The organism is Acinetobacter sp. YH12231 (genome assembly GCF_013417755.1).
GTDB lineage: Bacteria > Pseudomonadota > Gammaproteobacteria > Pseudomonadales > Moraxellaceae > Acinetobacter > Acinetobacter amyesii.
Genome location: NZ_VPDJ01000001.1, coordinates 173,015 through 230,685, shown reverse-complemented (window position 1 = coordinate 230,685; position 57,671 = coordinate 173,015). Strand labels below are relative to the sequence as shown.

Genomic DNA, 57,671 nt, shown 5'->3' with positions numbered 1-57,671 from the left:
TACCAAGACTAACCCGAACTGTATGGCGACTCTTCATAAAGACGTAATCTATACTAACGTTGCTGTAACTGACAACGGTGAAGTATGGTGGGAAGGTCTTTCTAAAGAAGTACCTGCTAATCTAACTAACTGGAAAGGTCAACCACACACCGGCGAAGAAAAAGCAGCTCATCCAAATGCTCGTTTCACTGTTTCAGCTGGTCAGTGTCCTTCTATTGATGCTGACTGGGAAAATCCAGCAGGTGTTCCAATTTCTGCGTTCATCTTCGGTGGTCGTCGTGCAGACACAGTGCCTCTAATTTCAGAAGCATTTGACTGGGTTGACGGTGTTTACAAAGCTGCAACTATGGGCTCTGAAACAACTGCTGCTGCTGTTGGTCAACAAGGTATCGTTCGTCGTGACCCATTCGCAATGCTTCCATTTGCGGGTTACAACATGGCTGACTACTTCTCTCACTGGTTAGAACTTGGTGAAGAAGTTGCTGCTAAAGCTAAAGCTGCTGGCAATAAACTTCCTGGTATCTACAACGTGAACTGGTTCCGTCGTGATGCTGAAGGTAACTTTGTATGGCCTGGTTTCGGTCAAAACATGCGTGTTCTTGAGTGGATCATTGACCGTTGTGAAGGTCGTGCAGACGCTGTTGAAACACCTATCGGCCTTGTTCCAACATACGAACAATTGAACTGGACTGGTTCAGACTTCACTAAAGAGCAATTCGAGCTTGTAACTTCTCAAGATAAAGATCAATGGATCAAAGAACTTGAAAGCCACACTGAATTGTTCAACAAACTTGGTGATCGCTTACCAAAAGCACTTAAAGTACGTCAAGACGAACTTTTAGAAGCTGTAAAAAAATCTGCTTAATTGGCCTTTAATTTCCCTCCTTTAAAAGAGGGATTAAGGAAGATTTAAAAGACCGCCTTGCGCGGTCTTTTTTTATATCAACTAAGCCACATCTTGAGCTTTTTGCTTTATTCGTATTGCCATTAAGTATTCATCCAAAACATCAACTTCAGCTGCACTGAATTGCAAATATAACTTTGTCCGTCTTTGCAAAATATCTTCAGAACTTCTCGCCCACTCCTGCTCAACTAAATAATCCACTTCTTGAGCATACAAACCATGTCCAAAGTTTTGACCCAATTCATCAATCGAAGTTAAATGATTCAGTAAAGCCCAAACACGTGTTCCATAAGCATGTGCCCAACGACTGGCTAGACTGATCGAAACCCCTCGCACTTTTTGTTGGATTTCAGCTATCAACTGCTCGATTGATTCTAAATTTTCCGCACCAGGCAATGTTGCATCAGCAGTCCAAGGTTTGGATCGATGATGAAAAACCGTTTTAAGCTGATCTAATGCCGCTTCTGCTAGTTTTCGGTAAGTGGTAAGTTTGCCACCAAAGATTGAAAGTAATGCAGCCCCTTCTACATCGGTCAGTGCCAAAGTATAATCTCGCGTGACTGCGGCTGGATTATCTGACTCATCATCACACAGCGGACGCACACCTGAATAAGTTGAAATGATGTCCGTTTGCGTCAATTGAGTTTTAAAGTGATCATTTGACACATCAAGCAAGTAATCGATTTCTTCTTGGCTTATCTTTACTCGATTTGGGTCTGCGTGATATTCACGATCTGTCGTGCCGATCAGGGTAAATTGTTCTAAATAAGGGATCGCAAAGACAATGCGATGATCATCATTTTGCATAATAAAAGCTTTATCACCCTCAAAAAGTTTTGGAACAATGATATGACTACCCTGTATCAGCCGTATACCATAAGGTGACTCTTGCTTTAACCCCTGTTTTATAAAGTCAGCGACCCAAGGACCTGCCGCATTCACCAAGACTTTAGCCTGCACATTTTGCAATCCCTTGGCATTTTTTAGACATACCTGCCAAATTCCACCTTTACTATATGCATTTAAACATTCTGTTCGAGTCAGAATCTGTGCACCATGTTCTCGTGCTTGTATTGCATTGAGTACAACTAAGCGTGCGTCATCTACTGCACAATCGGAATATTCGAACCCTCGGGTAAATTTGGATGCTAAAGGACTAGCTTCCACATCAAATTCAATACCATTTGAGCCTGAAAGCTGTTCTCGCTTACCCAAATAATCATAAAAGAATAATCCAGTCCGAATCAGCCAAGCCGGACGTAAGTGCGGTTCATGTGGCATGATAAAACGCATCGGTCGAATAATATGAGGGGCTTTTTTAAGCAGAACTTCGCGTTCTGCCAGTGCTTCACGTACCAAACGAAATTCTTTATGTTCCAAATAGCGCAGACCACCATGAATTAATTTGCTACTTGCAGATGAAGTGTGGCTCGCGAGATCGTCTTTTTCACAGAGCAAAACACTTAAACCCCGCCCCGCTGCATCACAGGCAATACCAACACCATTTATTCCACCACCAATGACCACCATGTCATATATTGATTGTTGTTGTGTATTCATCGCTCCCTCCCGCTATGTCTTTTTATTCAACAATGCTTCGTTTTCTTTGCTTTATTATTTTTCTCATTGATCATGCTTTTTTGATCAAGTACCTATTTTGATCAAGATATCTGTACGCTGAGTTTTTTATATCCTTCAATAAATGAGAAGTTATATTTTAAATGTACGTTTAAAAGCCTGCTGGCTCAAGTATGAAATCAATCATTTTAAGGCCCAAACCATTATTCAAAGCAAAATTCATGACAAGTTGTTGATTTGTACACTTTTTAAACAAAACCTCTTTTTTAGTTTACATTTCATGCTTTTCGATACGCATAAGATATTTTCACATAATAAAAAAAGATGGATTTTAAAATGACGGAAGAAATTGTTACTCAATCAAATTTAGATACAAAGACCCGAGTGAAATCCATTCTCGGTGGTTCAGCCGGTAATCTTGTTGAATGGTACGATTGGTATGTCTATGCAGCATTCACCCTCTATTTCGCCCATGCTTTTTTCCCTCAAGGTAGCCAGACTGCACAGCTTCTCCAAGCTGCGGCCATCTTTGCAGTCGGTTTCCTCATGCGACCCATTGGTGCATGGATTATGGGGATCTATTCAGACAAAAAAGGTCGAAAGTCAGGTTTAACCCTCTCCGTCACACTCATGTGTATCGGCTCATTGATGATTGCCATTTCTCCAACGCATGACCAAATTGGTATTTTGGCGCCGATTATTCTTGTGGTTGCACGACTAATTCAAGGTTTAAGTGTCGGCGGTGAATATGGCGCTAGTGCGACCTACCTCAGTGAAATGGCTGACCGTGACCGTCGTGGTTTTTTTCAAGCTTTCAATATGTGACACTGATTGCAGGTCAGTTGACTGCACTGTGCGTACTACTTATTTTGCAATGGTTGCTGACAGAAGAACAATTGCATGATTGGGGCTGGCGTATTCCGTTCTTTATCGGTGCGTGTTTAGCGGTAGTGGTTTTCCGTATTCGACGTGGCCTACTAGAAACCCAGTCCTTCAAAAATGCACAAGAGCAAAAGGACCAGCCTGAATCAGGCTTATTTTCTCTATTTAAGCATTATCCGAAAGAAGCATTCACGGTGTTATTTTTTAACAGCTGGGGGTACATTGGCTTTTTATACCTACACCACCTATTTGCAAAAATATCTGGTCAATACCTCTGGCTTTAGTAAACCTGAGGCCACGCAAATCACCACTTTAGCACTGTTTATTTTTATGTGCTTACAACCACTAGCAGGTGGTCTATCCGATAAAATTGGTCGTAAGCCTTTAATGATCGCTTTTGGGATCTTAGGGGTGCTGTTCACCTATGTTCTATTTAGTGCATTAGGACAAACTCAAGATTATTGGACTGCATTTTGGCTCTGTCTCGCAGGTCTAGTGATTGTCACGGGATACACCTCGATCAATGCGGTTGTAAAAGCAGAAATGTTCCCTGCGCATATTCGCGCATTGGGTGTTGCACTGCCTTATGCTCTTGCAAATACCATCTTTGGTGGTACGGCAGAATTCTTCGCGCTGAGTTTTAAAGAAGCTGGCTATGAGACATGGTTCTTCATCTATGTAACCATCATGATTTTTATTTCATTATTGGTCTACGTCTTTATGAAAGACACCAAACACCGTTCCAAAATTCAAGAGCATTAATTCTACCCAATTAAGCCTCGGAGTTATTAATCATACTGATTAATAACAGAATATATTTCAAAGCAAAGCCTCAATTGATGAGGCTTTGTTTTTTTCATTTAGTCGTGAAAAATGTATCTGGTCAAAAATATCGCATTTTATAGACTAAAGTCGCATGATTTTCTGCGACAACAGGAGTATAAATTAAATAAATATAGTTCCATCTCCCATTTCGACAAAATATATTGATTTAAACTTTTCCCAAAGAGTTTAAATGGATATGTTTTGCATTCATTCCTTGGAGAATGATGTGTCAAACTCATCTGAGCCAGTTGTTCCTGAACAATTGGATAGAAAAACTCGTGTCAAATCTATCCTCGGCGGATCTGCCGGCAACCTCGTTGAATGGTACGACTGGTATGTCTACGCTGCTTTTACCCTTTACTTTGCACCGCAATTTTTCCCTGACGGTGACAATACTGTAAAACTCTTACAAGCAGCTGCAGTCTTTGCACTCGGTTTCTTAATGCGTCCAATCGGCGCATGGGTCATGGGTATTTATGCGGACCGTAAAGGTCGTAAAGCAGGTTTGACGCTGTCTGTATCGTTGATGTGTGTCGGCTCACTGATGATCGCATGTGCGCCAACCTACGATTCTGTAGGGATGCTCGCACCCGCTATTCTACTTTTAGCGCGTTTACTCCAAGGCTTAAGTGTCGGCGGTGAATATGGCTCTAGTGCGACCTATTTGACTGAAATGGCAGGTAAAAACCATCGCGGTTTCTTCTCAAGTTTCCAATATGTCACACTAATTTCAGGTCAGCTATTGGCTCTTTGCGTTTTAATTATCCTACAACGCAATTTCTCCGAACAAGCTTTAACTGAATGGGGCTGGCGTGTTCCGTTCTTTATCGGTGCGTTGCTCGCTATAGTGGTATTCTGGATTCGTCGCGGTTTAGTTGAAACTCAATCCTCTAAAGAAGCTCAAGAACAAGCTAAAAATGGTGGTCCAAAATCAGGTGCTTTAGCGTTATTTACCAAATATCCTAAACAAGCCTTCACTGTGATCATGTTAACTGCCGGTGGTACTTTAGCGTTCAACACCTTTACCACTTATTTACAAAAGTATTTGGTCAACACGTCTGGCTTTGAAAAAACCACAGCAACTGAAATTACCACGGCTGCAATTTTCATCTTTATGCTATTACAACCTGCTGTAGGTGCGCTTTCAGACAAAATTGGTCGTAAGCCAATTATGATCGCCTTTGGTGTGCTTGGTGTACTCTTCACCATTCCAATTTTCAACGGCATCGGTTCTACGACTAGCCCAACCACAGCATTTATGCTTTGCATGAGCGGTATGGTGATTGTCACTGGTTATACTGCGATTAATGCTGTAGTGAAAGCAGAGTTGTTCCCTGCACACATCCGTGCCTTAGGTGTTGCATTACCTTATGCCATTGCAAATACACTCTTTGGTGGTACAGCAGAACTTGTGGCTTTGAGCTTCAAAAATGCAGGCCATGAAAACTACTTCTTCTACTACATTACGTTCATGATTGGTTTATCTTTGATCACGTATGTCTTCATGAAAGATACGAAAAAACATAGCATGATCACTGACGATTAAGTCGCTCAGCCCTGCTATTACACTTAAGCTCATCAAAGCCTATTTTGATGAGCTTTTTTTATATCAATTTCCATCTACTCATCGTTTCGGCTGCATCAAAGATTTAATCAAACTTCTTTGGCTTTCTTGGTTTTCGCCATCGAGTCGACAGACGGACTATGGCATACTGAACATACAAATACACACGGCGAATGAATGATGAAAAATATTTACAAAGTTTTAAGTTTGGGTATTGTTGCAATGTCGATGGCTGCTTGCCAAAGCACTCCACGTGCTTTTAATGGTCAAACGGGCTTTCAAATAGAGTCCAAATCTGCAGATAGCGCAACACTTGCATATACTTTAGCGGGTCGCCAAAACCAACAACTGGATGCCAATAAATTACAACGTGCTTGCCAAAAAGTATTAAATACGCAAAAGACCTATAAATTACAAATCTTAAGCGTGAACGAAATTGCAAATCCTGCTTTGGAAAATACCCAGTACGGCCGTCAAATTGGTAATACACGTGCGAACTTCGGTCTGTCAAATACCCCAGACCTTCGTAACTCTGAAAACTTAGGCGCACGCGATGCACTCGATGCTCGCCCTGCCACTTTACGTGTGGTTCGTTATACTTGTTCTTAATCAAATTTGCTGTTCAAAAGACAAAAAAAAGACGCTTTGAGCGTCTTTTTTTATGGGTTCAATATTTATAGGGTTTTATAAAAACTCACATTTCGAAACTCAGGTGATTCATCCAAATCAGGCCATGTTGTTGCGCTACGTTCATCGAGTTTTTCATATTTAGGATGACTAAAGTTTTTCACACGACTGTCTGCCACCCACACTTCTGGAGCAAACTTTAAAAACTCATCCAAAAAGAAACGGTTGCATTGGTCATATAGCACATCTGCAGCCAATAAAATATCGACTTGTTCGGCTTTATACAGATCGTCCAAATATTCGAGTTCAACATTATTCAACTCTGCATTGGCACGGCAGGCATCTAGGCTCACTTGGTCGATGTCACAACAGATCACGCGTTTCGCCCCTGCCATTTTTGCTGCAATCGCCACCACGCCTGAACCTGCACCAAAGTCCAACACCACTTTATCTTTGACATGATGCGGCTCTGCCAACAACCACTGCGCCATTGCAAGCCCTGAAGCCCAACAAAAGATCCAATACGGCGTATCATTCCATATACGACGAATGACTTCATCATCCAACTTATCTGTTGGAAATACCGGTGGAATCAACCATAGAGAAATCGGGGTTTCAGGCAACTGTTGTGCATGTAATTCACAATGCGGAATGACTTCATGCAGTGCTTTCAGTAAATGTTCAGGGGCTTTGTGGAATTGGAAAGTACAGCTCATTGGAATTTTATTTTTCGAATATGCAGAGTTTTAGTGTCATAAAAGCCTAAATTAAGATCGGAAGTTCCCTCTCCTGAGCAAAATTTAAAGCACTGCTTTTAAATTGAAGCGCAAGAGAGGGTTAGGGAGAGGATTATTTATAAAAAAGCACCCTCACCCCAACCCTCTCCCACAGGGAGAGGGAGCAACATAGAATCAATTTGAGACGATCAGTTCCCTATACTTTTAGGAGATGAGAAGCACTGCTTCGCAAGAGAGAGGTCTAAAGATTAACCCAACGCTTTTTCAGCAGCTTCAACAGTTTGACGAATCAACGTTGTAATCGTCATAGGGCCTACACCACCCGGAACAGGTGTATAGGCAGAAGCAACTTCTTCAATACCAACCAATTGGATATCACCTACACCGCCGCCATCACGTGGATGGAAGCCAGCATCAACAACCACTGCACCCGGTTTGATCCAATCTTTTTGAATCAATTCAGCTTTACCTACCGCACCCACAATAATGTCAGCTTGCTTAACAAAGTCAGCTAAGTTTTGAGTACGTGAGTGGCAAGTGGTCACTGTTGCATTCGCTTCTAGCAGCATTGCAGACATTGGTTTACCTAAAATTGCAGAACGACCTACAACAACCGCATGTTTCCCTGCGATTTCAATGTTGTTTTCTTTTAGAATGGTCATGATACCTGCAGGAGTCGCAGAACCATACGCAGCTTCACCCATCGCCATACGACCAAAACCTAAGCAGGTCACGCCGTCTACGTCTTTTTCAAGCGAGATCGCATCGAAACAAGCACGCTCATCAATTTGAGCAGGTACGGGGTGTTGTAACAAAATACCGTGAACATCTGGATTTGCATTCAATTTTTCAATTTCAGCAAGCAATTGCTCAGTTGTGGTTTCTTTAGGAAGCTCAACTTTTAATGAATCCATACCAACACGGCGGCAAGCATTCCCTTTCATACGTACATAAGTTGCAGATGCACCATCGTCACCTACCAAAATAGTCGCAAGAATTGGGGTACGACCAGTTTTCTCTTTTAGCGCTTCTACGCGAGTCAACAAGTCAGCTTCAATTTTCTTCGCCAATGCACGACCATCTAAAACTAATGCCACGGCACTTCTCCAAGTGATGATATGAATCAATTTTGCACATAATACATGATTATTTTAAATTTTTTACCTTGTATGCTGCTTTTATGCTCATACAGATGAATCTGCTATTGTTTTTTTTTCAGAGCTTGCTAATATACGCATCAACAAGACATGGCGGGGTGGCAGAGTGGTCATGCAGCGGACTGCAACTCCGTGTACGCCGGTTCGATTCCGACCTCCGCCTCCAATCTTGTTAAGCCCGAGTGGTGAAATCGGTAGACACAGGGGATTTAAAATCCCCCGCCCACAAAGCGTGCCAGTTCGAGTCTGGCCTCGGGCACCATTCTTCTTCTATTAAAGATGGTGTAATAAAGAACCCAGCGATAAGCTGGTTTTTTTATGTCTAAAATTTAGCAACAGATGTTACGCACGTAAAAGTAATTTCACATTATTTACCGATATTTAAATCTACTCGACAGAGTCTTACATCTAGGGATTGAATAAAGGGATTAGCCTTCGGCTGGAGGTACTTTTGTTTCGGCAAAAGTACCCAAAACCATTGTCATCCGCAAAACTCGTTCACTAGCGTCTACTTATTCAAAGTATTGCAAAAACATTTTTGATTAAAAACAACCCTGTCTCATACACTTGCGGATGACCTTACCGCGTATCATTCTTTTATTTGAATCAAATTGTGCTTTTGATGTTACTGCGTCAAATCAGATAGGAATACAATAAAAAAGAGGGACATTGCCCTCTTTAATTATTTTAAAACACCCTGCAAATATATCGCGTTTTAAAAATAATCCTTTAGATCACTTCAACCACAATCTTGCCCACATGCTCGCCTGTATCCATGGCTGCATGTGCTTCTTGAATTTGGTCAAACTTAAATGTTTTGTAAATCATTGGCAGGCATTCACCTTTAGACCATAACGGAACAACATTTTCCTGAATGCCTTTCGCAATCTCTGCTTTTTCTGCAGTATTACGCGCACGCATGGTTGAGCCTGTAATGGTCAAACGCTTCATCATGATTTGACCCAGTTTTACTTCTTTGGCTTTTGCACCACCTAAGAAGGCTATATAGACCAAACGACCATCACGACGTAATAGATTGAGGTTCTGCGCCAAATACGGTGCGCCAACGATATCTAAAATAACATCTACACCTTGCTCATTGGTCGCTTCATTAATCACTTGCTCAAAGTCTTGAGTCTTGTAGTTAATCGCATGAGTGATATTTGAAATCGCAGCGACTTTTTCATTTGAACCTACCGTCGCAAAGGTTTTCATACCTAAAGCATTACACAACATAATCGCTGTAGTACCAATACCGCTAGTACCGCCATGAATAAGTACCGTTTCACCTACTTTGGCTTTACCCATTTGGAATACATTTGCCCAAACTGTAAAGAAGGTTTCAGGAATGGCCGCTGCTTGAGTAAAGCTTACACCTTCAGGAATACGAATGGTTTGGCTTTCAGGCACCACGCAATATTCTGCATAACCGCCACCATTGGTCAGACCGCAGACTTTATCACCCACTTTAAACAAAGTGACATCAGCACCGACAGCAACCACTTCACCTGCCACTTCCAGACCCGGTACTGGTGTTACCCCTTTCGGCATTGGGTACAAGCCTTGGCGCTGTAAAATGTCTGGACGATTGATGCCAAAGGCATGCACTTTTACCAACACTTCATCCGCTTTCGCTTCTGGGATGGCAACGCTTTCATAGGCCAGTTTATCTACACCGCCTGGCTCAGTAATAATGACCTGCTGCATGCTTTGCTGTGACATTGTTTTTCCTTTTCAATTATTGACTATTCATCTATCTCTGCACTATTTGAACATAGAAATGCCGCAGAATGAATAAACATGGACTTATGTATAATCTGTACTGTATTTCGTAAATGAATAATAGGCCAAGCATGTCTCAGATCGTTGAATACAATGAAGATAACGCTAGCGACTATGAATGGTTCGATGGTTTTGCCGTGATTCGCTTCTATGCAGATTGGTGCGCGCCCTGTGTGCAGAATTTCCCTGTATTTGAGCAGTGTGCAAAGCAAATATCTACGCAGCATGCACGGCTCAAATTTGGCAAGGTAAATATTGATTCCTCACCGATACTAACCTTGCGCTATAACGTTTATGGTCTGCCCTCAACCTTAGTGTTTTATCATGGGCAAGTGATTCAACGTATTGCAGGTGTCAAATCACTGACTGAATTAACAGCCATCATTCAAGATGCTATGCAGTCACACTCAACTCATGACTAAATGGATGTGCCTTCTATTTAGATGCAGGCTCATTCGGTAAGCGCACAAACTTCATTAACGTATTACGCACCAATGGCAACACGATCAAAATGAGCGGAAAGGCCATCATCCACGACATGCTCCATGCGCGAAGCCAAATACCAAGAAAACCTTCAACCAAGCCTTTATTCATCAGCATGTTAAAGCAAGAAATTGAACCGCTCATAATGCCGGACAGAATTAGGGGCATCAGCCAAGTCATGTGTTTGGGATGAAATTTTGGGAGTTGATTCATCTGTAAATACCTATTATTCGTCTTGGGCTGCGTTCTGGGCTTTTACGGTTTGTTTTAGTGTTTTCATAAATTGGCCGAAATGCGGCATGAAATCTTTAAATAAAGGATGGTCTTTATTTTCCAACAAGGTTTCACCAAACAGTTTCAGACCCACAGCAAAGGCTTTGGTCTTTTCATCATCTAACAATTGCGCTTTGGTCAAATGCTCCAGCACCTTAAACATGTCATCATGGTTGTAGGCATTAAACTGCAACGCTTCGGTATAAGTCGAAGGATTGCCCTGCGCATCAGCAATGTGTTTGAGCGTAATTTCATATTGATGCTGTTTCATTGTGTCACCTCCATACGGCTGATTTCGACGGCCGCCTGATCGATTTTTTCTGCAATGGCATACACCTGTTCAGGTGTCAGTTCACAGTGCTGAATTTTGATGCGCAGTGATGCTTTTAGGTTTTCCATCGCACGTTTGATATCGACGTATTGTTCGTTGTTATGAATCTGCTTACGGGTATCAAAACGACACAGAATTTTCTCTACTGTGGCTTTTTCTGCCTCTAAATGCACTAAGCCTGACTGTGTGACGCTGTATTGTTTACGGTCTTCGGCATTCAGTTCTGCATGGATGTACTGCTGTTCTTCGAGGTAATTCAGCGTTGGGTAAATTGTCCCTGTGCTTGGACTGTAACCGCCGCCAACGATTGCGCCGACATCTTTAATGATGTCGTAACTAAACTTAGGCGCTTGGGAAATAAGATGCAGCACCAATAGTTTCATGTGCCCTGCTTCAAACAGACGTTTTCGGGTTTTAACTAGACTATCGCTACCGTCGAGAAGGTCTGAATTTGACATCGCAAAGATACACCTTAAGATCAATTAAGATATATCTTAACACAATTGAATTATATTAACCTACTTTTTTAATTCTTATTTTGTTTGGAGCTTCAATTAAAATATTAACTACTTCCATCGGTTTACAATTTTCACTAAACCAGAATTGTAATTTTTTACCCTTAAATGGCCTTATCCTAACTGATCCATTTTTATTAGCATTTCGATCTATTTTAGCTATATCTAGCGGAATAGCACCATCACCAACATAAATATCCATTTGACTTTCATGCGTACCTAAGTAGCTAGAATATGAAATTCCAAAGTTAATACAGCTCCAATTAAAATACGTATCATGCAAAGTCAACTTATATATTGGCATTTCATTGATTTCATTGATTTCATTGATTTCATTGATTTCATTGATTTCATTGATTTCATTGATTTCATTGATTTCATTGATTTCATTGATTTCATTGATTTCATTGATTTCATTGATTTCATTGATTTTGAACCTATTCCCATTCCACTTAGGTTTCAATTCTTTTATCAAACTATCTTCCAAACCAGCAGCTAGATTAAGCTTAAACCCTCCATATTTCATTAATCCAACATCTTCAAATAACCAAATTTCAATGACCTTGCCCATGCTAATCAATCTAGTTAATTCAAAATTATTTCGAATATTTGTAGTTTGGGTACGACCTGGCTTTAGATAACCTTTAAACCTATTATCTAAATTTTGTGTAGTTTTACCAATATAGAGCAATTCATTATTCTCTATAAACGCATACAGTATATTTTCTACACCAGATGAATAATTTAACTTATAAATTAATTCCTTACTGCTCCCAATATTCCAGAACCCCACATTTTTAAAACCAACATCAATAAGTTTTTGCCTAATATTCATACAACCCTTTTGATTTTATATTGTTTATTTACAATAGATTACCACGAAATAATATTTGTTTTTTTGATTAAAATATAAGCACTTTTTAAATTATATATTCATTTCCTAATAAAAAAACCCGCCTTGCGGCGGGTCTTTTTTAAATCAATTCAATCTATTATAGACGAACCAACTCAACAATTTTCTCAGCAACTTCTTCAGCAGTCTCGAATGCATAAGTCACATCAGTACCTTCAGCACTATCTGTAATCACAACCACACCTGTTTCACGTACAAGTGCAACTTGCTCTACAGTTAAACCAGCTTTCGCAATCGCAACTACACCTTGCTGAATCAACAAACTTTCGATCGCTTGCGCATTTTCAAGTGCTTTCGCAGTTACAGTTACAGCAGCAGGTTTTTGACCTAAACGTGCAGCACGCGCTTCAGCAGTTACAGGTTCGTTGTGTGCAGTCCATTCAACCGCAGATTCAACCATACCCGCACCAACAGTCACGTTGCTTAAACGGTCAATAAAGATGAATGAACCTGTGTAACGACTGTCTTGGTAACGGTCAAATACCACTGGCGCATCAAACTCAATCGTTACATCTGCAATCGCATTCAGTTCAAGCTGTTCAACTTCCGTTTTTTCCAGTGTGTTTACATTGGTACGGTAGTTGATTTTCGCAACTTTCGCAGGAATGGTTTGTGTACCAAACTTCACGTTATACAGTTTACCAACCACTAAAGGCGCATCTGTCATCCATACCACAGAGGCACGTGCAGAACGTGAAATGAGTGGCTGTTCGCCCGCTTTTACCAACACGTTACCGCGTGAAATATCAATTTCATCATTCAGTGTTAAAGTCACCGCTTGACCTGCAACAGCATGGTCTAAGTTACCGTCAAAAGTCACGATTTCTTTAACAGTCGAAGACTTACCAGATGGTAATGCAGTAATGGTATCGCCAACTTTCACTTCACCAAGTGCAATCGTACCGCAGAAGCCACGGAAGTCGAGGTTCGGACGGTTGACATATTGAACTGGGAAACGGAATTCGTGCTTGCTCGTATCATGCGAAATTTCAACAGTTTCCAAAGTCTCCATTAAAGTCTGACCTTGGTACCACGGCGTATTTGGCGATTTGTTTACAACGTTATCACCATTCAACGCAGAAATAGGCGTGAAGATAATGTTCGCAGGTTTACGGTCGCCCAATTGGTTTACGAACTCATTGTACTCTGCTTGAATTTCATTGAAGCGCGCTTCAGAGAATTCAACCAAGTCCATTTTGTTCACTGCAACCACGATATTACGAATACCTAAAAGGCTCGCAATAAATGAGTGACGACGAGTCTGGGTTTGAACGCCATAACGCGCATCAATCAAGATAATCGCTAAATCGGCAGTAGACGCACCAGTTGCCATGTTACGTGTGTATTGCTCATGCCCTGGGGTGTCAGCAATAATGAACTTACGTTTTTCTGTAGAGAAATAACGGTAAGCCACGTCAATGGTAATACCTTGTTCACGCTCTGCTTGTAGACCATCGACAAGTAAAGCCAAGTCAGGTGCATCACCCGTTGTACCGACTTTTTTAGAGTCACGAGTCACGGCTTGCAATTGATCTTCATAAATCAATTTTGAATCGTAAAGTAAACGACCAATTAGAGTCGATTTACCATCATCCACATTACCGCAAGTCAGGAAACGTAGAAGGTCTTTATTTTCGTGTTGTTTTAAATACGCCAAGATGTCTTGGCTAATTAAATCTGATTGATGAGACATTGCTCAAAGCTCCACATATTCTTTTGAAATCGGTTTCTTTTAATCCCCCTGTTCCCCCTTTATAAAAGGGGGACTTTCTCCTCTCTTTTTCAAAGATGAGCAGCACTGCTGCGCAAGGGGAGAGATTTTTAGAAGTAACCTTCCTGCTTTTTCTTTTCCATCGAACCTGCTTCGTCATGGTCGATCATACGACCTTGACGTTCAGATGTGGTGGCTAAAAGCATCTCTTGGATAATTTCCGGTAAAGTTGTTGCAGTTGATTCAACCGCACCTGTAAGTGGGTAACAACCTAAAGTACGGAAACGCACCGATTTCATTTGTGGCACTTCACCTTCGTTCAAACGCATACGCTCATCATCAACCATGATCAGAGTACCGTTACGCTCAACCACTGGACGTTCAGCAGCCAAGTACAAAGGAACCAATTTAATATTTTCGAGGTAGATGTATTGCCAAATATCCAACTCAGTCCAGTTAGACAATGGGAACACACGAATACTTTCGCCTTTATTTACTTTACCGTTGTAAAGATTCCAAAGTTCAGGACGTTGGTTTTTAGGGTCCCAACGGTGTTTGGTATCACGGAATGAGTAAACACGCTCTTTGGCACGAGATTTCTCTTCGTCACGGCGCGCACCACCGAAAGCCGCATCAAACTGATATTTATCAAGTGCTTGTTTTAAGCCTTGAGTTTTCATAATGTCAGTATATTTTGAGCTACCGTAATCGAACGGATTCACGCCTGCGTCTTTACCTTCTTTGTTTTGATGCACGATCAAATCAAAGCCATGCTCTTTTGCCATGTTGTCACGGAAAGTAATCATGTCTTTAAATTTCCAACCCGTGTCTACATGCAGTAGTGGGAATGGAAGTTTGGCAGGATAGAATGCTTTTAAAGCAAGATGCAGCATGACCGCTGAATCTTTACCGATTGAATACAGCATGACTGGGTTTTCGAACTCAGCAGCAACTTCACGGATGATATGAATACTCTCAGCTTCAAGCTGTTTAAGATGAGTAAGTCTTTCCTCATTTAATGACATGGACAACACCAGCTTAGAATATGTGTACTTATTACACTTTTAAAGATATATATACATTATAGTGATTAAGCTTTCATAACGATTGCTTGTTTTGTGATATTGATATTCTTATTCGTCATATACAAATTGTCTGATACTGCTTATCAATTTTAATTAATTTAATACAATAGACTTATCAATTTCATTATTATTCTAGTCCGAGATCCTTAAGTTTACGCAATTTTTTATCAATTAACTAATCGCTAAATCCTCTAAACAATCGGTATTCAAACTCGCTCAAAGTACCTAAAGTAGCTATATCACTCTCCAATAGTTATTGATATGCCATATAGTCACTATACGCTTGAAACCTTAAAGTCGCTGATAGAAGCAGCAGGTCTTGCTGGCTATATTTATCAGCATTCTTCACACATCCTCGTGCTCCAAGAAGCCTTAAATGATGACGGCAGCCCGCTGAATAACTTTATCCAACATGAGCTGAGTGCAGACCAAATTGGCCTTCAGTTCGGCCTACGACTTTTGGACAATAAACTCGAATTTTTGATTGGGGTGACTCATAGTAACCAAGATCGTGGCTATGAAATTGGCGCTGGCAATTTAAAGGCCGATCAACGTGCATTTAATCTGCTCTATGCTTTTTATAATTTCCCCAAAGCATTTTACTTAATCCACTTCCCGCTCGCAGCCAATAGCACCCAGTTAGAAGAAGAAATTGAAAAGCAACTGTTTCAACTTGAAAGCTTGGGCTTTTTAGACACCGCGATTAAAACCAATCCGATGGGCGAACAAGTGAAGTGGATGAAAACCTTTATTGTTCAAGCGGCATTAGATATGAAAGTACGCATTCAAACTTCATTGTTATAAAAACGGTTAAAGCCACCTAAAAAGCGCTCTATTGAACGCCAGTTCAAATCTCCATATGACATCGAAAGTCACGGCAAAGCCCTCAGCACTGCCGTGACGCTTATAAATTTACATTACCTAACATTGTTTTCTGTGCCCTTTAACAGGCCATTTCTCTCCCTTGAGCACGACCACTTATATATCTGCAATTAGATTTAAAATTTGATTGATCACAATGACTTAAATCTTAAATGGGTAAAGTAGAAGCGCTATTCATTTTAGATTTAGATAATCCTGACTTAATTGATCGACTATTTTTGAAGAAAAACTAAGTAATAGTTCACATAAAAGCCGATGGTTTGTTAACCCGATGTGTAATTTTTTTACACAATTTAGACAGATAATGTTATTTTATTTACTGAAAAAAAATTCAGCCAGAATTATTTTTTTTGATTTTTTATAAGCATAAATATAGAGATAAATATAATGTGGGAATTGTTTACTCACCCGTCTAATATCGTGTTTAGCATTAGTCTCTGCTTAATGTTCTTGTTTGGACTTTTTGAGATTGTGTTAACAATTTTAGGGGGTGGTTCTCAAGGCTTCTTAGATCAATTCCTACCTGAGGATGTTGGTCATAATGCAGAGCTAGGTGTAGATGCCGATGCAGGTATCGTGACACGTGTGCTCGATTGGTTGTATTTGGGTCGTATTCCACTGTTTGTATGGCTCATCATTTTCTTATGTGTCTATAGTTTATTGGGCTTTGCTATTCAAGCCATCGTTAACCAAATGACCAGTATGATGTTCAGTGCATGGATTATTGCACCAGCCTGTATTTTTCTGTGCATGCCCTTCGTACGTTTTAGCGCAATGCTCATTGCCCGTATTTTACCCCAAGATGAAACCACTGCCATTTATAGTGATGAATTGATCGGTAGAACGGCCACGATCATTTTGGGTGATGCACGACCCCAGTCTCCTGCTCAAGCCAAAGTCAAAGATCAACACGGATTGACCCATTATATTTTGGTTGAACCTGAACAAGATGAAATTTTCAGCCAAGGTCAATCAGTGGTTTTAACCCAAAAAACAAATGTAGGCTTTCAAGCCACCATGCTCTAAATTTTGAATGAATTGATGCTCGATCAGTTCTTCAAACAACATATAAATACATTTAACGCGTCATACGTTCAGCAAATCTCGAAGTCATGATGAGTCAACAAAATACTGATTTTTAAACCAAACTTGTTAGCACTTTAGAGGGTTAACTTGAACTACAACAAAAGAGATAAACGTCCATGTTAGACATTATTCCAAGCGGTATCCTTGTTTCAGTCGGGATAATTTTTGCCGCACTTATTTTTATTGGTTTTATTATTGCTCGACTTTATCGTCGCTCAAGTAAAGAAATTTCATTTGTGCGTACAGGCTTCGGCGGTGAAAAAGTGATTTTAGGTGGCGGTGCTATTGTGCTTCCTGTGCTGCATGAAATTATTCCAGTCAATATGAACACCCTACGTCTTGAAGTACGCCGTGCAGATGACCAAGCGCTGATTACACGTGACCGTATGCGTGTCGATGTGATGGCGGAGTTCTATGTCCGTGTGAAACCAACCGCAGATTCGATTGCTACCGCAGCACAGACTTTAGGTCAAAAGACCATGTCGCCAAATGAGTTAAAGAATTTGGTCGAAGGAAAATTCGTTGACTCTCTACGTGCAGTTGCCGCAGAAATGGCGATGGAAGAGTTGCATGAAAAACGTGTCGACTTCGTACAAAAAGTTCAGCAAGTGGTGTCTGAAGATTTACATAAAAACGGTTTGGAACTTGAAACCGTTTCATTAACTGGCTTAGACCAAACAGGCTTTAAATACTTCAACCCACAAAATGCGTTCGATGCTGAAGGTTTAACTAAACTGACAGAAACCATTGAAGACCGTCGTCGTAAACGTAATGCGATTGAGCAAGATGCAGATCTTGCAATCAAGACCAAGAACTTAGAAGCAGAACAAGCACGTCTACAAATTTTGCGTGAAGAAGAATATGCAAAACTGCAACAAGAACGTGAAATTTCAGTTCGTCGTGCAGAACAGCTTGCAGAAATTGCATCACAAGAAGCTTCGAAAAAACGTGAAGCCGAAGAAGCGCGTATTGCTGCTGAACGTGAAGTTGACTTAAAGCGTATTACTGCTGCACGTGACGTTGAAAATCAAAATATTCAAAAGTCACAAATTATTCAGCAAGCCCAAGTGGAACAAAAGAAAACCATTGAGTTGGCTGAGCAAGACCGTGCCATTGCTATTGCAGAAAAATCTCGTGCTGAATCTGAAGCTAAAGCGCATGCCGATCAAGCCCGTGCTCAAGCGGTAAAAGCCGAAGAAGAAGTCATTACCGTTCGTCAAATCCAACAAGCTGAACGTCAAAAAGCTGTTGAATTGGTCTCTGCGAAAGAAAAAGCGGAGAAAGATGCGATTGCCATTACTGTCGCGGCAGAAGCAGGTAAACAAGCAGCAGCAGATGATGCAGAAGCTATCCGTATTGCAGCTGAAGCCGAAGCTGAAAAAGTTCGCTTAAAAGCCAAAGGTGAAGCTGACGCAAAAGTTCTCTTGGCTCAGGCGATGGAAAAACAATACCAAGTTGATGCTGAAGGTACACGTGCAGTGAACGAAGCAAACAACGTATTGTCATCTGAACAGGTTGAAATGCAAATTCGTTTAGCGATGCTGAAATACTTACCTGAAATCATTCGCGAAAGTGTGAAACCAATGGAAAACATTGATGACATTAAGATTTTGCAAGTGAATGGCCTAAATGGTGGTCATGCAGGTTCTTGCCAAGGTGATGCTCACCACGAAGGCAGCGGTAATGTTGCCTTGTCAGACCAAGTGGTGAATAGTGCCCTACGCTACCGCAGCCAGGCCCCACTGATTGATAGCTTGATGAGTGAGCTTGGTATCCAAGGTGGCGATATTAACGGTTTAACTCAGAGCTTAAAAACCAGTAAAAACTAAGTTTTTGATTGAGATAGGGCTCCATCAAATCTCTTTATTCAGAAGTGATTGCTTGAGCAACACATTCTAAATGAATTAAAAAAGCAGTGTCCGCACTGCTTTTTTTATGGCTTAGATACTTGTACTTATGGGCATACAATCTCCCAAAGAAATGAACAACATTTTCTGTCTTATCAGAGCGCTTTTAATGGTTTCTGACATTTATATTTCGCATCACAGCCTGATGTTAAATCAATGAACAAATGGCGTATTTCATAAAAATACTCATTTAGAAGCTATAGAGCAAACAGCATAAAATTATGAAACAAAATATTTAAAATCAATTAATTGATATATCCTTCTCATCTTACAGAATAAGATATTTACTTCTATATATTCAGCTCGATAACATTTTGTTCTATCTATTGTTTTTATAAAACTTGGAAATTGCTTATTAAATTGAAAATAGGGCCTAACAAGGTTTTTGCACTTCAAACCATCAACTAAAAAATAATAGCTGACTATAGATGTATATGCTCATGTAGATTTTCTTAAAAAAATTTCATCACTGAGATAGCAAATTTCACCAATTTTAAAGCTCCCCCTTCTCATATTCCTGATCTACCATCCTTTGTATAAGGCTTGAGAAAATTACAAATAAAATAATTTCTATTGAAAATATTAGGCTTCATCCAAGTAAAAAAGCTCTTTGATGATAAAGATCCATTAAAAATCTCAATTAAATTAGTTATTTTCCCTAAAATCAATATACTGCACGCTATACGAAATTATTTTTAAAAATCATAAACCTATGACCATCCCCGCAATCATCACATATTCGGATTATTATGTGTTCTTTACATTTCATAGTTATTGAACAACCAATATTCCATCCGTTTATGCAGCGTCACTGCACCCCAAAGCAGAACACATAGCCATGCCCTTATGGCTTTTGCATAGCGGCTGAAATACGCTTTTTTTTGCGTAAAAAAAAAGAGAATCCGAAGATTCTCTTTTGATGTTTAAGTATGGCGATTAAACCAAACCTTTGCCTTTCAGCACTTCGTACATGGTCGAGCCTAATTCAGCAGGACTGCGGGTATAAGCCATACCCGCTTTTTCAAAGGCAGCGAATTTCTCTTCTGCTGTGCCTTTACCGCCCGAAATGATTGCCCCTGCATGTCCCATACGTTTACCTTTAGGTGCAGTCACACCCGCGATATAACCGACAACAGGCTTAGTTACATTCGACTGGATATATTCAGCTGCTTCTTCTTCTGCTGTACCACCAATCTCACCAATCATGATGATCGCTTCAGTTTGCGGGTCGTCTTGGAACAGCTTTAAGCAATCAATTTGGTTCATACCCGGAATAGGGTCACCACCGATCCCAATACAGGTAGACTGACCTAGTCCCAGCTTGGTGGTTTGCGCTACAGCTTCATAGGTTAACGTCCCTGAACGCGAGATAATGCCGATTTTACCTGGTTGATGAATATGCCCCGGCATAATACCGATCTTACATTCACCTGGGGTAATAATCCCTGGACAGTTCGGACCAATTAGACGTGCATTATTACCATAGGTTTCTAGGTAACGTTTAGCTTTTAGCATATCGAGTGTAGGCACACCTTCCGTAATCACAACGATCAGCTCAACACCTGAATCAATCGATTCAATAATTGAATCTAGGACAAATGGTGCCGGTACATAAATCGAGGTTGCCGTTGCACCCGTTTCACGTACCGCTTCTTTCATGGTATTGAATACGGGCAGATTCAAATGTTGTGTGCCGCCTTTGCCCGGAGTCACCCCACCGACCACTTTTGTGCCGTAAGCAATAGATTGTTCTGAATGAAATGTGCCGTTTTTACCGGTAAAACCTTGTACCAATACTTTAGTGTCTTTATTAACTAATACGCTCATGATCTCTACTCCCTTAGCCTTTTACCGCAGCAACAATTTTTTCTGCAGCATCAGCCAAGCCATTTGCAGAAATCAATTTCAAACCTGATTCATCAAGTAATTTTGCACCCAACTCTGCATTGTTCCCTTCTAAACGAACAACCACAGGTACAGTCACATTTACTTCTTGAACCGCTGCAATAATTGCTTCAGCAATCATGTCACAACGTACAATCCCACCAAAAATGTTGATTAATACACCTTGTACAGAACTATCGGCCAAAATGATTTTAAAGGCTTCAATTACGCGTTCTTTGGTCGCGCCACCGCCTACATCTAGGAAGTTTGCAGGTTGACCACCATAGAGTTTAATAATGTCCATGGTTGCCATCGCTAGGCCAGCACCATTGACCATACAGCCAATATTGCCTTCTAAGGCAACATAGTTCAGATCAAATTCTGATGCTTTCAGCTCACGCTCATTTTCTTGCGTTTTATCGCGTAGTGCTGCGATTTCTGGTAAGCGATATAAAGCATTTGAGTCGATACCAATTTTTGCATCCACACATAAAATCTCGCCATTTTCACGTACGGATAACGGGTTAATTTCAAATAAAGCAAAATCATTTTCAATGAATGCTTGATAAGCCGCAGACATGATTTTGACAAATTGATTCACTTGACCATCTTTTAGGTTTAAAGCAAACGCCACTTCACGTGCTTGGAATGGTAACAATCCAACTAGAGGATCTACTTCAACTTTAATAATTTTTTCAGGCGTTTCTTCTGCAACTTTCTCAATTTCAACACCGCCTTCAGTCGATGCCATAAAGGTCACACGACGGCTAGAACGGTCAACTACAGCACCTAGGTACAATTCACGCTCTACTGGATAAACATCTTCAGATACCAAAATACCGCTGACGGGTTGACCTAATGCATCTGTTTGATAAGTGACTAAGCGTGAGCCGACCATTTGGTTCACATAATCAGTGGCTTCTTGTGCAGATTTTACGACTTTAACGCCGCCTGCTTTACCACGACCACCTGCATGCACTTGGGCTTTGAGTACCGCAAACTTACCACCCAGTTGCTCAAAAGCTTTGACTGCTTCTTCTGCGGTAGTTACAAATACGCCTTCTTGGACTGGCATACCATATTTTTTTAATAACGCTTTAGCTTGATATTCGTGTAGATTCATTGAACAACCTTTTACTCTTTCTTCGCTTTGTTATGACCCATTAAAGCCCAGACATCCGTCAAAGCAGCTTTAACCTTTTTTAAATCTTAAAATATTTCTTATCTTTATTTTTAGATGATTATTCAAATTAAAACAACCATCAGAAACAAAAAAGAGCGGCCTAAGCCGCTCTTTTTACATCTTATTTACGTTTACGTTGAATCGCGTGAATTGCACGTCCATCGACTGCAAGTGCAGCTTCGTGAACGACTTCAGAGAATGTCGGGTGACCGAAAGTCATTAACTGTAGGTCTTCAACACTTGATACGAACTCAAGTGCGATCATACCTTGGTGTACGATATCAGACGCTGCAGGTCCAATCACGTGCATACCGAGTAGACGATCTGTCTTCGCATCAGCAACAAACTTAACAAAGCCTGCGTTTTCACCAGCAGCCATTGCACGACCATTTGCAGCGAAACCAAATTGACCTGTTTTAACTTCGTGGCCTTTTTCTTTCGCTTGCTCTTCTGTTAAACCAACCCACGCCGCTTCTGGGTGTGTGTAGATGACAGAGATGATTGTGTCGTAGTTCACTTGAGCTGCGTGACCGTGCATACGTTCAACAGCCATTACGCCTTCTTCCATTGCTTTATGTGCAAGCATTGGACCACGTACCAAGTCACCAATTGCGTATACGCCTTCAACCGAAGTTGCACACCAATCGTTTACTTCAACTAGACCGCGTTCAGTAAGTTTAATGCCTGAATCTTCAGCCAATAAACCTTCTGCATATGCTTTACGGCCAACACAAACGATCAACTTATCGAAAGTTTGAGTTTTGTCTTCGCCACCTTGCGTGTACTTAACCGTAACTTCACGGCCATTCACTTCTGTACCAGCAACTTTAGCGCCAACACGGATATCAAGACCTTGTTTAGTCAATACTTTTTGGTAGTCTTTTGCCAAAGCTTTATCAGCCATTGGTAAGAATGCGTCCATTGCTTCAAATACAACAACTTCAGCACCTAGACGACGCCATACTGAACCAAGTTCAAGACCAATTACACCCGCGCCGATTACGCCAAGACGTTTAGGCACTTCTGGGAACTCAAGCGCACCAGTAGAGTCAACAATAATGTCTTGGTCTACAGGAGCAACTGGAATATTGACTGGCACAGAACCCGATGCAAGGATTACATATTTAGGTTCTAAAATTTGAGTTTCACCTTCGTGAGATACAAACTCAACTTTCTTACCTGCAAGTAATTTACCTGTACCTTTTAACCATTCGATACCATTGCCTTTAAGTAGGCCATCGATACCCATCGTCAATTGGTTAACAATTTTGTCTTTACGATCAAGCAGTTTTGCAAGATCAAATTTCACTTCACCAGTTGTAATACCGTGGTCATCTAAGTGATGAACGGTATCTTCATAGCGGTGAGATGAATCAAGTAATGCTTTAGATGGGATACAACCCACGTTTAAGCAAGTACCACCTAAAGATGGTTTACCTTTATGAATACGTTTTTCAATACAAGCTACTTTAAAGCCTAATTGAGCAGCGCGGATAGCAGCCTCATAACCACCAGGACCGCCACCAATAACAACTAAATCAAATTGAGACATGTGTATCTCCAAAAATGGGCTTAGAGGATCGCTCTAAGCCCATTGCATTATTCTGAAGTATTAAAGATCAAGGATTAGCTTAGCTGGTTCTTCTAACAATTCTTTGATTGTTACAAGGAAGCCTACTGCTTCTTTACCATCGATTAGACGGTGGTCATAAGAAAGCGCTAAGTACATCATTGGCAAGATTTCAACTTGACCATTTACAGCCATAGGACGTTCTTGGATTTTATGCATACCCAAAATCGCAGTTTGTGGCGTATTTAAGATAGGTGTAGAAAGCAAAGAACCGAAAGTACCACCATTAGTAATAGTGAATGTACCGCCAGTCATATCTTCAATACCCAATTTACCATCACGCGCTTTACCAGCGTATGCACGAATACCATTTTCAACTTCAGCATAGTTCATGCGGTCAGTATCACGAAGAACTGGAACCACTAGACCACGGTCGCTTGATACAGCAACACCGATGTCGTAGAAACCGTGGTAAACGATGTCATTGCCATCAATCGAAGCGTTTACAGCTGGGTAGCGTTTAAGTGCTTCAGTTGCTGCTTTAACAAAGAATGACATGAAGCCAAGACGTGCACCATGACGCTTTTCAAAAGCATCTTTGTATTGCGCACGCATTTCCATGATTGGTTTCATGTTTACTTCGTTGAACGTAGTCAACATTGCAGTTTCTTGAGTTGCAGCAAGTAGACGTTCAGCAACACGCTTACGAAGACGAGTCATAGGAACACGTTTTTCGATACGTTCACCAACAGCAACGCTTAATGGCGCAGCAGCAGGAGCAGCTGGTTTAGCTTGATGGTTTGCAACATCTTCTTTAGTGATGCGACCGCCACGGCCAGTGCCAGCAACGTCAGCAGCAGCAATGCCAGACTCAGTCAATGCTTTACGCACTGCAGGAGCTTGATCAGCAACAGGTTGAGCACGTTCAACAACAGGAGCAGCGCCCGCTTGAGTTTGCGCAGCAGCTTGTTCTACTTTCTCTTCTGATTGAACAGCTTGAGTTTGAGCAGCGCCAGAAGCAGCACCTTCTTCAAAAGTCGCAATCACTTCAGCAGAAAGAACTGTATCGCCTTCGTTTTTAACGATTGCAGAAATCGTACCGTCAGCAGGAGCTACAACTTCTAAAACAACTTTATCTGTTTCAATATCACAAATCACTTCGTCACGTGATACTGCTTCACCTGGTTGTTTGTGCCAAGTTGCAACTGTACCGTCAGCAACTGACTCTGGGAATACCGGTGCTTTAATTTCGGTTGCCATTATTAAGAATCTCCTGTTATTCAGCTACGATAGCTAAAGCATCATTTACGAGCTGAGCTTGTTGTTTTGCGTGCAAATATGGTGAACCACAAGCCGGTGCAGCAGAAGCTTCACGACCTGCATAACTAATACGAACTTGTTTGCCCGCTTTCATCACGTCGTCATACAGACGCGGAGCGATGAATAACCATGCACCTTGGTTCTTCGGTTCTTCTTGAGCCCAAACCAATTCTTTAACGTTTGGATATTGTGCAAGAACTTCAGCAAGACGTGCTTCTGGGTACGGATACAATTGTTCAATACGAACGATTGCTGTGTTGTTCAATTCTTTTTCACGACGTTTTTCAAGTAAGTCGTAGTAAACCTTACCACCACAAAGCACTAGACGAGTTACGTCTGATTTGTTGATGTTGTCGATTTCATCAATCACAGTTTGGAATGAACCATTTGCAAGTTCTTCTAATGTAGAGGTTGCAAGTTTGTGACGAAGAAGAGACTTCGGTGAAGTCACGATCATTGGTTTACGGATTGGACGAAGTGCTTGACGACGCATCGCATGGTAAATCTGCGCTGGTGTAGTCGGTGTGATCACTTGCATGTTTTCTTCAGCACATAGCTGTAAGAAACGCTCTAAACGAGCTGATGAATGCTCAGGACCTTGACCTTCAAAGCCGTGTGGAAGAAGCATAGTCAGACCGCATACACGTTCCCACTTCGTTTCGCCAGACGCGATGAACTGATCGATTACAACCTGTGCACAGTTTGCGAAGTCACCAAATTGCGCTTCCCAAATGACAAGGCTCTTTGGAAGAGTTGTTGCATAACCGTATTCGAATGCAAGAACCGCCATTTCTGACAATAAAGAGTCATAAATTGCAGTACGCGGTTGGTTTTCTTTCAAGTTACATAATGGAATGTAAGTTGAACCATCTACTTGGTTATGAAGTTTTGCATGACGGTGTGAGAATGTACCACGACCAACGTCTTCACCTGTTAAACGAACAAGGAAACCTTCATCTAGAAGAGACGCGTAAGCTAATGTTTCAGCAGCACCCCAGTTCAATGGCATTTCACCAGTCTGCATTTTCAGACGGTCATCAATCACTTTAGCAACCTGACGTTGCATCACGAAGCCTTCAGGAAGCTCGCGCATTTTCGCACCAAGCTCTTTTAGACGTTCGATTGGGAAAGTCGTATCCCATTTGTCTGTGTATTCGTGGCCTAGGTAAGGTTTCCAGTCCACAAACATTTTTGTATTTGGCTCAAGTACCAACGCATTTGCAACGTGTTTTCCTGCTTCAAGGTCAGAACGATACTGTTCAACCATTGCATCAGCAGAAGCACGATCAAGAACGCCTTCTTGTACAAGTTTGTCAGCATAAAGCGTACGAGTAGTCGCTTTTTTATTGATGATTTGATACATCATTGGCTGAGTTGCAGCTGGCTCGTCAGCTTCGTTATGACCACGACGACGGTAGCAGAACATATCGATCACAACGTCTTTACGGAATGTATGACGGAAATCGTGTGCCAATTGAGAAACAAACAATACAGATTCAGGATCATCACCGTTCACATGGAAGATCGGTGCTTGGATCATTTTCGCGATGTCAGTACAGTATTCTGTAGAACGCGCATCACGTGGGTCAGACGTTGTGAAACCAACTTGGTTGTTCACGACGATATGAACTGTACCACCCACGGTATAACCGCGAGTTTGTGACATTTGGAAGGTTTCTTGGTTTACACCTTGACCTGCAAATGCAGCATCACCGTGAACGATGATTGGTAATACATCATCACCACCAATATCTTTACGACGTACTTGACGTGCGCGTACAGAACCTTCAACTACAGGTCCAACGATTTCTAAATGTGATGGGTTAAACGCTAGTGCCAAGTGAACTTCGCCACCCGGAGTCATAACGTTTGAAGAGAAACCTTGGTGGTATTTAACATCACCAGAGCCTTTTTTATGAAGTGCTTTACCTTCGAACTCACCAAATAGGTCAGCTGGGTTTTTACCCATGATGTTTACAAGAAGGTTTAAACGGCCACGGTGAGGCATACCGATAACCACTTCTTTACAACCTACTGAACCCGCGCGTTGAATAAGTTCATTCACCATAGGAATGAAAGATTCACCACCTTCAACACCGAAACGTTTCGCACCAACGAATTTGTTACCGAGGTATTTTTCTAGGCCTTCAGCTGCAGTTAGACGTTCAAGGACGTGTTTCTTTTGGTCTGCAGTGTAGCCAAATTGACCACGAGTACCTTCAAGGCGTTGTTGAATCCAACGTTTTTCTTTGGTATCAACAATGTGCATGTATTCAACACCAATTGAAGCAGTATAAGTTGCTTCCATTGCTTGAACCATTTCACCAAGTGTTGCTTCAGATTTACCGATTGCAAGGTTACCTGTATTAAATACAGTGTCTAAGTCAGACTGAGTTAAACCATGCGCAGCAAGATCTAGATCAGGCACGATTTCACGTTTTGCAAGACCTAGTGGATCTAATTTTGCGTTTTGATGACCACGGTTACGGTATGCAGCGATCAACTGTAATACACCGATTTGACGGCGTTCATGCTCAGAACTTACTGCACTTTGCACTACTGGCTGAACACGGCTTGAATTACGGCCTAATAATAGGAATTGCTCACGTACATTGCTGTGTGGTTGATCACCTTTCGGGAATTTATCGAAGTATTCACGCCAATCAGCCTCTACTGAGTCTGGAGCCGTTAGATACTGCTCATAAAGTTCTTCAATATACGCTGCACTGTCAGCGCTAAGTTCAGTGTCAAGACGCAGTGCGTCAGCAACTTCTTGCATTTGTGGACCCATTTCCTATTGCAAAACATTTCAGGATGCTTTTTAAGCGAACCCATGATTAGTAATGTCAAATTGGTAATATGACATTAGTCCCCATTAGGCTTAAGCCTTGAGGCGTTATCACTACATTAGGATTACCCAATGTGATTAATGAACAATAACGCCCTCAGCGGCATCATTACTCATTGAGAAATACCCGACATAAATCGGGCAATTTTTGCAAATCATCTTAGAAAAAATAAATTTTTCGCAATTATCTTTTCTAAAGCGACTTTATTAACATTTATATACCGTCTACAGCGCTTAAATTGTAGAAAAAATGTACCCAATTCAAAGTCATTTTTTACATATAGTGATACTTTAAATGCTAACACGTTCGAGCATTTTCAATTGATTTTTTTGACACATACCTCTCATAAATTAGCGAAATACACTGTTTGTATTTTCATCTATGATATGGTGCTACATATAAAATGATCTTTCAATTAAGACAAAAGTCTACGTTCGATTTTTACCTCATCTCATATACAAAAACAAAAGAGAGCTGACATTCCTATCCTCTCTCTTTTTACTACGTTACATAATAACATCTTCTAATCCTTTTGACAGACTTGAACGAGCGTTTCATCAATAAATAACCATTTATCTATCACTTTATACTTTTAATTCACTACGTTTCTATGAAATCCATTTATAGCACTCTGCAATGACAGCGAATAACTTTCACTATCATCATTTTTATATATGACAAAAAAAGCGCACCCAATGGTGCGCTTCTTTTTACTGCTAAATCTATTAACCAAGATCTAAAAGCATATTACGGATGTGACCGATTGCTTTAGTTGGGTTAAGACCCTTAGGACATACAGATACACAGTTCATGATACCTTTACAACGGAACAATGAGAATGGGTCGTCAAGACGAGCCAAACGCTCTTGAGTTGCTGTATCACGAGAGTCAATGATGAAGCGATATGCGTTCAACAATGCTGAAGGACCCAAGAACTTGTCTGGGTTCCACCAGAATGATGGACATGAAGTTGAACAACATGCACAAAGAATACATTCGTACAAACCATCTAAATGTTCACGCTCTTCAGGAGACTGCAAACGCTCTTTAGGAGGCGCAGGCTGATTGTTGATTAGGAACGGATGGATTTTATTGTACTGATCGTAGAACTGATTCATATCTACAACCAAGTCTTTAATAACTGGAAGACCTGGAAGTGGACGAATTGTAATCACTTCTGGTAAGTCGTTTAGGTTCCAAAGACACGCTAAACCATTTTTACCATTGATGTTTACACCATCAGAACCACAAATACCTTCACGACATGAACGACGGAATGTTAATGATTCGTCTTGTACTTTTAATGCTAGAAGCGCATCAAGCAACATACGGTGCTTGTCAGTCAACTCTAGTTTAAAAGTTTGCATGTACGGAGCTGCATCCTTATCAGGATCGTAGCGGTAGATATTAAATGTACGAGTACCTCTACTCATCTTACTTCTCCCAATTAGAATGTACGTGGTTTAGGTGGAATAGCATCTACAGATAAAGGCTTGTAACGTACTGGTTTGTACTCAAGACGGTTATCTACAGAGAACCATAAAGTGTGTTTCATCCACTCATCATCACGACGGCCGTATGGGTAGTCAGCATGATCAGGTGGTAATTCGAAATCTACCACTGTATGCGCACCACGACATTCTTTACGTGCAGCTGCAGAAATTAATGTCGCTTTTGCAACTTCATACAAGTTTTCAACTTCTAGAGCTTCAACACGTGCTGTGTTAAATACTTTAGATTTGTCTTTCAAATGAATGTTGCGTACACGTGGTTCGATCGCAAGAATCTGTTTCACACCTTCTTCAAGTAGTGCAGATGTACGGAATACACCAGCGTGGTCTTGAACGATGTCACGGATTGCATCAGCAACTTCTTGAGCATTTTCACCAGAAGTAGATTCATCAAGATGACGAACACGATTCAAAGTGTTTTCAAGAACAGTTGTAGGTAATGGAGCGTATTCATCACCGTGGTGTTTAGTTACGTAGTCAACAATATGTTCACCAGCAGCTTTACCAAATACAACCAAGTCAAGCAATGAGTTTGTACCTAGACGGTTTGCACCGTGTACAGATACACATGAACATTCACCGATTGCATAGAAACCTTTCACTGGTTTAGTGAAATCACGGTCACCCGCATTGTGTGAGTACACACCAGTTTCTTTATTGTAGTTCGCAACCAAAGCTTCAGTTTCACGAGATACAGGAACAACCACTTGACCATGAATATTTGTAGGAATACCACCCATTTGGTAATGGATTGTAGGTACTACAGGAATTGGCTCTTTAGTGATGTCAACGTTCGCGAATTTCTTACCAATCTCAAATACAGATGGAAGACGTTTCATGATTGTTTCAGCACCAAGATGCGTCATATCAAGCAAGATGTAGTCTTTCTTAGGACCACAGCCACGACCTTCTTTAATTTCTTGGTCCATTGAACGTGATACGAAGTCACGAGGTGCCAAGTCTTTAAGTGTCGGAGCATAACGTTCCATGAACGGCTCACCAGCATCGTTACGAAGGATCGCACCTTCACCACGACAACCTTCTGTCAACAATACGCCTGCGCCCGCAACACCTGTTGGGTGGAATTGCCAGAATTCCATATCTTGCAATGGAATACCTGCACGAGCTGCCATACCAAGACCGTCACCAGTATTGATATAAGCGTTAGTAGATGCACGGTAAACACGACCAGCACCACCAGTAGCGAACAATGTTGCTTTACCTTGGAATACTGCAATTTTACCTGTTTCTTGGTCAATTGCTGTCACACCAAGCACATCACCCTCTTCATTACGGATCAAATCAAGTGCGATCCATTCAACGAAGAATTGAGTACCCATTTTCACGTTGCTTTGATAAAGCGTGTGAAGAAGTGCGTGACCTGTACGATCGGCAGCAGCACATGCACGTGGAACTGGTTTTTCACCATAGTTCGCAGCATGACCACCAAACGGACGTTGGTAAATTGTACCGTCAGCATTACGGTCGAATGGCATACCTAGGTGTTCAAGCTCATATACAACTTGAGGCGCTTCACGAGTCATAAACTCAATTGCGTCTTGGTCACCTAACCAGTCAGAACCTTTAACTGTATCGTAGAAGTGGTAGTGCCAGTTATCTTCTTGCATGTTACCAAGAGATGCACCAATACCACCCTGCGCTGCAACAGTGTGTGAACGAGTTGGGAATACTTTAGTCAGTACAGCAACTTTCAAACCAGCTTGAGCAAGTTGGTAAGAAGCACGCATACCTGAACCACCACCACCAACGATGACTGCATCGAAAGTTAGGTGTGGAATATTTGTGTAATCTTCTTTAGGGGTTATAGCGCCCATGATATTTTCCTATCAATTTGCCCAAAAAATCTGGATCGCCCAGATCGCGTATGCAAATACTGCAACAATCACTGCAGAAGTCAGCACTAAACGCAGACCGTTTGCTGAAGGACCCATTTGACGAGTAGTCACATAGTCAGTGAATACTTGCCACATACCAATCCAAGCATGCGCAACAAGAGATAAGACAGACAATAAAGACATAATCTTCATTGGTGTTGTCATCATAAAGCCATACCATTGCTCAAAAGTGAATCCGCTATTGCAAAGGATCCAGCCCAGTACAACAATAGTATAAACAGCCAATACAACGGCACTTACACGCTGGATAAACCAATCGCGAGAACCTGATCCTGTTAAACCTGTAGCACTTTTCATTAGAGAACAATCCATACAAATGCTGCAACAATACCGATTGCAGACAAGATCAATGAAATAGTAGCTGCGATACGACCACTTTGAAGTTCTTCAGCAACGCCAAGATCTGCAAATAGATGCTTGATACCACCGATAAGGTGATAAATTAAGCCGGCTACAAATACCCATACGACAAAACGCACAATAAAGCTATCAAACACAGCTTGAACTTGCGCAAAACCTTCAGGTGAAGATAAAGATTTGTCTAAAATCCAAAGAAGGACCGGTACGAGTAAAAATACGATAACACCTGATAGACGGTGTAAAATTGATGCAATAGCCACAGGGGATTTTAAGTTTACGTCTAAAACTTGACCCATGGACAAATTGACAGGTCTGTTGCTTTTCACAGCGGGCATCCTGTAAGTAAAAACTCCATCCGGAGTTTGTTGGAATTAATTCGTAGGAAAGCTAGCATAGTCAGACATTACAATATAATAAACTCTGCAGCTGTCTGATCTTATAAACGACAGGGAATTATAAAACGTGAACTTTCAAAACACAAACGAAGACAATTAGGAATTTTGCAAAATATCCTTAAATAAGAATCATTAACAATAACTTTTCTAAAAAAAAATACCTTATTTATCTAAGAAAATCATACTATGTTGTTGGTTTTAATCAGTTAAATGTAAATTTAACTTATTGTTTTTGTGTGTATATAGCGATTTAAACTTTTAGACTAAAGATGAACAAATCTAAATCTTTCTTTTCCCACTACATTTTAAAATCTTCCAACACATTCGCCAAGCCATAATCATAAAAATAAATGTGCATCATTTTCTCAAATGATAAAACTGAAAGATCATGAAACGAAATAAGAACTTAGTCTGTGCATAAAAATCTCAACAACAGCAAATCTGTTTAATAAAACGCCATTTTTTACCTTTCAAATGACAAAAATGATCATTTATTAAGCTTTTAAAGGCGTTTAATTAACTATTTTTTAACCAAACGAACTTTTTTTTAAGTACGATTAAGTCGTTTTAATTATGAATAAGAAAAAAGCAATTTAGAGCCACAGATGTGTGTAAGTTACGAAAATTATAATAATTTAATGAAATAGCGGTCTTGTAATTCATATTTGTTTCAGAGTTTTTAAGAATTAAAAATTGCTTACAATTAAGGCAATAGGCTTTTTTTAATCTGCACCTCCCCTGCAAATTGACTTATTATACTGCGTCGGCACTGTGATTTTACTCATTTTTTAAGCGGATGAATTGTGCTTCATTTCAAGGAATGATCCTCAATTTATATCCATAAGTATAATTGACAAAATTTCAGTTCCCTCTAATCTTAGAGCAAATTTTTGATCCGTCTGATTCTCGCATTAAAAGATTAGTACTGAGTCAGATAAAACATTCACCAGGACAGGAGATCTATTGAATGTCTGAAGCAACTGGCAAAAAAGCCGTTTTACAGCTTGATGGCAAAGAAATTGACTTACCAATTTACAGTGGCACTCTAGGCCCAGATGTAATTGACGTTAAAGATGTGTTGGCCGCAGGTCACTTTACTTTTGATCCTGGTTTTGTCTCAACGGCTGCTTGTGAATCTAAAATCACTTTCATTGACGGCGGTAAAGGTGTTCTTCTACACCGTGGCTACCCAATCGACCAGCTTGCTACTAAAGCAGACTACTTAGAAACTTGCTACCTTCTTTTGAACGGCGAGCTTCCTACTGCTGAACAAAAACAAGAATTCGATGCTAAAGTTCGTAACCACACTATGGTTCACGATCAAGTTGGCCGTTTCTTCAATGGTTTCCGTCGTGACGCTCACCCTATGGCGATCATGTGTGGTGTTGTTGGTGCGCTTTCTGCGTTCTATCACAACGGTTTCGATGTTGAAAACATTGATCACCGCGAAATCACTGCTATTCGCTTAATCGCTAAAGTTCCTACTTTAGCTGCTTGGACTTACAAATACACAGTAGGCCAACCATTCGTTTACCCACGTAACGACTTAAGCTACGCAGAAAACTTCTTGTACATGATGTTTGCTACTCCTGCAGACCGTGATTACAAAGTTGACCCTATTCTTGCTAAAGCAATGGACCGTATCTTCACGCTTCATGCTGACCACGAACAAAACGCGTCTACTTCTACAGTACGTCTTGCTGGTTCTACTGGCGCTAACCCATACGCATGTATCGCTGCGGGTATCGCGGCTCTATGGGGACCTGCTCACGGCGGCGCGAACGAAGCTGTTCTTAAGATGCTTGATGAAATCGGCACTGTAGAAAACGTTGCTCCGTTCATGGAAAAAGTGAAAACTAAAGAAGTTAAACTTATGGGCTTCGGTCACCGAGTTTACAAAAACTTCGATCCACGTGCGAAAGTAATGAAAGAGACTTGTGACGAAGTGTTAACTGCACTTGGTATCAACGATCCACAACTTGCTTTGGCTATGGAACTTGAACGTATTGCGCTTTCTGACGAATACTTCATCAAACGTAACCTATACCCTAACGTAGACTTCTACTCAGGTATCATCCTTAAAGCGATTGGTATCCCAACAGAAATGTTTACTGTAATCTTCGCTCTTGCACGTACTGTTGGTTGGATCAGCCACTGGTTAGAAATGCACAGCGCACCTTACAAAATCGGTCGTCCTCGTCAGCTTTACACTGGCGAAACTCAACGCGATATCCAAGGTCGTTAATTCGAAAGAATTGTGCGAATCTAAAAACCGTCCCTTTGGGGCGGTTTTTTTATGCAACTAGATTTATTTTGCGCTATTAAACACCCCCATCTGACTGAATTTTCCAACTCAATCATTAGATAAAACGATGCCTCACAAGCTATAAAGTATGGTGTTTATTGCTGAGTGTATTTTAAATCGCCATTTTCTAGAAAATCTCACACTGTTTCATCAGATATCGTCATAAAAAAAGCCCAATGCCACGTAGAAATTAGGCTGTAAACAAAAGGTTTAAATATTGATGATGCTTCATTTTGGCTTATCGAGTTAAGCGACATTTATTAAACCAAAGTCTCTAAGCAACAGTCTCATAATCTGCCAAATCCACATGTTTAAGACGCTGCTTTAACTGTTTCAGTGACCACGGCCAAGCTGCAAAATTGCGCCCATTGGCATCTAAGTAATAGCTCTTACAGCCGCCACTATTAAAGACTGTCGTCTGTAGATGTGTCTGCACTTTTGCATTGTGATAGGCCAATACATTTGGCTTAATTTCAAGCCGTTGTATCTTCTCTTATTTCATTTTTACCAAGGCATCGACGATATACCCAACCTGTGCTTCTGCAATCCCAATGAATGAGTCATAAACCAAAATATTTGGCCCGAGCACCAAGAAGGCATTAGGTACTTGCGCGATACTGGTACCCAAAAACGCTTCAGGAGAACTGTTTTTCCAAAGTTCTGACAATAACTCCCCTTTGGCATTTTTTACACGTTGTCCAATCGGCGGATGAGAAACTTCAAAACCTGTGCCCCAAATAATGACATCGACTTCATGACGTTCACCATTCGCAGCAATAACAGTATTACCTTCTATTTCAACTAAACCATGTGGTACAAGTTCGACATTGGCTTGCTGCAAAGCAGGATAATAGTTATTGGCAAATAAAAGACGCTTACAACCAATAGAAAAGTTTGGTGTAACTTTTTCACGTAATTCAGCATCTTGAATTTGTGTTTTTAACAACTGACGACCCAAATAATTCACAGGCTCTAAAAGCGAAGGATTACGTAGTCCTAAATTAATACCATTTAATATACCGGCCACACTTTTGCGCCAAGTTTCTTGAACAGAGGGAAAGCGTGTAATCATGCCTTTCGCACGGTCATTCAGTGGTAAATCTGCTTTTGGTAATACCCATGGCGCAGTCCGTTGAAACACCACCACATTTTTGGCAATAGGTTGAATCTGAGGAATAAACTGAATCGCAGATGCTCCCGTACCTATCACTGCAATACGTTTCTCTTTTAAGTCATAGGCATGGTTCCATCGCGCAGAATGGAACATTTCACCTTCAAAGCTTTCAATACCTTTAATTTTTGGAATTTGAGGTTCAGTAATCGGCCCAGTGGAAAAAATTACCGTTCTCGCCGCATACTTACCTTTGCTCGTCTCCAATTGCCATTGCTTTAATTCCTCATTCCATTCCGCTGCAATCAATTCACAGTTGAACTGAATGTTACGATAAAGCCCATGCTGCTCTGCCACATCCTCTAAGTAGTTCAGAATCTCAGGTTGCTTGGCAAATAAATGACTCCATTTATGACTCGGCGCAAATGAAAAAGAATACAACGCCGAAGGAACATCACATCCACAACCTGGATAGGTGTTGTCGCGCCATGTTCCTCCCACGCGATTGGCTTTTTCTAAAACCACATAATCGGTATAACCCCGTTCATTCATTTGATGAGCAGCAGCTAAACCTGATATCCCCGCACCAATCACGATGGTATCGTAGACACGCACTTGATTTTCTACGCTTGGTTTTTCTAGGCTAGGCTCTGACTCTGATTGGTCTTGTACTGCTTTTTTTGCTTTGGCAGAAGACGTTACAGGACGACGTGCATTAGTTTGCGTTGTTGCCTTTTTAGTTTGAATTTTCTCTTGATCTAATGCTTTTACATCTTCGTCATGTAATTGTGTCGGCATATTCATGCTTTTGCTCCCGACTTTTTAATATAGTTGTTAAATAAGGGATAACCCACCCCCAATAAGCGGGTATAGGTTTGCGGGGATAGACGCTTTAACCACCAAAATAATTTGGCATCAGGTTGCGGAATGGTATACAACTTCCCTGCATCTAAATTATTCAATGTCAAATCGACGACATCGTGGCTCGTCGTAAATGCATGATTCATCAGCAGTTGATCAGCTAAGCCTGAATATCGATTGGGCAAGCGTCCATTCTTCATGATATTGGTCGGCACCAAGGTTGGGCACAGTACATTCACACGGATATTTGCCGATCTGAGCTCTGCCGATAAAGTTTCAGACAATGCCAACACACTCGACTTCGTCACGTTATATGCTGTCATTTCTGGTGCAGCGGTATATGCCGCAGCAGAAGCAACATTAATAATCGCGCCGCCTTGCTTATTTTGTTTCAACTTGGGTACAAAATAATGGCAGCCATGCACCACACCCCACAAATTGACATGCATGCACCACTGCCAGTCGTCTAAACTCAGTTCATCAAATTTACCACCCAGCCCGACGCCTGCATTGTTGATCACCAAGGTCACAGCATGCCCCATCAACTGCTCAGCTTGCTCTGACAGTGCTTTAACTTCTTCAGCCTTACCGACATCACACTGCACTGCATATGCGTTTGATGAGGTCATGGATTGAATTTGATCTACCGTTTCTTGCGCTGCTTCTAAATGAATATCGGCACAGACCACTGTCCCACCACGACGTGCCAACTCCAAAGCGAAACTTCGCCCAATACCACTGCCTGCACCGGTGACCACCGCATAGCCATTTTCACTTGGCTTGTTCTTTTTCCCAAATAGACCCATGGTTGTGTCCTTTTATCGTTTTAATGCTGGGGTAAATTCTTTGACAAAATAAGGTGTCAATACGCCATCAACAGGGTTCAACAAACGCTTTTTGTAATATTCAAGAAACGCAGAAGTATCATGATCATTCGGGTGAAAACTTGGTCGTAAATAGTCAAAAATATGCCCGAGGCTGCTACCATAGACACCATCTTTTAAACCAAAAATCAGTTGGAAACTGCGCGGAACATCTTTCCAGTAGCTTAGGCTAATCAAGTTCGACGGTTTTCTGTAAAACGGTACAATCGAAGCGCCTATCGAAATCAAACCCAAAATGGTAATTAATGCAGGGAAAAAGCCAGCAATACGTAAAGCATAATTACCTGATAATTCTTGATAAACATCATAGGCAATGTCTTTGTGTTCAGACTCTTCCAACATATGCCACATCCAAATAGCGCGCTGCTTTTCATCTATTGAATTAAAAAAGATTTCTTCATGATTCATCATGTATTCCGCAAGCACTGCGGTGAAATGCTCAATTGCTGCCATTAAGGATAACTTCATTGGCTGTGGCATACGTTCAAAACCATAGGCAAAGACGTAGTGTTCTAACTTTCTAAAAAATTGCACAGGCAGATTTCTTGCGCGATACGCTTCATTCATTTCTTCATGCATACGTGAATGAATAGCCTCTTGCCCAATCAACGACGTGACACGTTGTCTTAATACAGGATCTTGAATAAAGTCGCGATGATATCGAGCAGTATCAATCACCAAATCTTCGCCACGGGTTAAGAAAATAGATAAAGATGCAAAATAGGCACTGGCCAATTCTGCATTCATATAAAATTTTGGATCAATTTTTTCTGGTTCGAAATCAAATTTCATATGACGAATAGGAACAACGGCAGACTGTTTTGTTGGGTCAAAGACAGGGCCTGCAAATACGCGTGCTAAAGTTTTTTTATCGGTTGAAAAGCGCTCATGATTTTGCTCTCAATTTGGGTGTTTACCGTTCATTGACTTCATGTCGATTAAAGTAAAAACACATAGATTGAGGATCAAATTAAGTGAGATAGATCACTAGGCCATTAGCAAAACCGACCTCTAGATTTGCAAAAATGCTCAAATATTTTCTTTGTCAGACAATCTTTAAAACATCAATGCTGTATGGCTCAAAAGCTTGTCATTAAAGGTCATGGCGTATTTTTTGTGAGGGACGATTATTAGATTTTTTGCACTTCGCCAGTCACAGATTGATAGACCCATTGATGATCAAACAGGCTGTCATCTAAATGATCTAGTTTAAAATTACCGATAGCCACAGCATAGAATCCATTGCCCTGCTGCTTAAAATGTGTGATCTCTTGCATGAGTTCTTCAGTCAGTTGACCCATTATAAAGTCGGAAATTACCACCACATCGGCATGTACAAAATTCGGTTGTTTCAACATGTCCACGGCATGATTCATCGCAGGGATAATATCGGTTCCCCCATGAAATGACTGCCCTAAAAAGTGAATGACATCATCCAAAGCACTGTTACTCTGTAAATTCAGCGCGGTTAAATTGGTCGAGAAATTTACCAAACACATCGCTCGCTTTTCTTTTAACGCTCGAATGGATAAATATAGACAAATCGCTTTGGAAATCAGTTCAGGTTGCCCATTCATTGAGCCACTAGTATCTAAGCAAACAATCATCGGGCCTTTTTGTCCGACTCGATGCTGCGTATGGCGTTGGTCTTCAATCACCCGTCCCTGTTGCTGACCTTGTCGATTAAAACTCATCAAATTAGATTCTAAATATTTCAAATCAAATAAAACTTGCAAGTCTGGATCGGCTAATAGCGCCAACTCGCTAGGTAAAGCCATACTGAGTTCTTGTGCCAATTTAATTCCAGTAATTTCCTCTTGCGCCATCGGGGTGTGAATAAGCTGCAGTGGTTCTTGTTCTAACTGCGCAGAAATCCGCTTACGTGGCATATTCGGCTGTGCGCTTCCGATCATTTGACATAAACGTTTAAGCGCCCGATCTTGCTCGAGATAATTCGCCCATTGCTCAAAGTTCTGTACATCATGCTCAGTTAATTGCCCTTTGGAATAGTCTAGAAAAATCCCAGTTTCAAACCCGACACTGTCATGGTGCTTGACCATTTTCGACAATGTCGCAAGAAAATCTTTGATTTCATCTAAAAAGGCATCTCGTTGTAACCTGAGCTGCTCAAACTCCCAATGCGCAATGGCTTCGGTCAATTTACGCTGCCATTTGCCTTTAAATAGCTCTATTTGTAATTGACGCTGCTGCTTGGTCAGCAATGGCTGTTGGCTCTGTTGCCACATTTCAGTGAATTCTGGAATCCCTAAGGTTTGCATGAAGGCGGCATATTCAGTGTGGAATTGAACAAAATCACCCTGCTCCCAATGCTTTAACGCAAGCCAATATTCCAATTGCTGCTGCGCCACTGCATAGGGATGCTGCTGATCTAAACTCGATTTTGCCTGAAAGGCCCATTCCTGAATTTTTTGATCGAGCTTTTTTGCAACTTTATGATCTTCCAACCAATGTTTTAAACTGGATTGTTTTAATTCATCATATAGTTGTGAACTTAATTCATCGAGTGCCGATTGAGTTTGATGTCGTGTCAGTTTTAATTGCGACATAACTGTTCCAAGCGCTCACAATCTTGTAACTGCAACTGATATCTCGCCAATTGCTGCTCAATAGATTGAATTAATTGTTGAATATCCTGTTCAGTGACAAAGACCGATTTAAACTGATGTTTTTGACTGTTAAAGCGTTCCGTCAACAGATCCAATTCTGTTTGAAACAGTGCTTTGAGCTGTTGAACTTCGTGTAACAGCTCATATTGGCTTTGTGCTGAAAGAGAGCTGCGTGGACTACCTTTGGTATGTTTTATATACGGCGTCACCACTTCTTCTAAGCCGTAATAACCACCTTTTAACGTACATACTCTTGAACCATTAAAATTACATACGATGCCACGCACTTCTTCACCAGTATCATCTAAGGCAAAGAAGTCCTTTTTCGTATCCATTTTATCCAGTTCGAGATACAACACTTTATCTTTATAGTGTCGATCTAGATTAGTCACTGCACGCAAGTAGTCAATGCCATGAATTAAATAACTCTCATACACATCATCGGTATAATAAAAATGATTGAGCACCCGCTGTTCAAGTGCATCCTTCTCTGCCACATGCTGTTCGAATTGCAAACCGTAATTTAAGCCATTTTCAGCCAATACTTCATCTATCTGCTGCGATACAAAACCAATGTCTTCAGGCTGATTCCACAAGCAATGTTTTAAAATCAATAGATCACTCAAAATCACCGATGGACGATCATTTAAAAAAGCACAGGCTTTGACTAAATAAGCCACACGCTGCCAACGACGGTCAGAGACATAGACCACGTGGTCTTCAAAGTTATGATTGAGTCGTGTTTTAAGTTGATCAAATAGATTTAAAATCGATTCGGGTAAATCCACCTGATAAATCTGTTCCCGCCAATCTTGTAACTCTGCTTTTGTTATTTTTAAAGTTGCATCGACTTCAACACTGACTTGACTCGGCTTGGCCTGTAATAGTGCATGAAAGTTTTTTGCAACAGCAATCGGCGGCACTTCTAAACGCAAAATAAAACGATCATACAATGCATCTAGACCTTGATTTGATTCGGGAATTTCATTCGATGCACTAACCAAAACATTCAATGGAACTTTTTGGACAATGTCACCATTTTTAAAACTCCGCTCATTCACCAAGGTCAGTAAAGTATTTAAAATCGCAGGGCTGGCTTTCCAAATTTCATCTAAAAAAGCAAAATCTGCCCGTGGTAAATAATGTTCTGTTTTACGAATATATTGATCTTCTTTTAAGGCTTTAATTGATACTGGGCCAAAAATTTCTTCCGGCGTACTGAAACGATTCATCAAATATTCAAAGTAGTCATGGACTTCAAAAGCTGAGGCAATTCGACGTGAAATCAAACTTTTTGCTGTGCCAGGCAAACCATATAAAAAGGTATTCATGCCCGCAACACCAGCCAACAAACTCAAAGCAATAATCTGCTCACGTTCATACATATTTTTGCTGATTTCAGAAATTAAAGTATTGATCCGTGCTTGCATCTGACTATCTGTTTGACCGAAAGCTAAATTGTAACGCCCTAACCGATTTTTCGCTGTAGCAGATGCAAAAATATCGCTCTTTAAATACAGCGCAACAGCGTGATATTGTATTTTCAGGTTATAGTAAAACTGCACATCCCTTTAGAGCTTTAGACACCTTTCATCATGTTGCCTTTCTTTCACACGCTCATCCGACTATTAAAACTTGAAGGTTTTAAATATCGATCTCTCACGGCAGGTGAAATATCCATGTGTCGGAGTGTGTTTGGGGATTTGATTCAATATGAGCAAGTGAAAGTGATGAATCACCCTTTTTTGCCTTGGCAATCGGCGCATGTGGTCATGGCGCCTCAGGGGTATATCCATGCACGAAATTTACTGTTTAAAGCGGACTATGCCAAAGCGTCTTTAGGATATCGTGCCCTGTTTATTCATGAGATGGCCCATGTTTATCAATACCAGCAGCAGATCAATGTTTTGGGTCGAGGCGCTGTGTTACAGATGGCGTATTTCTTCAGTTTTAAAAAATATAATCCTTACCGCTATACCCTCAAACCACACAAGGCATTTTTTGACTACAACATTGAGCAACAAGGTGACATTGCTCGTGACATCTATTTAAAGCGAATTAAAAATATTATTTTATATCCAGAACTTGTTCATCAAATTGAGCTGTAAAGCGTCAATGCTCTTTGACGAATATTTATAGATAAATTGAATATCGCCAGATCATTCTATTTCACGCTATTGCTCGACCATTGACGCTATTTTAAGTACAAAAAAACAGCATTAATATTTACTTTATGGCACATAAGCTCAGCTAGGCTTTTAAAAGCTATGAATACCTCTAGTATCTCGCTTAAATTCAGATAAAATAGGCTCACCTTATTTTTTTGCTTTGCATCAAAACAAGTGAATTATCATACGATGATGGTGTTTTGTTTTCGCCTTTCGGCAGTATTTTTCGTATCTAAATACACTCGCTGAATAATCACAATAATACAAATCAGTGTGTTAAGTGTATTCACCTATAGGAATAGGATTTAGTTGGAATGAATAGTTTTAAAATTGCACTTGCTCAGTTCTCTCCGCATATTGGTAACCTAGAATCAAACGCAGCAAAAATGCTTCAACAAGCCAATGTTGCAAAAGAACAGAACGCAGATATTATTGTTTTTCCGGAACTTTCTACAGTTGGTTATCCTGCTGAAGATTTATTATTACGTCCAAGTTTAAATAAACGTACACAGCAAGCTTTTGAACAATTAGCGAGCATTAAGGACATCGTTTTAGTCTTTGGTTTTGTAAATCAAACTGAAGATGGTCAGCGCTATAACTCTGCTGCTGTCATGAAAAATGGTCAAGTTCTCGGGATTTACAATAAACAAAATCTTCCAAACTATAGCGTTTTTGATGAAAAACGTTATTTCAGTGAAGGTCATCAACACCTAGTCTTTGAATATTTAGGTCATAAGTTTGGTGTGTTGATTTGCGAAGATGTTTGGGCTTTACCAACTGTTCAACAGCTTGCTCAGTTAAATGTTGAAACCGCTTTGGTGTTGAATGCTTCACCTTATGAAGTTGGTAAACCACAGCATCGCATTGAAACCATGGCTGCATTGACCAAACAATTGAACATCAATTTGGTTTACTGCAACCAAGTCGGCGGTCAAGACGACCTTGTCTTTGATGGCACAAGCTTTGTGATGAACAATTCAGGTGAAGTTGCATTGCAAGCACCGAGTTTTGTTGAAGATCTATATATCGCAGAATACGATGCTGAACAAAAAGCCTTTAAAACAGGTGCAATCACGCCTGTATTAAATACCATGGCTGAAATCTACCAAAGCCTTGTGATCGCAACACGTGACTACGTACAACGTTCAGGCTTCCCTGGCGTGATTTTAGGTCTATCTGGTGGTATTGACTCAGCATTAACTTTAGCGATTGCTGCCGATGCGATTGGCGCCGATAAAGTTCAAGCGGTCATGATGCCATATACCTATACCGCGCAAATCAGCGTTGAAGATGCTGCTGAACAAGCCAAGAATATGGGCGTAACTTTTGGTATTGCCGAAATCAATCCAATTGTGAATGGCTTTATGCAAACCTTATTCCCTTTCTTTGGCGATGCACCGACTGATGCGACTGAAGAAAACCTACAAGCGCGTTCTCGTGGTACGTTGCTAATGGCCTTATCGAACAAGTTCGGCAATTTAGTCCTTTCTACAGGGAACAAGTCTGAATTATCTGTTGGCTACTGTACATTGTACGGTGACATGGTCGGTGGCTTTGCGGTTCTTAAAGACGTCTATAAAACGATTGTATTTGAACTAGCAAAATACCGTAACAGCATTTCAGAAACACCAGTGATCCCTGAACGTGTAATTACTCGTCCACCTTCTGCGGAACTTCGTCCAGATCAGAAAGACCAAGACTCATTACCTGAATATGATGTATTAGATGCCATCTTATATGCGTATATCGAAGAAGACATGAGCCAAGATGACATCATTGCCAAAGGTTTTGATGCTGAAGTGGTGAAAAAAGTCATCCGTTTGGTTGATCTAAACGAATACAAACGTCGCCAAGGCGCGATCGGTCCACGTATTAGCTCACGTGCATTTAGCCGTGAACGACGCTACCCAATCGTGAATGGTTGGAAACCGGGTATCTAATTACTCAATTCAAATCAAAAAAGCCCAGTTCTATAACTGGGCTTTTTTATAGGCGCAAAAAACACAGCAGTAAATATAAAAAGTAATTGAGATGTGTATTTCAAAAGTTAGGACATCAATTCATAACATCAAAGATTTGAGTTCTCTTTTATTTCTACATTAACATCGTGAACAGATCATTTTATTAGTGCTGTAATTATTTCAATCTATTTGACTTTTTCTAGGCACAAAAAAAGAGACCAAGCTGAGAGCTTGGTCTATAAAAATGGTGGCTATGACGAGACTTGAACTTGTGACCCCCGCATTATGAGTGCGGTGCTCTAACCAACTGAGCTACATAGCCGTAAACTGTGGTGGCATTATCTAGATTTCACACATTATCGTCAAGCATTTTTGTTTGCAATTGTTCAGAGTTTAAACAAGCAAAGTTCAAGATGTTACTATTTAAGCAAATTATGCTATTTTTAGCCCTATTTACTATATTTTTTGATTAAAAATTAGAGTTTTATCATGCAATTCAATTCGATAAAAAAAGCCTGTCTGACCCTCAGCCTTGCCGTCATGACCTTAACGGGCTGCCAAATCGTCTCACCTATTTTTGTTGACTATAATGGTGTGCGACGTGATGTGGCGACTTGGATTAATAAACAGCCTTTACTGAGCATGCAACAAAAGCGCAGCATGGCTCAACTTAGCCGAGCACAGCAGCCTATCATTCGTCTCGACTTCAATGATCAGGAGAAATTAGTCAGTGTTGCTCGCGCCAATGAAGCTGCAATGTATTGTGCCAATCAGTATTTATCAGCTCAACAGATTCAACGCCTACAGAAACAGATCTTTCCTGAAGATACTTTGCATAAATTAAGCTTGCTTGAGCAACAAGCGTTGCATATTACCCTGACAGAGCAAGAGAAACGGTGTGATTGAAAATATGTCTGCTGTTGGATGAATTATCTAGGCTCAATTTTTCAGCACCAAATTGTCTTACAATCTAGACATAGCTGCTTACATTATTGAGCATTTTTGCTATCGCTAAGCATGGTGAAGACAAGTCCATATTTTTGCAATATTTTTATTACAAAATTCACAATATCCTTATGAATTTACTTGGTTTTATTCCAAAATAAAAAAGCGTATGATGAAACTATGATCAATGTAATAGCGCTTTTTTTCAGGTTTTTCCATCCAAATTCAATTGATCAGATAAGGAGAAATAAGATGGCTTTAAATAATATTTTAGTTCCAGTGGACGGTTCAGAAACTTCTTATGCTGCGGTGGCTAAAGCTGTCGAGTTTGCAAAAACTTTTGGCAGTAAAATTACTGTGGTTCAAGTACTGACGCTCGATCCATATATTGCTGCAGAGTATATTTCAGCAGCGCAAACCAATGATTTAATTGAACGTGCTCGTGCATCGATTTTAAATACACTTGAAGAAGCAAAAGCGAAATTTTCAACTGAAGGTGTCACTGTTGAAACTCGCTTACTTGAAGGTCAAGTGGTGCATACTGAACTGGTTAAAGCTGCAGAAGAAACACATGCGGACTTGATTATTATTGGTTCACATGGCCGTACAGGGATCAAAAAATTCTTCTTGGGCAGCGTAGCTCAAAGCGTACTAGGTGCTTCAGACATTCCTGTTTTGGTTGTACGCAAATAAGCCATTAGATTTATAGCGTGAAATAAAAAGCCTTCTGATCCTAGAGGGCTTTTTATTGACTACTTCATCAATTATAAAATTATAATTCTATGTTTAAGGCAAGGATTTTTTAGGGTAACCATTGATATTGTTTCAATGAGATGCGTCCATTCACCACAAAGACATTTTCAGCTGCCAATTTCAATTGCTGGATATTTTCACCTTTTTCATTGCAACGCTGCGTGCTGATTTTTCCCTGAGCATTCACCACCCGATGCCATGGGATCGTTGATGTTGTATCTAGATGCTTTAGTACATAGCCAACCAGTCGTGCATGTTTCGGTAAACCCGCTAATTTGGCAATTTGTCCGTAAGTGGCAATCTTCGCCTGCGGTATCAATTGAATGACCGACAAAATTTGCGTTGCCAATTCATCACTCTGCTTCATCTGATCTCCTTTGAGCCGCATAAAAAAGAGAACCCGAAGGTTCTCTTTGATTAATACTTAATTTTGACAGATTAGTACAGTAATTGGTTGTGATCGATTAGATCTTGTAAAGTCACATCGGTATTTTTCAAAGTGAGTAATTCAACTTTATCGACACATTTGGGCTATGACAACCATTTGTATAAATATCGCCCCTTGGTAGAGAGCGCATTTATGCAATTAAAAACATGGCGAGATATCGTATTTCTTATGCAAAAAGACAGCGTCATTTAAAGCAGAACTTCAAATAAACTTTATCATGATGTGACTAAAAGCTTCATGACGGCACACCTTACACGTCGGACTGTCTTTAAGAATTCATTTCTTCCCAAAGCCACAGTTTTTTGTCTTTTCATGGTTTCGCATTTTTTCTTTGAGGAATGACTAGAGTGCTTATAAATCTGAAATGATATGCCTACAGCATTTTGTGTCATATGCGCCATCGGTATAGCTAGAATTCATTGGCTCACTAGGTGAAATTTATGCAAGTAAGTTTTCTAGTACTTATGAACTGCTGACATTGTTGTCATGAGCTGAATTGTCCATGTTTGCAATGTTTTCAGCATCTATACCAATACGAAGTTTACGCCATTGTCGTCGACCTTCAGACTGATGTTTATTAGGTTTCGATTCACCTTCAGCTAATAACTTCAAACCTATAGAGTCAACAAGTAGATGTAGTCCATCAGAACTTTTTTGATAGCTAATCGCAATATCAATATGTTTTTATCTCCTGCTGAATGACCAGTCATAATTTCCCACATTTTGCTGTTTCATGATGGAACACAGCTAGAAATAAAAAAAGGAAATGCTCAAGCATTTCCTTTTTTTAAATCGAACAAAGCAATTTAGAAGTTTTCGGGATTTTCTAATCGACGAACTTCTTGCACTTTCTCTGGATTATGTACAGCAGCAACACCATCATCCGCTTTGGTATCTATTAATGCTTCTGGGTTATATACCGTGATGGTTTCATTACCATGTATATCTTCGCCCACGATATATTGGAAACCCTTTTTATTCATTTTATGGCACATTCTTTGATACCAACCTTTGAAACCTTTGGTTTCTTCATTCGGGTTGTAATAAAAAGCATTCATCACAGCGGGTAAACCTAGGCCACACACGAGGCCCGACATTAAGACTGCAATAAATGTATATCCAATCAAAATACTGCTGTATTCACTGAGTTCAGGAATATTGGCAACAGCAAGGATTAAGGCCAATGAAATACCGCCACGAACCCCACCCCACGATAAGATGGCAAGGCTACCGTTGTAACTTTTTTTGCGGAAACTTGGGAAGAATGCAAAAGATAAATAGTTTGCTGCAAAGCGCGATGCATGCAAAATGATAAACGCCACCATACCGCCTAAAATTAAGCTGATACTTAAATCTAAGATAAATAACTCGAGACCGATCAGGGTAAATAAGAAGGAATTGATGATTCCTTCCACGGTATGCCAGAAATGGTTCACTTCCCTGATTTCTCGGTCTTGGAGGATTTCTTTCCATTTATTCCCAACGATCAGACCACCAATAACACATGCAATTGGTGCAGATGCATGTGCGAATAAAGCGACTAGATATGAACCACTTGCCAATAATGCTGTGGTTAAAATCAAGGACTCCATTTCATGTTTACCGCGGAGTAAACGTAAAATCCCTAAACCAAATGCCCAACCAATAATGACTGCAACAACAATTTCATATAACAGTGTTTCAAGCGTACCAATGACGGTAAAATGTTCACCTTGCAAAACATTGAGTAAAGTCATAAACACAGCAATACACATGGCATCATTAAAGAGCGATTCGCCTTCTAATTTCACCATCAAATGATGTGGGGCACGTACAGAACTTAATACACCTTTAACCCCAATTGGGTCAGTCGCACCTAAAGCAGCGCCTAATAATAACAACACCAATAAATCAACATGATGACCAATTAAGAACTGATAACCATATAAAGCAACACCAAAAAACACCGCACAAAGCACCAAGGCAATACTGGCCAAAATACTGATCGGCTTCCAATGTAAACGTAAATCTGAAACTTTAAATTTCAAGGCTGAAGAGGTCAAAATAAAACAAATCACGCCATTAATTAAAAAGTCATAAAAGTCGATATGACGAACTGCCTCTTCAATATTGTGCAAATTAATCGTCACAAATTGATTGCCATTGAGTAAACTCGCACCCCATTGCAAAATAAAGACAAAAATTGCAGAAACAATGGGAACACCTATGGCTTGTGGAAAAGCCAAGATACGTTTATTAAAAATGGTGGTTGCAATCGAAAGTGCAAAAATAACGGTAAAAACCTGTAGAAAAAAATAATTTCCCATTTCGTTCCCAATTTTGGTGCTGTGTCGCCTACAGAGTGAGATATAGGTATTTTAAAAATAAATACTAAATTATTTGGTATTTAAAAATAAAATATTTTAACGAATTTTATCTAAATACCGTGTATAAATTCAGTTTTTTTCACATCTTTTATCAAGATCATTTAACATAGCAAGCCTGCATCGATTTTATGCATTTTTATCCTCTAATTTATTTCTCCTATGCATCAGACCATTAAAACTATTTTTCGACTCTTTTTTGCTGCTGTGATCTTTATCATTACTGCAGCGCTGATCCTGACTTGTTTTAGCAAGACACAGGAAATTTTACGTGCTGAGCACTATTTTAGTCAGGCAAAAAAGGTTTCACTGGATTCAACACCCAAAGAACAATTGGTTTTGGTCTCCAATAATGAATCACCCGATCGTGCGATTTTTATCATGCTGGCGAATAATGGTTATCTTGCCAAACTGAATTGTGAAAACTATGCACAAGATATTTGTCTCGATGAATTTAATCAGCAACACACCCGACAAATTCAACACCTCGATTTACTGAAAATCGGACAATTTCAATATATCCAAAATGTGAGTTTCACCAATAGCCGCACTGGACAAAAACAACAATTACGCTATAGCGATGCCCAATTAAAACAGTTCTATCAAAACGATATTTCAGGCCTTAAATATACTGTTTTTGGCGTGGCTTTATTCGCATTTGCCGCATTGTATGTCAGCTATCGTATTGTTCGAAACTTTAAATCATTTCTTAATAAATAAGTTTCAATCTATTTTTCAATGAAAAAAAGAGGATGTTTGCATCCTCCTTTTTTTGTTTTAAATGGCTTGGTTAAAGGTATCACAGCTATTGATATTGCCTGATTTCAACCCTGTCTGGAACCATTTCATACGTTGTTCACTGGTGCCGTGCGTGAAGCTATCTGAGACCACTTGCCCAGTTGCACTTTTCTGTAAATAGTCATCACCAATCTTATGTGCAGCGTCCATCGCTTCTTCTACATCACCCTGCTCTAAAAATTGGGTACGCTGTTGATTATGATGCGCCCAAATACCCGCAAAGCAGTCTGCTTGTAGTTCTTGCATGACCGAATAACGATTACCTTCAGCTTTAGACGCTTGCGCACGCGCCTGCTGAACTTGCTCAGAAATACCTAAAATCGTTTGGATATGATGTCCAACTTCATGGGCAACCACATAGGCTTGCGCAAAATCACCCGCCTGATCTTGACGACTCAATTCAGTTTGATTTTGTTCACCCGTGATGCCCATTTGCGTACGCATATCTTTAAAGAATGCAGTATCAATATAGACCTTCTGATCTGCTGGGCAATAAAACGGCCCCATTGCAGCTTGTGCTGTACCACAACCCGAGTTGACCACACCATTAAACATGACCAATTTAGGCGCTTTATACTGGGCATTTAACTGTTCTTGGAAGACTTTAGTCCATGTATCTTCCGTATCGGCCAAAACCGTTCCAACAAAATCCATCGCTTCTTGTTGTTCAGGTGTTGGATTATCCAAACCTTTGACTTCAGCCGTTTGACCCTGTGAAGTCACTTGTTTAGTCGCCTGATAAGCTTGCTGCGGATCTACACCAAAAAACTTCCACGCAACAAATGCTACAACCAAACCGAGAATACTGATACCACCCGCTTTTGCACCGCCACCACCGCGACGGTCTTCTACGTTTGAACTAACTCTTCGACCTTTCCAGCGCATAGTGATCTTCCTTATATAAAATAGTTGATATCCGTGCGTTTACAGATTAATCCTTTTGCGACTTTGGCCATACTTTTTGAACTAAAGACACGACGCACAGCACGATTAAACCTGCAATAAAACCTGTCACTAAATTGATTAAAGTCGGTGTTAATGCACCCACAATACTGCCAACTGTAGGAATATGTTCTGCATAATCCACAGAGCCTTCAATAAAATGGTGTAGCAGAGGCACACCATGGGTAATGATGCCACCACCCACTAAAAACATGGCAATCGTACCTACAATGGTTAATGTCTTCATCAACTTAGGTGCAAATGCTAACAAACCTTGTCCAACGGTCTTTTTAAATTGTGATGCTTGTTGCGTGAGATAAAGTCCTAAGTCATCAATTTTGACAATCATCGCGACAAAACCATAAACACCAACGGTCATTATAATTGCAATCACCGAAAGCACCATGACCTTAGTCCCAAATGCCGCAGTTGCAACCGTACCCAATGAAATCACCACAATTTCAGCAGATAAAATAAAATCGGTCCGGATGGCACCTTTGACTTTTTCTTTTTCAAAAGTCACCAAATCCGTTTCAATATGGGTCATCTCTTCACGAGCAACTTCTTCTGTTTTGGCTTTTTTATGATGCAAACTATGCAGGACTTTTTCCACACCCTCATAGCACAAAAACAAACCACCAATCATCAAAAGCGGTGTAATCAGCCAAGGTGCAACCACACTGATCAATAAAGCAGCCGGAACCAAAATTAATTTATTAACAAAAGATCCTTTGGCGACAGACCAAACGACAGGAAGTTCACGATCGGAACGGACACCACTGACTTGTTGTGCATTCAGTGCTAAATCATCTCCAAGGACACCCGCTGTTTTTTTGGCTGCCATCTTACTCATCACAGCAACGTCATCCAACACAGTTGCAATATCATCAAGTAAGATTAATAAGCTACTCGCCATTATTTTTATCCTTTAGGCATTTTTTAATATTCTAATTCTATTTAACGCTAAAATTGTATTTAGTTTTTTAATAATTAACAAAATATTCACCCATTTTTCAGTCAATTGTGCTGTGTCAGTAACAATCAAAAATAGAATGCCGTACAATGGGGACATTCTTTGAAAATCAGCCGTAGCTTTGACTACCACTTTGGAACAGATAATGAGTACTCAAGATAATCGTCCAGTGATTTTGACTGGCGACCGTCCGACTGGACAATTACATTTAGGTCATTTTGTAGGTTCTTTACGTTCACGTGTAGGTTTACAAGATTCGCATCATCAACATCTCCTTTTAGCTGATGCTCAAGCCTTAACTGATAATGCCGATAACTTCGAAAAAGTTCGTCGCAATATTATTGAAGTCGCAACCGATTATCTTGCTGTAGGAATTGACCCAACCAAAACCACGATTTGCGTTCAATCATGCTTACCAGCATTGAATGAATTGACCATGTTGTATTTGAACTTTGTGACGGTTTCTCGCTTAGAGCGTAATCCCACCATCAAATCTGAGATTCAAATGCGTGGATTTGAGCGTGATATTCCTGCAGGTTTCTTATGCTATCCAGTGGCTCAAGCTGCCGATATTACAGCGTTTAAAGCATCTGTCGTTCCAGTGGGCGAAGACCAAATTCCAATGATTGAACAAACCAACGAAATTGTTCGTCGTTTAAACCGTCAAATTGGTCGTGACGTACTTCCTGAATGTAAAGCTTTACTCTCTAATGTAGGCCGCTTACCAGGTTTTGATGGTAAAGCAAAAATGTCTAAATCTTTGGGCAATACCATTGTGCTTGACGCGACTGATAAAGATATCAAAAAAGCCGTAAACGCAATGTATACCGATCCAAATCATTTACGTATTGAAGATCCAGGTCAAGTGGAAGGTAACGTGGTATTTACTTACCTTGATGCATTCGACCCAGATAAAGATGCTGTTGCGGAACTGAAAGAACACTATCGTCGTGGTGGCCTAGGCGATGGTACGGTGAAAAAGCGTCTTGAAGGTGTGCTAAAAGAGCTCATCGGCCCGATCCGTGAACGCCGTTTAGAATTGCAAAAAGATCCTGACTACATCATGGATATTTTAAAAACCGGTACCGATAAATGCCGTGATATTACCCAACAAACGTTGGATGAGATTAAATCTGGACTGGGTGTATTCCACTTCTAAATTTAAAAAATTCCATAAAATTAAGCCTTTCCAATGTGAAAGGCTTTTTTATAGGCACTTTTTGTGAAAGTATTCACAAAATCTCCTTAGTTTTAACGTTAGGTAACATCACTTAACGTGAACACCAATGAAATGACTGACCGTTCACTCTATTATCTATTTATGTTTTAGGAATACCTAAATTCATAACATTTCTCCTTTACCGAACCTGTGGAAACAGATTCGTTGTTATACGCAATGAACACCCCAATCATTGCGTATTTTTTTGTCTGAAAATTGGCAACTACCAATATCCAAAAGTCCACTATAAGCGGACTTTTCAATGAATACATCATTTTAAAAATGAATATAAATTAGTAACTGATGTTACGCAGTAACATCAGAAGCGCAATTTTCTTCAAATAAAAGAACGATACGCAGTAACGTCATCCGCAACTGTTCGAGGCAGGACTACTTCTAATCAAAAAAGTTTTTGCGATACTTTGAGTAATTTGACGCTAGTAAACGAGTTTTGCGGATGACAATGGTTTTGGGTACTTTTGCCGAAACAAAAGTACCTCCAGCCGAAGGCTAATCCCTTTATTCAAACCCTAGATGCAAGACTCCGTCGAATAGACTTAAAAAAATCATTTTAAAAATGCGTAATTACTTTTACGCGCGTAACATCAGTTAGTAATGAAATAAACGGTTATCTAATGGTAGTTCAATTCCAATTGACACTCCACCATCATTACCATTTAAATCTGAGTCACTTACCCAACCGTTAATTTTTAAAGGCATATCTGGACGTAAATAATGTGTCCAAGTTAAGTCTAGAGCTTTCAATTCATCTTTTTCAGGAAATGCTGCGTTATTCAAAGCAGCACGCTCTGTTTCAGAAACTTTTGCAAACAGTACACGACCATTTAGACGGTTTAGTTGATCAATACGTATATTTCCACCCACTGAAACCATTTGAGCATCACCACCTAAGGCATGACCTAGTGGATAGCCATGTTGATAGTAGCCATCTGTATATATGTGGTGGTTATAAGAAATGCCTTTAGCATCACCATTGGTTCGAGTATCGACCCATTCAGTATAGAGTTGATAAGGCATATTTTTCACACTTGAAGAATAATCAACCCCAGCAAGATACATGCTTTTTGCAGGCAAACCACCTGCTTCATCTTCACCAATATATTGGCCATACAGACTGGCTGGAACTTGCAATAATGGTTGTAAATTCAAACGCGCATCAAAACCAGCCAATTGATTTGAGGGATTTCCTTCACCCGCGCAACCCGTATCTGTACATTCATTATCTTTGCCAATGAATGCATTCCAATACGCCTTAGCACTTCCTGGTTGCTCTTCCCCATCAATTTGGAAAGTACGTGAAGCCCCTAACTCAAGATATGGTAATGGCTGTGCTGTAAGTCTAAAACCAATTAAATTCGTATCTGGAACCGCAGCATAGTCATCTAATCGACCAGCAAAAGCTTGATACTGCCAAGGGCCGATCCAAGATAACCACGGTGTTTCAAAAGCATTCTGTTCTGCACGCTGTGCAGTAAAACCATACACAGGGCGACTCGCATCACCACGGATTAAACTACCGTCATGACCAGGCCCCCAATAAGTCGGAATCTGACCTGCAATTAACCATTGGTTCCAAAGCTTCCCGGCAATGTATGTGCCTTCTACATTTACATCTTGATCATTATTAATTTGTTGTTTATCTTCAGCATTTACACGTAAACGACCATCCCAATTTTCACCACCAACGTTCAGTTCAAGTGCACCTTGATACTGCGCTTTTTGATGATCACCAAAATTTTGCGGTAAATTATTTTTATCTGACTCAGCAAATAATTCGGCTTTTAATAGTGTATTTTCAGCAGTCAATTTATTTTGAATGTTTTGTAATACTTTTTGCTGTACAGATGTCGTCGCTTTTGCAGCAGATAAAGCGCGCTGTATTTCATCACCACTCATCGGCCATGTTGAGGTGCTAATTTGAATGACGCCTTGCTGATTTAACCAATTTAAATCTGCGCGTAATTCTTCATTATTTAATACAATCCCCTGAGCAAAAACAGGAACTGATAATCCAAACAGTACAGCAGCATAGAGTGACTTTCTTAAATACATGCTCTTTTTCTCAAGTTTAATTCACAGCCCACCTTAGATTTTTCAACTCATTTATTCAAGGGCGAAACTGTATCTACCCTAATTTTTTATCATTTCGATTAAAATGCTCAATAAAAGCACAAAATAAAAAACCCGCATTAAGCGGGTTTTTCATTTCAAAACTTAATTAGTTTTTATGATTAGTTTTTATGACGCATATGTGGGAACAAGATCACTTCACGAATACTTGCAGCATTGGCAAATAACATCACCAAACGGTCAATACCAATACCCTCACCCGCTGTAGGCGGTAAGCCGTATTCAAGCGCTTCAATGAAGTCTGCATCGTAATGCATTGCTTCATCATCGCCTGCATCTTTTTCGGCAACTTGAGCTTGGAAACGTTCAGCTTGATCAATTGGGTCATTTAACTCTGAGAAACCATTTGCCAACTCACGACCACCGATGAAGAATTCAAAACGATCGGTAATATGTGGATTATCATCATTACGACGTGCTAATGGTGAAGTTTCCGCAGGGTATTCTGTGATGAATGTCGGTTGACGAAGTTCAGTTTCAACAGTTTCTTCAAATACGATGGTTTGAAGTTTACCTAAACCAAAACCAGGTTTTACTTGCTCTTTCAGTTCATTTTTAACGAAGTTAGCAAGGAACTCACGGTCAGCCACATTTTCAGCAGTGAACGTTGGGTTGTGTTCAAGAATCGCATCAAACATCGAAATCTTCTTGAATGGACCTTTGAAGCTATACACTTCTTCACCATAAGGCACATCAGTCGAACCCAAGATGTCGATCGCCAATTTTTCAAGCATATTTTCAGTCAAAGCCATCAGGTCTTTGTAGTCTGCATACGCTTGGTAGAATTCAATCATGGTGAATTCTGGGTTATGACGTGTTGATACACCTTCGTTACGGAAGTTACGGTTAATTTCGAACACACGCTCAAAACCACCAACGACCAAACGTTTTAAGTAAAGCTCAGGTGCAATACGTAAGAATAAAGGCATATCCAAAGCGTTGTGATGAGTTTCGAATGGACGCGCAGACGCACCACCCGGAATCACATGCATCATTGGTGTTTCAACTTCCATGAAACGCTCATTGCTCAAATATGAACGAATACCTGACACCACTTTTGCACGAATTTCAAAAGTTTTACGTGTTTCTTCGTTCATGATGAGGTCTAAATAACGCTTACGGTATTTAACTTCAGTATCAGTCAAACCATGGAATTTGTCTGGAAGAGGACGAAGTGATTTAGTTAAAAGCTCAAAATGTTCAATATGAACATACAGGTCACCTTTACCAGAACGACCAATATAACCTTCAATGGCTATAATATCGCCCAAATCGAGTGCTTTAATAGTTGCAAGAACATCAGCATCCAACTCTTTACGTGGTACATAAAGCTGGATACGACCAGTCATATCTTGGATTACGATGAATGAACCGCGGTTCAACATCACACGACCAGCAACTTTTACATAAACCTTTTCGCCTGCTTCAATTTCTTCTTTTGATTTTTCAGCGAATTGGTCTTGTAAATCTTGTGCATAGTGTTCACGCTTAAATGTGTTAGGCCACGGGCTAACACCTGTTTCCTTGGCGTGCTCTTTGATGTGCTCTAACTTGGCATGACGCTGTGCAATTAAATCGTTTTCGGAAATGGCTTGTTCAGAAGTCGATTGAGCGTTATGTTGCGTCATCTCTGTCTCAAATAGTTAAAAAACGGAAGTTGCATAGCATAGCAGATTTCCTTTGAATTGAGCAGTAAGCAATGTGCGCATTTTTTCAATAAGTTGAAATTTATCAAAGTAAGATGTTTTGACAGCTATACCTTCAGGTCTGCTTAATCCATACCTTTCATATATGCACGAGATAAAAGTTAAATATTTAAACTTAGCAAGCCAATATTTAGCGATATCACAATGACTACTGCGCACTTCAAAATATTTATAACTATCAATATATTGAAATATATTTCAATAGCTTAATTCAACCTTTTAATCTATTTTCTTTAAGACTAAAGTCTTTTAAATGCCTACAAATTAGACCAAAAGCTAAATTCTCTTTTTGACAATTCTCTCTACAATGATGTCATAAAATTGTTGAAAAATAAAATATTCAACACATCCAAAATGTCTGAAAACAGTGTGTAGAAAAACAATGACTTCCTGCTTATCGAAAATTCTGTTTTTACATGGATTGGATTCTTCCCGTGAATCCACCAAATTCCATGCCATCGATGCAAAACAAAAATTCTGCATTGAAGTGGACTATCGCAACTTAAATTTTCAAACTGTTGCGGATTTTTACCACGAGAGTATTGAAACCATTAAGCCCGATATCATCGTCGGTCATAGTCTCGGGGCATACTGGGCTTTGAAAATGTCGCTGTTTCATCGCATTCCATGTGTAATTGCCAACCCGAGTCTGCATCCAGACTTTCGCGACGACTACCCTGCAATCAATGAAATGGATTTGGATCACGATATTCCACAAATTGCCTATATCGAACGTGGTGATGAAATCTTAGATATGTATGAAGCAGAACAACAACTCGAAGACTATATGCAGGTTCAAGTCATGGATGGTGGACATCATCGTTTACAATGCCCTGAAAATATCAATGATTTAATCCAACATCTCGAATTAAACTACTTAAAAAAATAAATCATATTAATCATAAGCAGCAACGTCGTTTTTATCAGACATAAAAAAGCCCTGTCATAGACAAGGCTTTTTACATTTTAAAACTGACGCTTAGGCAGCATCTGCTTCAGGACGTGTTTTATCATCTAAAACAGACCAAATATTTAGTCCTAAATCTTTATGCAAGTCAGGCAAATCTAAGAAAATGCTTGCGCCTAAAACTTGGTGTTTACATTTTTCAGCCAATTGTTTCACTGCACGAAGCGTACCGCCCGTCGCCAATACGTCATCCACAATAATTACTTTTTGTGATTCGATTTCAGCTGACATTTCAAGACGATCTAAACCGTATTCAAGG

45 protein-coding genes, 3 tRNA genes and 3 pseudogenes (2 of these 51 running past the window's edge) are annotated in these 57,671 nt (G+C 40.2%); 18 read left to right on the top strand and 33 right to left on the bottom strand.

Annotated elements, in window-relative coordinates; all coding sequences use genetic code 11:
- Window positions 1–865: the final stretch of a phosphoenolpyruvate carboxykinase (GTP) gene (locus tag FTV11_RS01035; RefSeq protein WP_180003944.1), read on the top strand. Its footprint begins 968 nt before the window's first position; the window shows 865 of its 1,833 coding nt (coding positions 969–1,833); its start codon lies off the left edge, out of view; the stop codon is at window positions 863–865.
- An 81-nt stretch (window positions 866–946) separates the two neighbouring features.
- On the opposite strand, the gene glpD is transcribed toward FTV11_RS01035, so the two are convergent.
- Entirely contained in the window at window positions 947–2,464 is a 1,518-nt protein-coding gene (gene glpD, locus FTV11_RS01030; protein WP_180073231.1) for a glycerol-3-phosphate dehydrogenase, read from the bottom strand.
- Window positions 2,465–2,806: 342 nt separating this feature from the next.
- On the opposite strand from glpD, the pseudogene FTV11_RS01025 reads away from it, so the two are divergent.
- The 3 genes and pseudogenes from FTV11_RS01025 (at window position 2,807) to FTV11_RS01015 (ending at window position 6,362) form a co-directional block, all read left to right on the top strand.
- Window positions 2,807–4,126: pseudogene (locus tag FTV11_RS01025) on the top strand (MFS transporter).
- A 289-nt stretch (window positions 4,127–4,415) separates the two neighbouring features.
- Window positions 4,416–5,735: an MFS transporter gene (locus FTV11_RS01020; RefSeq protein WP_078190125.1), complete on the top strand. Its 1,320-nt coding sequence runs from the start codon at window positions 4,416–4,418 to the stop codon at window positions 5,733–5,735.
- Window positions 5,736–5,933: 198 nt separating this feature from the next.
- Window positions 5,934–6,362, top strand: coding sequence for a hypothetical protein (locus FTV11_RS01015; protein WP_078193296.1), 429 nt, complete (start codon window positions 5,934–5,936; stop codon window positions 6,360–6,362).
- Between the two features lie 65 nt (window positions 6,363–6,427).
- Here the strand turns inward: FTV11_RS01015 and FTV11_RS01010 are convergent, their stop codons facing one another.
- Together FTV11_RS01010 and folD are read right to left on the bottom strand one after the other, a co-directional pair.
- Window positions 6,428–7,096, bottom strand: coding sequence for a methyltransferase (locus tag FTV11_RS01010; protein WP_180041675.1), 669 nt, complete (start codon window positions 7,094–7,096; stop codon window positions 6,428–6,430).
- 269 nt (window positions 7,097–7,365) lie between these two features.
- Window positions 7,366–8,214 (bottom strand): bifunctional methylenetetrahydrofolate dehydrogenase/methenyltetrahydrofolate cyclohydrolase FolD, encoded by an 849-nt coding sequence (gene folD / locus FTV11_RS01005; protein WP_078192972.1) that lies wholly within the window; start codon window positions 8,212–8,214, stop codon window positions 7,366–7,368.
- A 152-nt stretch (window positions 8,215–8,366) separates the two neighbouring features.
- Here folD and FTV11_RS01000 point away from each other — a divergent pair.
- A tRNA-Cys gene (locus FTV11_RS01000) sits at window positions 8,367–8,440 on the top strand.
- Between the two features lie 10 nt (window positions 8,441–8,450).
- A tRNA-Leu gene (locus FTV11_RS00995) sits at window positions 8,451–8,536 on the top strand.
- 467 nt (window positions 8,537–9,003) lie between these two features.
- On the opposite strand, the gene FTV11_RS00990 is transcribed toward FTV11_RS00995, so the two are convergent.
- Entirely contained in the window at window positions 9,004–9,996 is a 993-nt protein-coding gene (locus FTV11_RS00990) for an NAD(P)H-quinone oxidoreductase (RefSeq protein WP_180073230.1), read from the bottom strand.
- A gap of 131 nt (window positions 9,997–10,127) precedes the next feature.
- On the opposite strand from FTV11_RS00990, the gene FTV11_RS00985 reads away from it, so the two are divergent.
- Window positions 10,128–10,478 (top strand): co-chaperone YbbN, encoded by a 351-nt coding sequence (locus FTV11_RS00985; protein WP_180073229.1) that lies wholly within the window; start codon window positions 10,128–10,130, stop codon window positions 10,476–10,478.
- A gap of 13 nt (window positions 10,479–10,491) precedes the next feature.
- On the opposite strand, the gene FTV11_RS00980 is transcribed toward FTV11_RS00985, so the two are convergent.
- From FTV11_RS00980 to cysD, 6 genes are all read right to left on the bottom strand, one after another.
- The gene (locus tag FTV11_RS00980; RefSeq protein ID WP_180026651.1) at window positions 10,492–10,752 is read right to left on the bottom strand and encodes a DUF2798 domain-containing protein; all 261 of its coding nucleotides are present in this window, start codon (window positions 10,750–10,752) and stop codon (window positions 10,492–10,494) included.
- 13 nt (window positions 10,753–10,765) lie between these two features.
- Window positions 10,766–11,083, bottom strand: a complete 318-nt coding sequence (locus FTV11_RS00975; RefSeq protein WP_180011006.1) for a DUF3861 domain-containing protein — start codon at window positions 11,081–11,083, stop codon at window positions 10,766–10,768.
- Window positions 11,080–11,601 (bottom strand): PadR family transcriptional regulator, encoded by a 522-nt coding sequence (locus FTV11_RS00970; RefSeq protein ID WP_180073228.1) that lies wholly within the window; start codon window positions 11,599–11,601, stop codon window positions 11,080–11,082. Before FTV11_RS00970 ends, FTV11_RS00975 begins: the two co-directional genes overlap by 4 nt.
- A gap of 55 nt (window positions 11,602–11,656) precedes the next feature.
- On the bottom strand, window positions 11,657–12,493 hold the full coding sequence (locus FTV11_RS00965; RefSeq protein WP_180073227.1) for a GIY-YIG nuclease family protein: 837 nt from the start codon (window positions 12,491–12,493) through the stop codon (window positions 11,657–11,659).
- A gap of 157 nt (window positions 12,494–12,650) precedes the next feature.
- Complete coding sequence (gene cysN, locus FTV11_RS00960; RefSeq protein ID WP_168378395.1) at window positions 12,651–14,264, bottom strand: sulfate adenylyltransferase subunit CysN; 1,614 nt, start codon at window positions 14,262–14,264, stop codon at window positions 12,651–12,653.
- A gap of 128 nt (window positions 14,265–14,392) precedes the next feature.
- The gene (gene cysD, locus FTV11_RS00955) at window positions 14,393–15,307 is read right to left on the bottom strand and encodes a sulfate adenylyltransferase subunit CysD (protein WP_078189893.1); all 915 of its coding nucleotides are present in this window, start codon (window positions 15,305–15,307) and stop codon (window positions 14,393–14,395) included.
- A 321-nt stretch (window positions 15,308–15,628) separates the two neighbouring features.
- Between cysD and FTV11_RS00950 the strand changes: the two genes are divergently transcribed.
- From FTV11_RS00950 to FTV11_RS00940, 3 genes are all read left to right on the top strand, one after another.
- Window positions 15,629–16,171 (top strand): hypothetical protein, encoded by a 543-nt coding sequence (locus FTV11_RS00950; protein ID WP_180026463.1) that lies wholly within the window; start codon window positions 15,629–15,631, stop codon window positions 16,169–16,171.
- A 465-nt stretch (window positions 16,172–16,636) separates the two neighbouring features.
- Window positions 16,637–17,275, top strand: coding sequence for a YqiJ family protein (locus FTV11_RS00945; protein WP_180007473.1), 639 nt, complete (start codon window positions 16,637–16,639; stop codon window positions 17,273–17,275).
- 176 nt (window positions 17,276–17,451) lie between these two features.
- Complete coding sequence (locus FTV11_RS00940; RefSeq protein WP_180011015.1) at window positions 17,452–19,164, top strand: flotillin family protein; 1,713 nt, start codon at window positions 17,452–17,454, stop codon at window positions 19,162–19,164.
- Between the two features lie 1,014 nt (window positions 19,165–20,178).
- On the opposite strand, the gene sucD is transcribed toward FTV11_RS00940, so the two are convergent.
- From sucD to sdhC, 9 genes are all read right to left on the bottom strand, one after another.
- Window positions 20,179–21,069: a succinate--CoA ligase subunit alpha gene (gene sucD, locus FTV11_RS00935; protein ID WP_168379215.1), complete on the bottom strand. Its 891-nt coding sequence runs from the start codon at window positions 21,067–21,069 to the stop codon at window positions 20,179–20,181.
- Between the two features lie 13 nt (window positions 21,070–21,082).
- Window positions 21,083–22,249 (bottom strand): ADP-forming succinate--CoA ligase subunit beta, encoded by a 1,167-nt coding sequence (gene sucC, locus FTV11_RS00930; protein ID WP_078192988.1) that lies wholly within the window; start codon window positions 22,247–22,249, stop codon window positions 21,083–21,085.
- Window positions 22,250–22,430: 181 nt separating this feature from the next.
- Window positions 22,431–23,861 carry a dihydrolipoyl dehydrogenase gene (gene lpdA, locus FTV11_RS00925; protein ID WP_078189903.1) on the bottom strand — a complete coding sequence of 477 codons (1,431 nt, stop codon included), beginning with the start codon at window positions 23,859–23,861 and terminating at the stop codon, window positions 22,431–22,433.
- A gap of 60 nt (window positions 23,862–23,921) precedes the next feature.
- Window positions 23,922–25,139 (bottom strand): 2-oxoglutarate dehydrogenase complex dihydrolipoyllysine-residue succinyltransferase, encoded by a 1,218-nt coding sequence (gene odhB / locus FTV11_RS00920; RefSeq protein ID WP_111884404.1) that lies wholly within the window; start codon window positions 25,137–25,139, stop codon window positions 23,922–23,924.
- 16 nt (window positions 25,140–25,155) lie between these two features.
- Window positions 25,156–27,978: a 2-oxoglutarate dehydrogenase E1 component gene (locus FTV11_RS00915; RefSeq protein WP_180007471.1), complete on the bottom strand. Its 2,823-nt coding sequence runs from the start codon at window positions 27,976–27,978 to the stop codon at window positions 25,156–25,158.
- 795 nt (window positions 27,979–28,773) lie between these two features.
- The gene (locus FTV11_RS00910; RefSeq protein ID WP_078189905.1) at window positions 28,774–29,481 is read right to left on the bottom strand and encodes a succinate dehydrogenase iron-sulfur subunit; all 708 of its coding nucleotides are present in this window, start codon (window positions 29,479–29,481) and stop codon (window positions 28,774–28,776) included.
- A gap of 14 nt (window positions 29,482–29,495) precedes the next feature.
- Entirely contained in the window at window positions 29,496–31,394 is a 1,899-nt protein-coding gene (gene sdhA, locus FTV11_RS00905; protein WP_180011021.1) for a succinate dehydrogenase flavoprotein subunit, read from the bottom strand.
- A gap of 12 nt (window positions 31,395–31,406) precedes the next feature.
- On the bottom strand, window positions 31,407–31,772 hold the full coding sequence (gene sdhD, locus FTV11_RS00900; RefSeq protein ID WP_078192992.1) for a succinate dehydrogenase, hydrophobic membrane anchor protein: 366 nt from the start codon (window positions 31,770–31,772) through the stop codon (window positions 31,407–31,409).
- Window positions 31,772–32,170, bottom strand: a complete 399-nt coding sequence (sdhC, locus tag FTV11_RS00895; RefSeq protein WP_078192993.1) for a succinate dehydrogenase, cytochrome b556 subunit — start codon at window positions 32,168–32,170, stop codon at window positions 31,772–31,774. Before sdhC ends, sdhD begins: the two co-directional genes overlap by 1 nt.
- 1,027 nt (window positions 32,171–33,197) lie before the next feature.
- Here sdhC and gltA point away from each other — a divergent pair.
- Window positions 33,198–34,475 (top strand): citrate synthase, encoded by a 1,278-nt coding sequence (gene gltA / locus FTV11_RS00890; RefSeq protein ID WP_078189909.1) that lies wholly within the window; start codon window positions 33,198–33,200, stop codon window positions 34,473–34,475.
- Between the two features lie 334 nt (window positions 34,476–34,809).
- Here the strand turns inward: gltA and FTV11_RS00885 are convergent.
- The 5 genes and pseudogenes from FTV11_RS00885 to FTV11_RS00865 all read right to left on the bottom strand — a co-directional run bounded on the left by FTV11_RS00885 (window position 34,810) and on the right by FTV11_RS00865 (window position 41,448).
- Window positions 34,810–36,450, bottom strand: a pseudogene (locus FTV11_RS00885) (NAD(P)-binding domain-containing protein).
- Complete coding sequence (locus tag FTV11_RS00880) at window positions 36,447–37,313, bottom strand: SDR family NAD(P)-dependent oxidoreductase (RefSeq protein ID WP_180041852.1); 867 nt, start codon at window positions 37,311–37,313, stop codon at window positions 36,447–36,449. The pseudogene FTV11_RS00885 and the gene FTV11_RS00880 overlap by 4 nt, the downstream one beginning before the upstream one ends.
- Window positions 37,314–37,325: 12 nt before the next feature.
- A complete protein-coding gene (locus tag FTV11_RS00875; RefSeq protein ID WP_180073226.1) occupies window positions 37,326–38,183 on the bottom strand; it encodes a metal-dependent hydrolase in 858 nt (285 codons plus the stop codon).
- A 338-nt stretch (window positions 38,184–38,521) separates the two neighbouring features.
- Window positions 38,522–39,958 (bottom strand): VWA domain-containing protein, encoded by a 1,437-nt coding sequence (locus tag FTV11_RS00870; RefSeq protein ID WP_180026468.1) that lies wholly within the window; start codon window positions 39,956–39,958, stop codon window positions 38,522–38,524.
- Entirely contained in the window at window positions 39,946–41,448 is a 1,503-nt protein-coding gene (locus FTV11_RS00865) for an AAA family ATPase (protein ID WP_180073244.1), read from the bottom strand. The genes FTV11_RS00870 and FTV11_RS00865 overlap by 13 nt, the downstream gene beginning before the upstream one ends.
- A gap of 165 nt (window positions 41,449–41,613) precedes the next feature.
- On the opposite strand from FTV11_RS00865, the gene FTV11_RS00860 reads away from it, so the two are divergent.
- A complete protein-coding gene (locus FTV11_RS00860) occupies window positions 41,614–42,126 on the top strand; it encodes a hypothetical protein (protein ID WP_180063458.1) in 513 nt (170 codons plus the stop codon).
- Between the two features lie 374 nt (window positions 42,127–42,500).
- Window positions 42,501–44,126 carry an NAD+ synthase gene (locus FTV11_RS00855; protein WP_180007464.1) on the top strand — a complete coding sequence of 542 codons (1,626 nt, stop codon included), beginning with the start codon at window positions 42,501–42,503 and terminating at the stop codon, window positions 44,124–44,126.
- A gap of 266 nt (window positions 44,127–44,392) precedes the next feature.
- On the opposite strand, the gene FTV11_RS00850 is transcribed toward FTV11_RS00855, so the two are convergent.
- Window positions 44,393–44,469 (bottom strand) — tRNA-Met (locus FTV11_RS00850).
- 167 nt (window positions 44,470–44,636) lie between these two features.
- On the opposite strand from FTV11_RS00850, the gene FTV11_RS00845 reads away from it, so the two are divergent.
- Window positions 44,637–45,053: a hypothetical protein gene (locus FTV11_RS00845; RefSeq protein ID WP_180026471.1), complete on the top strand. Its 417-nt coding sequence runs from the start codon at window positions 44,637–44,639 to the stop codon at window positions 45,051–45,053.
- Between the two features lie 291 nt (window positions 45,054–45,344).
- Window positions 45,345–45,785, top strand: a complete 441-nt coding sequence (locus FTV11_RS00840; protein WP_078189919.1) for a universal stress protein — start codon at window positions 45,345–45,347, stop codon at window positions 45,783–45,785.
- 109 nt (window positions 45,786–45,894) lie between these two features.
- On the opposite strand, the gene FTV11_RS00835 is transcribed toward FTV11_RS00840, so the two are convergent.
- From FTV11_RS00835 to FTV11_RS00825, 3 genes and pseudogenes are all read right to left on the bottom strand, one after another.
- Window positions 45,895–46,212, bottom strand: coding sequence for an MGMT family protein (locus FTV11_RS00835; protein WP_180011029.1), 318 nt, complete (start codon window positions 46,210–46,212; stop codon window positions 45,895–45,897).
- A 332-nt stretch (window positions 46,213–46,544) separates the two neighbouring features.
- Window positions 46,545–46,977 (bottom strand): annotated as a pseudogene (locus FTV11_RS16990) (transposase); the annotation flags it as partial.
- Window positions 46,978–47,099: 122 nt separating this feature from the next.
- Entirely contained in the window at window positions 47,100–48,599 is a 1,500-nt protein-coding gene (locus FTV11_RS00825; RefSeq protein WP_180007461.1) for a sodium:proton antiporter, read from the bottom strand.
- Between the two features lie 219 nt (window positions 48,600–48,818).
- On the opposite strand from FTV11_RS00825, the gene FTV11_RS00820 reads away from it, so the two are divergent.
- Complete coding sequence (locus FTV11_RS00820; RefSeq protein WP_180026473.1) at window positions 48,819–49,376, top strand: hypothetical protein; 558 nt, start codon at window positions 48,819–48,821, stop codon at window positions 49,374–49,376.
- 57 nt (window positions 49,377–49,433) lie between these two features.
- Here the strand turns inward: FTV11_RS00820 and FTV11_RS00815 are convergent, their stop codons facing one another.
- Window positions 49,434–50,339, bottom strand: coding sequence for a neutral zinc metallopeptidase (locus tag FTV11_RS00815; protein ID WP_180049137.1), 906 nt, complete (start codon window positions 50,337–50,339; stop codon window positions 49,434–49,436).
- A 46-nt stretch (window positions 50,340–50,385) separates the two neighbouring features.
- On the bottom strand, window positions 50,386–51,312 hold the full coding sequence (locus FTV11_RS00810; protein WP_180007458.1) for a DUF808 domain-containing protein: 927 nt from the start codon (window positions 51,310–51,312) through the stop codon (window positions 50,386–50,388).
- Between the two features lie 202 nt (window positions 51,313–51,514).
- On the opposite strand from FTV11_RS00810, the gene trpS reads away from it, so the two are divergent.
- Entirely contained in the window at window positions 51,515–52,528 is a 1,014-nt protein-coding gene (gene trpS / locus FTV11_RS00805) for a tryptophan--tRNA ligase (protein ID WP_180007457.1), read from the top strand.
- A gap of 669 nt (window positions 52,529–53,197) precedes the next feature.
- Here trpS and FTV11_RS00800 read toward each other — a convergent pair.
- Window positions 53,198–54,661, bottom strand: a complete 1,464-nt coding sequence (locus FTV11_RS00800) for a capsule assembly Wzi family protein (RefSeq protein WP_180073225.1) — start codon at window positions 54,659–54,661, stop codon at window positions 53,198–53,200.
- Between the two features lie 179 nt (window positions 54,662–54,840).
- Entirely contained in the window at window positions 54,841–56,367 is a 1,527-nt protein-coding gene (lysS, locus tag FTV11_RS00795; RefSeq protein WP_180003896.1) for a lysine--tRNA ligase, read from the bottom strand.
- A gap of 460 nt (window positions 56,368–56,827) precedes the next feature.
- Between lysS and FTV11_RS00790 the strand changes: the two genes are divergently transcribed.
- The gene (locus tag FTV11_RS00790) at window positions 56,828–57,334 is read left to right on the top strand and encodes a YqiA/YcfP family alpha/beta fold hydrolase (protein ID WP_078189929.1); all 507 of its coding nucleotides are present in this window, start codon (window positions 56,828–56,830) and stop codon (window positions 57,332–57,334) included.
- A gap of 90 nt (window positions 57,335–57,424) precedes the next feature.
- Here FTV11_RS00790 and FTV11_RS00785 read toward each other — a convergent pair whose 3' ends face one another.
- Window positions 57,425–57,671, bottom strand: the final stretch of a protein-coding gene (locus FTV11_RS00785) for an adenine phosphoribosyltransferase (RefSeq protein ID WP_078189930.1). The gene runs 299 nt beyond the window's last position; the window shows 247 of its 546 coding nt (coding positions 300–546); its start codon lies beyond the right edge, outside the window — the gene reads right to left on this strand; its stop codon occupies window positions 57,425–57,427.

Excerpts from the sequence above, each read along its gene's own strand:
- glpD (WP_180073231.1), bottom strand. The coding sequence starts at position 2,464 with ATGAATACACAACAACAATCAATATATGACATGGTGGTCATTGGTGGT.
- FTV11_RS01015 (WP_078193296.1), top strand. The coding sequence starts at position 5,934 with ATGAAAAATATTTACAAAGTTTTAAGTTTGGGTATTGTTGCAATGTCG.
- FTV11_RS01010 (WP_180041675.1), bottom strand. The coding sequence starts at position 7,096 with ATGAGCTGTACTTTCCAATTCCACAAAGCCCCTGAACATTTACTGAAA.
- FTV11_RS00990 (WP_180073230.1), bottom strand. The coding sequence starts at position 9,996 with ATGTCACAGCAAAGCATGCAGCAGGTCATTATTACTGAGCCAGGCGGT.
- FTV11_RS00985 (WP_180073229.1), top strand. The coding sequence starts at position 10,128 with ATGTCTCAGATCGTTGAATACAATGAAGATAACGCTAGCGACTATGAA.
- FTV11_RS00980 (WP_180026651.1), bottom strand. The coding sequence starts at position 10,752 with ATGAATCAACTCCCAAAATTTCATCCCAAACACATGACTTGGCTGATG.
- FTV11_RS00975 (WP_180011006.1), bottom strand. The coding sequence starts at position 11,083 with ATGAAACAGCATCAATATGAAATTACGCTCAAACACATTGCTGATGCG.
- FTV11_RS00970 (WP_180073228.1), bottom strand. The coding sequence starts at position 11,601 with ATGTCAAATTCAGACCTTCTCGACGGTAGCGATAGTCTAGTTAAAACC.
- FTV11_RS00965 (WP_180073227.1), bottom strand. The coding sequence starts at position 12,493 with ATGAATATTAGGCAAAAACTTATTGATGTTGGTTTTAAAAATGTGGGG.
- cysN (WP_168378395.1), bottom strand. The coding sequence starts at position 14,264 with ATGTCTCATCAATCAGATTTAATTAGCCAAGACATCTTGGCGTATTTA.
- cysD (WP_078189893.1), bottom strand. The coding sequence starts at position 15,307 with ATGTCATTAAATGAGGAAAGACTTACTCATCTTAAACAGCTTGAAGCT.
- FTV11_RS00950 (WP_180026463.1), top strand. The coding sequence starts at position 15,629 with ATGCCATATAGTCACTATACGCTTGAAACCTTAAAGTCGCTGATAGAA.
- FTV11_RS00945 (WP_180007473.1), top strand. The coding sequence starts at position 16,637 with ATGTGGGAATTGTTTACTCACCCGTCTAATATCGTGTTTAGCATTAGT.
- FTV11_RS00940 (WP_180011015.1), top strand. The coding sequence starts at position 17,452 with ATGTTAGACATTATTCCAAGCGGTATCCTTGTTTCAGTCGGGATAATT.
- sucD (WP_168379215.1), bottom strand. The coding sequence starts at position 21,069 with ATGAGCGTATTAGTTAATAAAGACACTAAAGTATTGGTACAAGGTTTT.
- sucC (WP_078192988.1), bottom strand. The coding sequence starts at position 22,249 with ATGAATCTACACGAATATCAAGCTAAAGCGTTATTAAAAAAATATGGT.
- lpdA (WP_078189903.1), bottom strand. The coding sequence starts at position 23,861 with ATGTCTCAATTTGATTTAGTTGTTATTGGTGGCGGTCCTGGTGGTTAT.
- odhB (WP_111884404.1), bottom strand. The coding sequence starts at position 25,139 with ATGGCAACCGAAATTAAAGCACCGGTATTCCCAGAGTCAGTTGCTGAC.
- FTV11_RS00915 (WP_180007471.1), bottom strand. The coding sequence starts at position 27,978 with ATGCAAGAAGTTGCTGACGCACTGCGTCTTGACACTGAACTTAGCGCT.
- FTV11_RS00910 (WP_078189905.1), bottom strand. The coding sequence starts at position 29,481 with ATGAGTAGAGGTACTCGTACATTTAATATCTACCGCTACGATCCTGAT.
- sdhA (WP_180011021.1), bottom strand. The coding sequence starts at position 31,394 with ATGGGCGCTATAACCCCTAAAGAAGATTACACAAATATTCCACACCTA.
- sdhD (WP_078192992.1), bottom strand. The coding sequence starts at position 31,772 with ATGAAAAGTGCTACAGGTTTAACAGGATCAGGTTCTCGCGATTGGTTT.
- sdhC (WP_078192993.1), bottom strand. The coding sequence starts at position 32,170 with ATGCCCGCTGTGAAAAGCAACAGACCTGTCAATTTGTCCATGGGTCAA.
- gltA (WP_078189909.1), top strand. The coding sequence starts at position 33,198 with ATGTCTGAAGCAACTGGCAAAAAAGCCGTTTTACAGCTTGATGGCAAA.
- FTV11_RS00880 (WP_180041852.1), bottom strand. The coding sequence starts at position 37,313 with ATGGGTCTATTTGGGAAAAAGAACAAGCCAAGTGAAAATGGCTATGCG.
- FTV11_RS00875 (WP_180073226.1), bottom strand. The coding sequence starts at position 38,183 with ATGAAATTTGATTTCGAACCAGAAAAAATTGATCCAAAATTTTATATG.
- FTV11_RS00870 (WP_180026468.1), bottom strand. The coding sequence starts at position 39,958 with ATGTCGCAATTAAAACTGACACGACATCAAACTCAATCGGCACTCGAT.
- FTV11_RS00865 (WP_180073244.1), bottom strand. The coding sequence starts at position 41,448 with ATGCAAGCACGGATCAATACTTTAATTTCTGAAATCAGCAAAAATATG.
- FTV11_RS00860 (WP_180063458.1), top strand. The coding sequence starts at position 41,614 with ATGTTGCCTTTCTTTCACACGCTCATCCGACTATTAAAACTTGAAGGT.
- FTV11_RS00855 (WP_180007464.1), top strand. The coding sequence starts at position 42,501 with ATGAATAGTTTTAAAATTGCACTTGCTCAGTTCTCTCCGCATATTGGT.
- FTV11_RS00845 (WP_180026471.1), top strand. The coding sequence starts at position 44,637 with ATGCAATTCAATTCGATAAAAAAAGCCTGTCTGACCCTCAGCCTTGCC.
- FTV11_RS00840 (WP_078189919.1), top strand. The coding sequence starts at position 45,345 with ATGGCTTTAAATAATATTTTAGTTCCAGTGGACGGTTCAGAAACTTCT.
- FTV11_RS00835 (WP_180011029.1), bottom strand. The coding sequence starts at position 46,212 with ATGAAGCAGAGTGATGAATTGGCAACGCAAATTTTGTCGGTCATTCAA.
- FTV11_RS00825 (WP_180007461.1), bottom strand. The coding sequence starts at position 48,599 with ATGGGAAATTATTTTTTTCTACAGGTTTTTACCGTTATTTTTGCACTT.
- FTV11_RS00820 (WP_180026473.1), top strand. The coding sequence starts at position 48,819 with ATGCATCAGACCATTAAAACTATTTTTCGACTCTTTTTTGCTGCTGTG.
- FTV11_RS00815 (WP_180049137.1), bottom strand. The coding sequence starts at position 50,339 with ATGCGCTGGAAAGGTCGAAGAGTTAGTTCAAACGTAGAAGACCGTCGC.
- FTV11_RS00810 (WP_180007458.1), bottom strand. The coding sequence starts at position 51,312 with ATGGCGAGTAGCTTATTAATCTTACTTGATGATATTGCAACTGTGTTG.
- trpS (WP_180007457.1), top strand. The coding sequence starts at position 51,515 with ATGAGTACTCAAGATAATCGTCCAGTGATTTTGACTGGCGACCGTCCG.
- FTV11_RS00800 (WP_180073225.1), bottom strand. The coding sequence starts at position 54,661 with ATGTATTTAAGAAAGTCACTCTATGCTGCTGTACTGTTTGGATTATCA.
- lysS (WP_180003896.1), bottom strand. The coding sequence starts at position 56,367 with ATGACGCAACATAACGCTCAATCGACTTCTGAACAAGCCATTTCCGAA.
- FTV11_RS00790 (WP_078189929.1), top strand. The coding sequence starts at position 56,828 with ATGACTTCCTGCTTATCGAAAATTCTGTTTTTACATGGATTGGATTCT.